47 protein-coding genes are annotated in these 57,671 nt (G+C 64.0%); 24 read left to right on the top strand and 23 right to left on the bottom strand.

The features are described from left to right. The first annotated feature begins 232 nt into the window (after window positions 1–232). The 3 genes from HXS66_RS06350 to trxC all read left to right on the top strand — a co-directional run bounded on the left by HXS66_RS06350 (window position 233) and on the right by trxC (window position 3,715). Entirely contained in the window at window positions 233–1,876 is a 1,644-nt protein-coding gene (locus tag HXS66_RS06350; protein ID WP_176503113.1) for a GMC family oxidoreductase, read from the top strand. Window positions 1,877–2,031: 155 nt separating this feature from the next. Further along, window positions 2,032–3,021, top strand: coding sequence for a YeiH family protein (locus HXS66_RS06345; RefSeq protein WP_255303127.1), 990 nt, complete (start codon window positions 2,032–2,034; stop codon window positions 3,019–3,021). A gap of 256 nt (window positions 3,022–3,277) precedes the next feature. Next, on the top strand, window positions 3,278–3,715 hold the full coding sequence (trxC, locus tag HXS66_RS06340) for a thioredoxin TrxC (protein ID WP_077374872.1): 438 nt from the start codon (window positions 3,278–3,280) through the stop codon (window positions 3,713–3,715). Between the two features lie 177 nt (window positions 3,716–3,892). Here trxC and HXS66_RS06335 read toward each other — a convergent pair whose 3' ends face one another. Then, window positions 3,893–4,663 (bottom strand): SDR family oxidoreductase, encoded by a 771-nt coding sequence (locus HXS66_RS06335; protein ID WP_176503112.1) that lies wholly within the window; start codon window positions 4,661–4,663, stop codon window positions 3,893–3,895. Window positions 4,664–5,130: 467 nt separating this feature from the next. Between HXS66_RS06335 and HXS66_RS06330 the strand changes: the two genes are divergently transcribed. Beyond that, a complete protein-coding gene (locus HXS66_RS06330) occupies window positions 5,131–5,496 on the top strand; it encodes a hypothetical protein (RefSeq protein ID WP_077374866.1) in 366 nt (121 codons plus the stop codon). 143 nt (window positions 5,497–5,639) lie between these two features. Here HXS66_RS06330 and HXS66_RS06325 read toward each other — a convergent pair whose 3' ends face one another. The 6 genes from HXS66_RS06325 to HXS66_RS06300 all read right to left on the bottom strand — a co-directional run bounded on the left by HXS66_RS06325 (window position 5,640) and on the right by HXS66_RS06300 (window position 13,182). Continuing rightward, a complete protein-coding gene (locus HXS66_RS06325; protein ID WP_077374863.1) occupies window positions 5,640–5,975 on the bottom strand; it encodes a zinc ribbon domain-containing protein YjdM in 336 nt (111 codons plus the stop codon). A 199-nt stretch (window positions 5,976–6,174) separates the two neighbouring features. Continuing rightward, window positions 6,175–7,086 (bottom strand): hydroxymethylglutaryl-CoA lyase, encoded by a 912-nt coding sequence (locus tag HXS66_RS06320; RefSeq protein ID WP_136938733.1) that lies wholly within the window; start codon window positions 7,084–7,086, stop codon window positions 6,175–6,177. Between the two features lie 6 nt (window positions 7,087–7,092). After that, entirely contained in the window at window positions 7,093–9,354 is a 2,262-nt protein-coding gene (locus HXS66_RS06315) for an acetyl/propionyl/methylcrotonyl-CoA carboxylase subunit alpha (protein ID WP_176503111.1), read from the bottom strand. A gap of 106 nt (window positions 9,355–9,460) precedes the next feature. Further along, window positions 9,461–10,279 (bottom strand): enoyl-CoA hydratase-related protein, encoded by an 819-nt coding sequence (locus HXS66_RS06310; RefSeq protein ID WP_077374854.1) that lies wholly within the window; start codon window positions 10,277–10,279, stop codon window positions 9,461–9,463. A gap of 83 nt (window positions 10,280–10,362) precedes the next feature. After that, window positions 10,363–11,970, bottom strand: coding sequence for a carboxyl transferase domain-containing protein (locus tag HXS66_RS06305; RefSeq protein ID WP_077374851.1), 1,608 nt, complete (start codon window positions 11,968–11,970; stop codon window positions 10,363–10,365). A gap of 42 nt (window positions 11,971–12,012) precedes the next feature. After that, window positions 12,013–13,182, bottom strand: coding sequence for an isovaleryl-CoA dehydrogenase (locus HXS66_RS06300; RefSeq protein ID WP_077374848.1), 1,170 nt, complete (start codon window positions 13,180–13,182; stop codon window positions 12,013–12,015). Window positions 13,183–13,578: 396 nt separating this feature from the next. Between HXS66_RS06300 and HXS66_RS06295 the strand changes: the two genes are divergently transcribed. The 3 genes from HXS66_RS06295 (at window position 13,579) to HXS66_RS06285 (ending at window position 16,239) form a co-directional block, all read left to right on the top strand. Then, window positions 13,579–14,319 carry an ATP-binding cassette domain-containing protein gene (locus HXS66_RS06295; RefSeq protein WP_077374845.1) on the top strand — a complete coding sequence of 247 codons (741 nt, stop codon included), beginning with the start codon at window positions 13,579–13,581 and terminating at the stop codon, window positions 14,317–14,319. Window positions 14,320–14,327: 8 nt separating this feature from the next. Next, window positions 14,328–15,893, top strand: a complete 1,566-nt coding sequence (locus HXS66_RS06290) for a glycine betaine ABC transporter substrate-binding protein (protein ID WP_218015149.1) — start codon at window positions 14,328–14,330, stop codon at window positions 15,891–15,893. Between the two features lie 181 nt (window positions 15,894–16,074). Then, complete coding sequence (locus HXS66_RS06285) at window positions 16,075–16,239, top strand: hypothetical protein (RefSeq protein ID WP_167592973.1); 165 nt, start codon at window positions 16,075–16,077, stop codon at window positions 16,237–16,239. 197 nt (window positions 16,240–16,436) lie between these two features. On the opposite strand, the gene HXS66_RS06280 is transcribed toward HXS66_RS06285, so the two are convergent. The 7 genes from HXS66_RS06280 to HXS66_RS06250 form a co-directional block, all read right to left on the bottom strand. After that, window positions 16,437–17,294: an ABC transporter ATP-binding protein gene (locus tag HXS66_RS06280; RefSeq protein WP_176503110.1), complete on the bottom strand. Its 858-nt coding sequence runs from the start codon at window positions 17,292–17,294 to the stop codon at window positions 16,437–16,439. Next, complete coding sequence (locus HXS66_RS06275) at window positions 17,291–18,418, bottom strand: iron ABC transporter permease (RefSeq protein WP_255303126.1); 1,128 nt, start codon at window positions 18,416–18,418, stop codon at window positions 17,291–17,293. Before HXS66_RS06275 ends, HXS66_RS06280 begins: the two co-directional genes overlap by 4 nt. A gap of 161 nt (window positions 18,419–18,579) precedes the next feature. After that, entirely contained in the window at window positions 18,580–19,884 is a 1,305-nt protein-coding gene (locus tag HXS66_RS06270) for a TRAP transporter large permease (protein WP_077374839.1), read from the bottom strand. Window position 19,885: 1 nt separating this feature from the next. Next, window positions 19,886–20,443, bottom strand: coding sequence for a TRAP transporter small permease (locus HXS66_RS06265; RefSeq protein ID WP_176503109.1), 558 nt, complete (start codon window positions 20,441–20,443; stop codon window positions 19,886–19,888). Window positions 20,444–20,629: 186 nt separating this feature from the next. Then, window positions 20,630–21,649, bottom strand: a complete 1,020-nt coding sequence (locus HXS66_RS06260; RefSeq protein WP_077374833.1) for a TRAP transporter substrate-binding protein — start codon at window positions 21,647–21,649, stop codon at window positions 20,630–20,632. Window positions 21,650–21,873: 224 nt separating this feature from the next. Further along, window positions 21,874–22,785: a LysR family transcriptional regulator gene (locus HXS66_RS06255; RefSeq protein ID WP_176503108.1), complete on the bottom strand. Its 912-nt coding sequence runs from the start codon at window positions 22,783–22,785 to the stop codon at window positions 21,874–21,876. 109 nt (window positions 22,786–22,894) lie between these two features. After that, window positions 22,895–23,335 carry a VOC family protein gene (locus tag HXS66_RS06250; RefSeq protein WP_077374827.1) on the bottom strand — a complete coding sequence of 147 codons (441 nt, stop codon included), beginning with the start codon at window positions 23,333–23,335 and terminating at the stop codon, window positions 22,895–22,897. 290 nt (window positions 23,336–23,625) lie between these two features. Here HXS66_RS06250 and HXS66_RS06245 point away from each other — a divergent pair, with 290 nt between their 5' ends. The 3 genes from HXS66_RS06245 to HXS66_RS06235 are packed head-to-tail and all read left to right on the top strand — an operon-like array spanning window position 23,626 to window position 26,101. Then, a complete protein-coding gene (locus tag HXS66_RS06245; protein WP_084208091.1) occupies window positions 23,626–24,393 on the top strand; it encodes a 5-oxoprolinase subunit PxpA in 768 nt (255 codons plus the stop codon). Continuing rightward, the gene (locus tag HXS66_RS06240; RefSeq protein WP_136938725.1) at window positions 24,393–25,139 is read left to right on the top strand and encodes an allophanate hydrolase subunit 1; all 747 of its coding nucleotides are present in this window, start codon (window positions 24,393–24,395) and stop codon (window positions 25,137–25,139) included. Before HXS66_RS06245 ends, HXS66_RS06240 begins: the two co-directional genes overlap by 1 nt. Beyond that, entirely contained in the window at window positions 25,136–26,101 is a 966-nt protein-coding gene (locus tag HXS66_RS06235) for a biotin-dependent carboxyltransferase family protein (RefSeq protein ID WP_218015148.1), read from the top strand. The genes HXS66_RS06240 and HXS66_RS06235 overlap by 4 nt, the downstream gene beginning before the upstream one ends. Window positions 26,102–26,583: 482 nt before the next feature. On the opposite strand, the gene HXS66_RS06230 is transcribed toward HXS66_RS06235, so the two are convergent. From HXS66_RS06230 to HXS66_RS06220, 3 genes are all read right to left on the bottom strand, one after another. Beyond that, window positions 26,584–27,558 carry a cyclopropane-fatty-acyl-phospholipid synthase family protein gene (locus HXS66_RS06230; protein ID WP_176503107.1) on the bottom strand — a complete coding sequence of 325 codons (975 nt, stop codon included), beginning with the start codon at window positions 27,556–27,558 and terminating at the stop codon, window positions 26,584–26,586. Window positions 27,559–27,592: 34 nt separating this feature from the next. Beyond that, window positions 27,593–29,302: an AMP-binding protein gene (locus tag HXS66_RS06225; RefSeq protein WP_176503106.1), complete on the bottom strand. Its 1,710-nt coding sequence runs from the start codon at window positions 29,300–29,302 to the stop codon at window positions 27,593–27,595. 181 nt (window positions 29,303–29,483) lie between these two features. Beyond that, on the bottom strand, window positions 29,484–29,921 hold the full coding sequence (locus tag HXS66_RS06220) for a MerR family DNA-binding transcriptional regulator (protein WP_077375619.1): 438 nt from the start codon (window positions 29,919–29,921) through the stop codon (window positions 29,484–29,486). A 355-nt stretch (window positions 29,922–30,276) separates the two neighbouring features. On the opposite strand from HXS66_RS06220, the gene HXS66_RS06215 reads away from it, so the two are divergent. The 7 genes from HXS66_RS06215 to HXS66_RS06185 all read left to right on the top strand — a co-directional run bounded on the left by HXS66_RS06215 (window position 30,277) and on the right by HXS66_RS06185 (window position 38,244). Continuing rightward, complete coding sequence (locus tag HXS66_RS06215; protein WP_136938722.1) at window positions 30,277–31,857, top strand: CoA-acylating methylmalonate-semialdehyde dehydrogenase; 1,581 nt, start codon at window positions 30,277–30,279, stop codon at window positions 31,855–31,857. Between the two features lie 138 nt (window positions 31,858–31,995). Then, the gene (locus HXS66_RS06210) at window positions 31,996–33,162 is read left to right on the top strand and encodes an acyl-CoA dehydrogenase family protein (RefSeq protein WP_176493431.1); all 1,167 of its coding nucleotides are present in this window, start codon (window positions 31,996–31,998) and stop codon (window positions 33,160–33,162) included. A gap of 53 nt (window positions 33,163–33,215) precedes the next feature. Then, window positions 33,216–34,034 (top strand): enoyl-CoA hydratase, encoded by an 819-nt coding sequence (locus HXS66_RS06205; protein ID WP_176493430.1) that lies wholly within the window; start codon window positions 33,216–33,218, stop codon window positions 34,032–34,034. Continuing rightward, window positions 34,031–35,215 (top strand): enoyl-CoA hydratase/isomerase family protein, encoded by a 1,185-nt coding sequence (locus HXS66_RS06200; RefSeq protein ID WP_176503105.1) that lies wholly within the window; start codon window positions 34,031–34,033, stop codon window positions 35,213–35,215. Before HXS66_RS06205 ends, HXS66_RS06200 begins: the two co-directional genes overlap by 4 nt. An 85-nt stretch (window positions 35,216–35,300) precedes the next feature. After that, window positions 35,301–36,215, top strand: a complete 915-nt coding sequence (gene mmsB, locus HXS66_RS06195; protein ID WP_084208097.1) for a 3-hydroxyisobutyrate dehydrogenase — start codon at window positions 35,301–35,303, stop codon at window positions 36,213–36,215. Between the two features lie 63 nt (window positions 36,216–36,278). After that, a complete protein-coding gene (locus HXS66_RS06190) occupies window positions 36,279–36,692 on the top strand; it encodes a rhodanese-like domain-containing protein (protein WP_077375616.1) in 414 nt (137 codons plus the stop codon). A gap of 166 nt (window positions 36,693–36,858) precedes the next feature. Beyond that, window positions 36,859–38,244 (top strand): MATE family efflux transporter, encoded by a 1,386-nt coding sequence (locus HXS66_RS06185; RefSeq protein ID WP_176503104.1) that lies wholly within the window; start codon window positions 36,859–36,861, stop codon window positions 38,242–38,244. A 160-nt stretch (window positions 38,245–38,404) separates the two neighbouring features. Here HXS66_RS06185 and HXS66_RS06180 read toward each other — a convergent pair whose 3' ends face one another. Both HXS66_RS06180 and HXS66_RS06175 read right to left on the bottom strand, forming a co-directional pair. Beyond that, window positions 38,405–38,692 (bottom strand): pyrimidine/purine nucleoside phosphorylase, encoded by a 288-nt coding sequence (locus HXS66_RS06180; RefSeq protein WP_043331318.1) that lies wholly within the window; start codon window positions 38,690–38,692, stop codon window positions 38,405–38,407. 75 nt (window positions 38,693–38,767) lie between these two features. Continuing rightward, complete coding sequence (locus tag HXS66_RS06175; protein ID WP_077374789.1) at window positions 38,768–39,601, bottom strand: pyruvate, water dikinase regulatory protein; 834 nt, start codon at window positions 39,599–39,601, stop codon at window positions 38,768–38,770. 394 nt (window positions 39,602–39,995) lie between these two features. On the opposite strand from HXS66_RS06175, the gene ppsA reads away from it, so the two are divergent. Then, a complete protein-coding gene (gene ppsA / locus HXS66_RS06170) occupies window positions 39,996–42,383 on the top strand; it encodes a phosphoenolpyruvate synthase (RefSeq protein ID WP_255303125.1) in 2,388 nt (795 codons plus the stop codon). A 419-nt stretch (window positions 42,384–42,802) separates the two neighbouring features. Then, on the top strand, window positions 42,803–44,068 hold the full coding sequence (locus HXS66_RS06165) for a dicarboxylate/amino acid:cation symporter (protein WP_218015147.1): 1,266 nt from the start codon (window positions 42,803–42,805) through the stop codon (window positions 44,066–44,068). A gap of 99 nt (window positions 44,069–44,167) precedes the next feature. Here HXS66_RS06165 and rraA read toward each other — a convergent pair whose 3' ends face one another. Next, complete coding sequence (rraA, locus tag HXS66_RS06160; RefSeq protein WP_077374783.1) at window positions 44,168–44,668, bottom strand: ribonuclease E activity regulator RraA; 501 nt, start codon at window positions 44,666–44,668, stop codon at window positions 44,168–44,170. Window positions 44,669–45,000: 332 nt separating this feature from the next. Here rraA and HXS66_RS06155 point away from each other — a divergent pair, with 332 nt between their 5' ends. After that, window positions 45,001–45,621, top strand: a complete 621-nt coding sequence (locus HXS66_RS06155) for a porin family protein (protein WP_077374780.1) — start codon at window positions 45,001–45,003, stop codon at window positions 45,619–45,621. 165 nt (window positions 45,622–45,786) lie between these two features. Here HXS66_RS06155 and acnB read toward each other — a convergent pair whose 3' ends face one another. Continuing rightward, a complete protein-coding gene (gene acnB, locus HXS66_RS06150; protein ID WP_077375609.1) occupies window positions 45,787–48,390 on the bottom strand; it encodes a bifunctional aconitate hydratase 2/2-methylisocitrate dehydratase in 2,604 nt (867 codons plus the stop codon). Window positions 48,391–48,795: 405 nt separating this feature from the next. On the opposite strand from acnB, the gene HXS66_RS06145 reads away from it, so the two are divergent. The 3 genes from HXS66_RS06145 to HXS66_RS06135 all read left to right on the top strand — a co-directional run bounded on the left by HXS66_RS06145 (window position 48,796) and on the right by HXS66_RS06135 (window position 54,065). Next, window positions 48,796–49,284, top strand: coding sequence for a DUF1289 domain-containing protein (locus HXS66_RS06145; protein ID WP_077374777.1), 489 nt, complete (start codon window positions 48,796–48,798; stop codon window positions 49,282–49,284). 70 nt (window positions 49,285–49,354) lie between these two features. Next, the gene (locus HXS66_RS06140; protein WP_176503244.1) at window positions 49,355–50,056 is read left to right on the top strand and encodes a tRNA-(ms[2]io[6]A)-hydroxylase; all 702 of its coding nucleotides are present in this window, start codon (window positions 49,355–49,357) and stop codon (window positions 50,054–50,056) included. A gap of 94 nt (window positions 50,057–50,150) precedes the next feature. Continuing rightward, window positions 50,151–54,065 (top strand): AAA family ATPase, encoded by a 3,915-nt coding sequence (locus HXS66_RS06135; RefSeq protein ID WP_136938714.1) that lies wholly within the window; start codon window positions 50,151–50,153, stop codon window positions 54,063–54,065. Between the two features lie 131 nt (window positions 54,066–54,196). Here the strand turns inward: HXS66_RS06135 and HXS66_RS06130 are convergent, their stop codons facing one another. Together HXS66_RS06130 and HXS66_RS06125 are read right to left on the bottom strand one after the other, a co-directional pair. After that, window positions 54,197–54,964 (bottom strand): UDP-2,3-diacylglucosamine diphosphatase, encoded by a 768-nt coding sequence (locus tag HXS66_RS06130; RefSeq protein ID WP_176503102.1) that lies wholly within the window; start codon window positions 54,962–54,964, stop codon window positions 54,197–54,199. Between the two features lie 156 nt (window positions 54,965–55,120). After that, entirely contained in the window at window positions 55,121–55,615 is a 495-nt protein-coding gene (locus tag HXS66_RS06125; protein ID WP_043331309.1) for a peptidylprolyl isomerase, read from the bottom strand. 236 nt (window positions 55,616–55,851) lie between these two features. Between HXS66_RS06125 and HXS66_RS06120 the strand changes: the two genes are divergently transcribed. Further along, window positions 55,852–57,531 (top strand): glutamine--tRNA ligase/YqeY domain fusion protein, encoded by a 1,680-nt coding sequence (locus HXS66_RS06120; RefSeq protein WP_077374771.1) that lies wholly within the window; start codon window positions 55,852–55,854, stop codon window positions 57,529–57,531. Window positions 57,532–57,671 lie beyond the last annotated feature (140 nt).

Genomic DNA, 57,671 nt, shown 5'->3' with positions numbered 1-57,671 from the left:
ACGAAAGCGAGCGTGTGACTGGGCTCCGCTTCGGTTCCGCTTCGGTCCCGGTTCGGTTCCGCTTCGGCTTCGGGGGGCGTTTCACATCCCTTGCCGGCGCGAGACAAATCTCAATGTAGGGCAGTTCTTGTGCTTTGGCAAAATAAACGAGACGTTTTGTTTCGTATTTGACGAAACATGCTTTCGATACCATGATTACGAGACAATATGTCTCAATATGGTTGAGAAAATAATGAAAACAACACGTTACGCCAATGCAGACGCCAAAGCCTTCTATGACTACATCGTGATCGGGGCGGGTTCCGCCGGTTGCGTACTGGCCAATCGTCTCACCGAAGACCCTTCCATCAAGGTGCTGCTGCTCGAAGCCGGTGGCTCGGACTGGAATCCGTGGATCCATGTGCCGGTCGGGTATTTCAAGACCATGCACAATCCCGCCACCGACTGGTGCTACCTGACCGACCCGGATGCCGGCATCAATGGTCGTCGGCTGCAATGGCCGCGCGGCAAGGTGCTGGGGGGGTCCAGTTCGCTCAATGGCCTGCTGTACATTCGTGGCCAGCGCGAGGACTACGACGACTGGGCCGCCGAGGGCAATCAAGGTTGGGACTATCAGTCGGTCCTGCCATATTTCCGCAAGTCGGAGTGCCAGGCGCGGGGGGCCAACCAGTGGCATGGGGCGGATGGCCCATTGCATGTCTCGGATCTGCGCCTCAAGCGAGAGATCGCCGAGCGCTTCATCCAGGCAGCGGTGGAGGCGGGGATTCCGCTCAACCAGGACGTCAATGGCGAGCGTCAGGAGGGAGTGGGCTATTTCCAGCAGACCACGTATCGGGGCCTGCGCTGCAGCACGGCCAAGGCATTCCTGCGTCCGGCGCTCACGCGCAGCAATCTGACGCTGGTCAAGCATGCTCACTGCCGTCGGGTATTGCTGGAAGGCAAGCGCGCGGTCGGGGTCGAGTACGAGGTGAAGGGCAATGTCTGCTCGGCGCGGGCGGAGCGCGAAGTGGTGCTGTCCAGCGGTGCCATCGGCAGTCCGCAGATCCTGCAGTGCTCCGGCATCGGGGACCCTGAGCATCTGGCCAGTGTCGGGGTGGAATGCCTGCATGCGCTGCCGGGGGTCGGGGAAAACCTGCAGGACCACCTGCAGGTGCGGCTGGTGTTCAAGACCCAGTGCCGCACCCTCAATGATGAAGTGCGCAGCCCGATCAAGAAGCTGGCGGTCGGCACCCAGTACCTCTTCACACGCACCGGCCCGCTGACCCTGGCGGCCAGCCAGGTGTGTGCCTTTACCCAGTCACGCGAGGGGCTGACACGCCCGGATATCCAGTTCCACATGCAGCCGCTGAGTGCCGACAAGCCCGCCGATGGCGTGCATCCGTTCTCGGCATTCACCTCGTCCGTATGCCAGTTGCGCCCGCACAGCCGCGGCCATGTGCGCATCACCAGCGCGGATGCCAGCGTCTATCCCTCCATCCAGCCCAACTACCTCAGTGCCGAGGAAGATCGCCGCGTGGTGGTGGACGCCATCAAGGTGGCGCGGCGTATCGCCCGGGCGGCACCGCTGGCCGCCGTGATCAGCGAAGAGTACGTGCCCGGCGTGCAGTACGAGAGTGACGAGGAGTTGCTGGAGGCCGCGCGCCAGTTCAGCCAGACCATCTATCACCCGGCGGGGACCTGCAAGATGGGCCACGACCCGCTGGCGGTGGTGGATGACGTGCTGCGAGTGCATGGCCTGCACGGATTGCGGGTGGTCGATGCCTCGATCATGCCGGTGATCGTCTCGGGCAACACCAATGCCCCGACCATCATGATCGCCGAGAAGGCCGCTGACATGATCAAGGCGGCTCAGCGCGAGATGGCGCAGGCGAGCTAGCAGGTACCGGCATCTGTCATCTTCCAGGGCAGGGCTCAGGCCCTGCCATCCTGCTTGCCTATTCATGGGATATTCGCGTGGCCAATCACGACAGCTCATCACTTCACGACACATCGACACCGCCTACCCGTCTGTTGCGGAATCTGGAAGGGCGCGTGCGCATCATCATGCCGGGCCTGCTGATCTGCATCCTCATCGCGCTGGCGACCACCTTCATCGCTGATCATTACGGCGGCCCGACACTGCTGTATGCCTTGCTGTTCGGCATGTCGCTGCACTTTCTCTCCGAAGACGGGCCCTGCAAGGCGGGGATCGAGTTCGCCTCCAAGACGGTACTGCGCCTCGGCGTGGCGCTATTGGGCGTGCGCATCACGCTGGAGCAGGTCGCAAGTCTCGGTGTTGGCCCGGTGATCACGGTGGTGCTCGGGGTGGTGGCGACCATCGTGTTCGGCGCGTTGCTGGCGCGCGTGATGGGGCTGGACCGTGACATGGGGCTGTTGACCGGTGGCTCGGTGGCCATCTGCGGTGCCTCAGCGGCACTGGCCCTGTCGGCGGTGATGCCGCGCAACGCCACCAGTGAGCGTCACACCATCATGACCGTGGTCGGGGTGACGACTCTCTCGACCGTGGCGATGATCACCTATCCGCTGATCGTCAGACTGCTGGGGCTTGAGGATACCGAGGCCGGCATCTTCCTCGGCGGCACCATCCACGACGTGGCCCAGGTGGTGGGGGCGGGCTACATCATTTCCGAGCACACCGGCGATGTCTCCACCTTCGTCAAGCTGCTGCGCGTGGCGATGCTGGTACCGGCGGTGATGGTCTTCATGCTGCTGTTTCGCAGTGCACGTCAGGCCAATGGCGATGAAGGGGGCAAGGTGCCGATGTTCCCCACCTTCCTGATCGCCTTCGTGGCCCTGGTGCTGATCAACAGCCTCGGCTGGGTGCCGAGCGTCGCCGTGGAAGGCTTCACCGACCTCTCACGCTGGTGTCTGGTGGCGGCGATTGCCGCGCTGGGGGTCAAGACGTCGTTTCAGAAGCTGGCGGTGGTGGGCTGGAAGCCGGTGATCCTGATGGTGGTGGAAACCCTCTTCCTGCTGGTGCTGGTGACGCTGTGCATCAAGTTCGGGCTGGCCAGCGTGTGACCTGACGGTATGGAGCGCACGGGGGCAGAACGACACGGGCCCTGCCATGACTGGCAGGGCCCGTGTCGCTGATGAGGGAATATCCCGAGGGGGCAGATGTCAGCCCGTGAGCGGCTGATACAGCCAGCCAATCAAGGCGATAAGATGCCTCAATTGCTTATCGGCCCACGAGTCGTATGATCTGCGCTATCGGTACGTGTCTGACGCTGAGTCGTCAGCGCAGCGCGCCGCATCCCCATTCTTCTGGAGTCCGATCATGTCTGAATCCCTCGTGCTGGCCTGTCCGCAATGTCTTGCCCTCAATCGTGTGGCCACCGCGCGTCTGGATGACAATCCCGTCTGCGGCAAGTGCAGCGCCGCCGTGCTGCCCCAGGAGCCGCTGGAACTGACCAGCGCCAACTTCGAGGCACTGGTCACGCGCAGCGAGATGCCGGTGGTGATCGACTTCTGGGCCAGCTGGTGCGGTCCGTGCAAGATGATGGGGCCGATCTTCAATGAGGTCGCGGCGCAGATGGGTACCCGCGTGCGTTTCGCCAAGATCGACACCGAAGCCCAGCAGGCGCTGGCTGGTCGTTTCGGCATCCGCAGCATTCCGACCCTGCTGGTGATGAAGCAGGGCAAGGAGCTCGCGCGTGAATCCGGCGTGATGCAGGCCGGTCAGCTCAAGCAGTGGCTGGCACCGCACGCGGTGTGACCAGGGCCCGCGCGCGAGAAGTCCGCAGTTGAGCGTTCAGGGAAATCCGGACGCAGCTCAAGAACTGACAACGCCTGACGTGCAATCGCGTCAGGCGTTGTCGTCTCAGTCGGCCTTGTCGTCTCAGTCGGCCTTGTCGTCTCAGTCGGCCTTGTCGTATCAGTCGGCGTTGTCTTATCAGTCGGCGTAAACCATCTTGCGGGTCATGCCGCCATCGACGACATGATTCTGACCGGTGATGAAGCCGGCCTTGTCCGAGATCAGAAAGGCCACCAGCGCGGCGATGTCATCGACATGGCCGACGCGTCCGACGGGATGCTGGGCGTGGTCTTCGTCACTCAGCGACTCCGCCTCACCGTCCTTCTGCAGGTGGCTTACATCGATCCAGCCTGGACTGACCGCATTGACGCGAATCTCCGGCCCCAGGCTCATCGCCATGGCGTGGGTGAGGGCGACGATTCCGCCCTTGCTGGCGGCGTAGGCTTCGGTATCCGGCTCGGATTGCAGGGCGCGGCTGGAGGCCAGATTGACGATGCTGCCGCCGGTCTCGCGCAGATGGTGCGCGGCGTGCTTGGTGGTCAGGAAGCTGCTGGTCAGGCTGGTATCCAGTACCTGATGCCAGCGCTCAAGGGACAGTTCCTCGAGCGTGCCCTGGAAGGGGTCGGCGATCGCGGCGTTGTTGATCACGGCGTCCAGGCGCCCGAAGGCCTGGCAGGTGGCCGCGATGCTGGCGGCGACGGCGTCTTCATTGCGCACATCCACGGCCTCGACGCGCAGGCTGTCCGGCTCGCCGTGGGTCGCGGCGTGACTCGCCAGATACTGCTCGCCCGCCCGGGCGTCGATATCCACCACCGCGACTCGCCAGCCATGGGTGAGCAGGTAGTCACTGATGCCGCGTCCGATTCCCTGGGCACCGCCGGTGATATAGGCCACTTTGCGTGTCATCATCGTGAAGTCTCTTGCGTTCTGGGTGGGGAATGTCCTTCATGGTCTCTCGTCCTGCCGGGTCTGCCACGTCGTTTCCGACGTGGCGCCGGCCTTCGACATGGCGACCCTGACCTGTGTCCTGATCGTGAGGATGACAAGCGGGGCATGCGAAAGCATGACGTGACGAGACATTGCCATCATGCCAGCTACTGGTCGAGTGCCCCGTGGCAGACGCGACGACCTGATGAGACTGGCTGATTCTGTTGGTCTGTCCGCCTTGGCGACTTATCGCTTCGTCTAACAGCTGTCACACTTGGCACTGAAGTATTCGGAACTTCGCATTTACCCCCTCGCGAGTGGTGATCCGTCGTCTGGCCGTGTCAGGGGACGGGAACCCCTGCGCGACAGGATTGCCTGAAAGACGCCATCCCCGAATTTTCAGGAGCGCTGCCCATCACGGGAAATGGGCAGCGACATGAGGAACGAACATGAAGGATCACAGGCAACGCGGACTGATGGTGGGCGTGGCGATGCTGCTGGCGCTGGCGAGCGGCTGTGACGAGCTGGGTGCGCCGCGCCCTGCCAGTGTCACCACGCTGCTCGAGCACTCGGAGGCCTGGCAGGGCGAGCAGGTGGCCGTGCAGGGCAGGATACGCAGTGAGCAGGTGCCGGAGCGCTATTGGCTGGAAGGCGCCGGGCAGCAGCGTATCGAGCTGCATCCCCCCGAACGCATCGGTGCCTATCTCGGGCGCGAAGTCCAGATCAGCGGTCGTTTCGAATTCAAGGTGGGTGGGCAACGGCTGATCGAGATTTCCAACGTCACGCCCCTGGACAAGCCGACTCCCAAGCAGTGAGTGCTCACGGACCCCCGGCGAGATCGGGTGTCTTGGAGCATCAGCGCATGAAGCCCCGCCAGAGCAGACTCTGGCGGGGCTTCATGGTTCATGGCTCATGGCTCATGACGCTTCTCTGGTGTCGCCAGAGGCACTCGAACCGCTCAGGCCTTCTTCACGAACATGGACTTGAGCTTCATCGGGCCGACGCCATCCACCTTGCAGTCGATGTCGTGGTCCCCTTCGATCAGGCGGATGTTCTTGACCTTGGTCCCGACCTTGACCACGGAGGAGGTGCCCTTGATCTTCAGGTCCTTGATCACGGTGACGGTGTCGCCATCCACCAGCTCGTTGCCGTTGGCATCACGATAGACCGGCCCGGTGTCCTCGACGACGGCCTCCTTGGACCACTCGTGGGCACACTCCGGGCAGACGAACTGCATGCCGTCGTCGTAGGTGAATTCGGAATTGCAGGCCGGGCAGTTGGGGAGGGCGCTCATCTCGGTGTCCTGAAGTCTGTCCCGCTTGTGTCATGCGCCTGCGGGGGGCGCGGCGCTCAAGGCAAGGACATGCGATGGAAAGGCGCGCATCGGGCTCAAGCGGTGCGCGGAAGCCGGCAAGCCTACACCGATTGCGGGCAGATGGCCCGCTGCTGCGGCGCTTGGTCGCAATTCCGACGGCAACCTTCCCCGCTCGCCATCAGCCGTTCGCCATCAGGGCCTGGCCGACGCGTGAGCCATTGGGGCGCCCGAGCTTGCGGCTGATCCAGTCGCCGGTCGCGGCCAGGCGTGCCAGATCCACGCCAGTGTCGATGCCCATTCCCTGCAGCAGATAGAGCACATCCTCGGTGGCGACATTGCCCGAGGCCCCCTTGGCATAGGGACAGCCCCCCAGTCCGGCCACTGAGCTGTCGATCACCGCGATGCCTTCTTCCATCACCGCGTAGAGGTTGGCAAGCGCTTGCCCATAGGTGTCGTGGAAGTGGGCGGCGAGGCGTTCGACCGGCACCTCGCGGCTGACGCGTTCCAGCATCTGCTTGGCCTTGAGCGGGGTGCCGGTGCCGATGGTGTCCCCCAGCGAGACTTCATGACAGCCCATGTCACGCAGCTCACGCGCGACCGCCGCGACCTGCTCAGGGGCGATCTCGCCCTCGTAGGGGCAGCCCAGCACGCAGGACACGTATCCGCGCACACGCACGCCGGCTGCCGCTGCACGCGCCATCACGGGGGCGAAGCGCTGGAGAGATTCCGCGATCGAGCAGTTGATGTTGCGCTGCGAGAAGGACTCGCTGGCCGCACCGAACACCGCCACCTCACGCACGCCACACTCAAGCGCCGCCTCCAGTCCCTTGAGATTGGGAGTGAGAGCGGAGTAAGTGGTCACTCCACGGGTATCATGCTCGGCCAGTGCCAGCATGATCTCGCGATGGTCCGCCATCTGGGGCACCCAGCGGGGGGAGACGAAACTGGCGGCTTCGACATGGCGCAGGCCCGAGTCGGCAAGGCGCCGGATCAGTTCCAGCTTGGTCGTCGTATCGACATGGGCGGGCTCGTTCTGCAGGCCATCACGCGCGCCGACCTCGACGATGCGTACGCTGTCAGGAAAGTGCATGCTCACTCACTCCTTGGCGTCGTCAGCCGTGAATTCCAGCAGCACGTCACCCTGGGTGACGCTGTCGCCGGCACGGAAGTGGAACTGCGCGACCTGACCATCGGCGGGCGCGTTCATGGTGTGCTCCATCTTCATGGCCTCCATCACCATCAAGGGCGTGCCGGCCGTCACCGCGACGCCGGCCTCGACCAGCTGGGCGACCACGGTGCCATTCATCGGGGCGTTGAGGGTCGCCTGGGTCTCATGCTGCGCGTGGTCGACGGCGTCCGCGCGGCGCCACAGCAGGCGCGACTCGGACGGGAGTGCGTCGCTGCTCTGCGCGCAGGTCAGCACCAGCAGCTCGCCGCCACGCGCCGGGGCGTGACTGGCCTGATAGCGACGACGGTGTCCGTCCAGCGTCACGGCGATGGCATTGCCGGCAAGACGCGATAGGTGGCCATCAAGGTTTGTCGTCTGGCGCTTCCCGTGAGAGTGGGTGCTCACTTCCAGCTGCCAGCCCGAGGCAGGCAGAAGGGCGTCGTTCACGCTCGCGGGCCCGCCCGAGGCACGTGGGCGGCGGGCGATGACCTGAGCCACCTTGTCGCTGTGTTCCTCGCATTCGGCGTCCCCGGGCAGGCAGAACGCCAACGTCACCTGGTGGGGCGTGCCATTGCGCCAGCCATCACGGCGCTGCCAGGGGCTGGCGGGCTGGGTCGGCGCGGACGAGCCAGACGCGTCATCGCTGTCATTGAGGCGTGCCAGGGCCAGCAGGGCACTCGTCGCCAGCGTGCCGGGGTCCAGCTCAGGCGTCGGAAACAGACTGGCGTGGTGACGCTCGATGAAGCGGGTATCCAGATGGGCGGCGCGGAAATCCGGATGCGCCGCCAGTCGCGTCAGGAAGGCACGGTTGGTGGTCACACCACGGATCTCGAGCGCCGCCAGGGCACGCAGCAACGCATCGAGTGCCTGTTCACGGCTCGGACCGAAGGTGATCAGCTTGGCCAGCATCGGGTCGTAATGCATCGAGACGTCATCGCCCTCGGCGACGCCGCTGTCCAGACGCACCTTGAGGGCCGTCGTACCGGAGGCCTTTTGGGCGCTCTCGACCTCGGCACCGGCAAGTCCGGCACCGATGAGATCCAGTCGGAAGCGTTCCAGCAGACCGGTGGCAGGCAGGAAGTCGTTGTCGGGGTCCTCGGCATAGAGCCGCGCCTCGAAGCTGTGACCCTTGAGCTCAAGCTCATCCTGCTGGCGGGGCAGTGGCTCGCCACGCGCGATGCGCAGTTGCCATTCGACCAGGTCCTCGCCGGTGATCATCTCGGTGACGGGGTGCTCGACCTGCAGACGAGTATTCATCTCCATGAAGTAGAAGGCGCCATGGCTTTCGCTGCCGGGCTGCGGGGCATCGAGCAGGAATTCGATGGTACCGGCGCCGACGTAGCCGATTTCCCGTGCGGCGCGTACCGCGGCCTCGCCCATCTCGCGGCGCAGTGCCGGTGTCAGGCCGGGCGCCGGGGCTTCTTCCAGCACCTTCTGGTGACGACGCTGGACACTGCAATCGCGCTCGAACAGATAGACGCCACTGCCATGACTGTCACAGAACACCTGCACCTCGACATGGCGCGGCTGGGTCAGATACTTCTCGATCAGCATGCGCTCGTCGCCGAAGGCCGCGCGGGATTCGCGTCGGCAGCTGTCCAGCGCTGCCTGGAATTCCCGAGCCTGCTCGACCACGCGCATGCCCTTGCCGCCACCGCCGGCGCAGGCCTTGATCAAGACCGGGTAGCCCATGCGGTCGGCTTCGGACTGCAGTAGCGCGTCACTCTGGTCATCGCCGTGATAGCCGGGCACCAACGGCACGCTGGCGGCCTGCATGCGCGCCTTGGCGGCCGACTTGTCGCCCATGGCCGCGATGGCACTTTCCGGCGGGCCGACGAAGATCAGTCCGGCCTCGGCCAGGGCGCGCACGAAGCCGGCATTCTCGGACAGGAAACCATAGCCCGGGTGCACGGCATCGGCGCCACATTGGCGGGCTGCCGCGATGACCTTGTCGACATCCAGATAGCTATCCCTGGCGCTGGCAGGGCCGAGGCGCACGGCTTCGTCGGCTTCCCGCACGTGCAGGGCATTGGCATCGGCATCGGAGTAGACCGCAACGGTCTGGATGCCCATGGCGCGAGCGGTGCGCATCACGCGGACCGCTATCTCACCTCGGTTGGCGATCAGCAGCTTGCGGATCTCACCGCAACCGGTGGGCAGTCGCTGTTCAGTATCGCGATTGACGTTCATGGCAAGATCCCGTGGCGAAGTGGAAAAAGGGGGCGGTCGCAAGGCGCGTCTCAGCAGAAGACCGAGGGTGGCTCAGGACGTTGTCCGCGAGTCGATGAAGGGCGCGTCATGATGATGCGCTGTCGTCGTCGGATGGCGCCCAGGGCGGGCGAGTCCCAGCGAAGAATGCCGCCAGTCCAGCCTGCCCCTGTTCACTGACCCTCAGCTGGCTGATCACCTCACAGCAGCGTGTCTGACGCCGGGTGTCGTCGTCGGCGACGGCCACCTCGGCGAGCAGGGCCTTGGTGGCGCGGCTGGCCTCGGGCGAGGTCGCCAGCAGCGTGCTCACCATGTCGGCGACGCGCGCCTCCAGCAATTCATCACTGCACACGTCATGCACCAGCCCCAGCTGGTGGGCGGTGTGGGCATCGATGACTTCCGCAGTCAGTGCATAGCGGCGCATCTGGCGCATGCCGATGGCGCGCTGCACGTAGGGGCTGATCACCGCCGGTGCCAGGCCGATGCGCACCTCGGAGAGACAGAAGCGTGCGCGTTCGGCCGCCAGCACGATGTCGCAGCAGGCCGCCAGACCCACGGCGCCGCCGAAGGTGGCCCCCTGCACGCGGCACACGCTGGGGCAGGGCAGTTCATCGAGCAGCTGCATCAGGCGGGCAAGCTCTCGGGAATCGGCAAGGTTATCCTCGCGCGAATACTCGACCATGCGCTGCATCCACTTGAGGTCGGCCCCGGCCGAGAAGCTCTTGCCTTCGGAGGCCAGCACCATCACGCGTACCTCGCCCTGACTCGCCAGGGCGTGCAGGTGCGTCAGATGGCCGTTCAGCGCCTTGATCAACCGGTCATCGAAGGCGTTGTGCACCTCGGGGCGCGCCAGGGTCAGAGTGGCGACACCGCGCTTGTCGATCTCGAGTCGGCAGAATTCAGTCATCGTCACCTTGTCCAATCAGTTAGCCAATGGATCATCATTCATCCAAAGAGTCGGCTGTCAGGGCTTTTGTCTGGTTGAGCGAATCACATGCGGAAGACACCGAAGCGACTCTCCTCTATCTCGGCATTCATTGCGGCGGCCAGGGATAGGCCGAGAATGTCGCGGGTCTGCAGCGGGTCGATCACGCCATCGTCCCAGAGTCTGGCGCTGGCATAGCAGGGGTGGCCCTGATGCTCGTATTGTTCGCGCACCGGTGCCTTGAAGTCCTCCTGTGCCTGTTGCGGCCAGTCGCGGCCCTCCCGCGCATGCTGCTCATACTTGACCTGGGCCAGCACGTTGGCCGCCTGCTCGCCGCCCATCACCGAGATGCGTGCGTTGGGCCACATGAACAGCAGGTTGGGGTCGTAGGCGCGGCCACACATGCCGTAGTTGCCGGCGCCGAAACTGCCGCCGATCAGCACCGTGAACTTGGGGACCCTGGCACAGGCCACCGCCGTCACCAGCTTGGCGCCGTGTTTGGCGATGCCCTCGTGCTCGTAACGTGAGCCGACCATGAAGCCGGTGATGTTCTGCAGGAAGATCAGCGGAATCTTGCGCTGGGCGCACAGCTCGATGAAGTGGGCGCCCTTGACGGCACTTTCCGAGAACAGCACGCCGTTGTTGGCGATGATGCCCACCGGATGGCCGTGCAGGTGAGCGAAGCCGGTCACCAGTGTCTCGCCGTAGTAGCGCTTGAATTCATCGAAGTCCGAATCATCCACCAGCCGACCGATCACTTCGCGCACGTCATAGGGCTTCTTGAGGTCCGTGCCGACGATGCCGTAGAGCTCGTTGGGGTCCAGGCGTGGCGGGCGGGATTCGCGCAGCGCGAGCTGCCCCTTGCGCTGCCAGTTGAGGCGCGAGACGGCTCGCCGTGCCAGTTGCAGGGCGTGGGCGTCATTGTCGGCGAAGTGATCGGCCACGCCGCTGATCTTGCAGTGCACCTCGGCACCACCGAGTGCCTCGGCGCTGATGTCCTCGCCGGTGGCCGCCTTCACCAGCGGCGGGCCGGCGAGGAAGATGGTGCCTTGCTCGCGCACGATGATGGATTCATCGGCCATCGCCGGAACGTAGGCGCCACCGGCGGTGCACGAGCCCATCACCACGGCGATCTGCGGAATGCCTTCGGCGGAGAGTGTCGCCTGGTTGTAGAAGATGCGGCCGAAGTGATCGCGGTCCGGGAAGACCTCGTCCTGATGGGGCAGATGCGCGCCACCGGAGTCCACCAGGTAGAGGCAGGGCAGGCGATGCTTGCGGGCCACTTCCTGGGCGCGCAGGTGCTTCTTCACCGTCAGCGGAAAATAGGTGCCGCCCTTGACGGTGGCATCGTTGGCGACGATGACGCATTCCACACCGCTGACGCGGCCAATGCCGGTGACCAGCCCCGCGCCGGGCACCGGGCTGTCATAGACGTCATGCGCTGCCAGTGCCGACAGCTCCAGGAAGGGTGAGCCCTCATCGATGAGGTGGTCGATACGTTCGCGCACGAACAGCTTGCCGCGCGATTCGTGGCGTTCGCGGGCCTTGTCGCCACCACCGGCGGCGACGCCGTCCAGCAGCTGGTGCAGGCGCTCGACCTCGGCCTGCATCGCGGCATGATTTGCACGGAACTGGTCGCTACGCGGATTGATCAGGGAGGTCAGAATGGCCATGCGGCAGCTCCATCAGCGAAGGGAAACGGATGGTGTGGGGCGTCATGCGCTTTCATTGAACAGCTCGCGGCCGATCAGCATGCGGCGTATCTCGCTGGTGCCGGCACCGATCTCGTAGAGCTTGGCATCGCGCAGCAGACGGCCGGTGGCGTACTCGTTGATGTAGCCATTGCCGCCCAGCAGCTGGATGGCATCCAGCGCCATCTGGGTGGCCTTCTCGGCGCAATAGAGAATGACGCCGGCGGCGTCCTTGCGCGAGGTCTGGCCGCGATCACAGGCGCCGGCCACGGCGTAGAGATAGGCGCGGCAGGCATTCAGCGTGGTGTACATGTCGGCAATCTTGCCCTGCACCAGCTGGAACTCGCCGATCGCCTGGCCGAACTGACGGCGCTCATGCAGATAGGGCACCACGATGTCCATGCAGGCCTGCATGATGCCGATGGGGCCGGCGGCGAGCACGGTGCGCTCGAAGTCCAGTCCACGCATCAGGACCTTCACGCCGCGATTGACCTCGCCGAGCACGTTCTCGGCCGGCACCTGACAGTCCTGGAAGACCAGTTCGCAGGTGTTGGAGCCGCGCATGCCCAGCTTGTCGAGCTTCTGCGCGGTGGAGAAGCCGGGGAAGTCGCGTTCGATGATGAAGGCGGTGATGCCCTTGGAACCGGCGTCCGGGTCGGTCTTGGCATAGACGACCAGCGTGTGGGCATCCGGGCCATTGGTGATCCACATCTTGTTGCCGTTGAGCACGTAGTGGTCACCGCGCTTCTCGGCCTTGAGCTTCATCGAGACCACGTCCGAGCCTGCGCCGGGCTCTGACATCGCCAGGGCACCGACATGCTCACCGCTCATCAGCCTGGGCAGGTAGCGCGCCTTCTGCTCCGCGCTGCCGTTGAGCTTGATCTGGTTGACGCACAGGTTGGAGTGGGCCCCATAGGACAGCGCCACCGAGGCACTGGCCCGCGAGATCTCTTCCATGGCGATGCAGTGCGCCAGATAGCCCATGCCACTGCCGCCATCTTCCTCGGGGACGGTGATGCCCAGCAGGCCCATGTCGCCGAACTTCTGCCACAGGTCATCGGGGAAGGCATTGCTGGCGTCGATCTCCGCGGCGCGTGGTGCGATCTCGTCGCGGGCAAAGGCATTGATCTGCTCACGCAGCAGGGTGTGTGTCTCGTCGAGTCCGAAATCCAGCGGCGTATAGAGGCTGTGCATGAGCGGGCATCCTTTGCAGCGATGAGATGAGAAGCGCTTCGAGCGTCTTGACTGTGCGTGCAGCCACGCGACAGGCGAGGCAGTGTTCATGGCCGGTGCAGGCGGTGGGAGATTCGTCAGTGACAGCCCGCCTGAGGTGGCTCTGGAATCACTCTAGAGTAAAGTTGACGTTAACGTAAAGGTTATCATCATGCGCTTTGACCAAGGTCGCAGGCAGTGTCAGCTGACGTGTGCTGGCTCTTGGGATCGCGCGGGCACTCACGCCGGCACTCACGCCGTGACCAGAGTCGCCTGACCTGCGTGTCACTGTTAATCTGAATGGCAGGCAAAAGGCCTGACCGACGGGCAGGCGCCGTCATCGTTGCCCACCTCTCACCTGCAAGAAGGATCTTCTCGATGAGTGATGCTCGCGCCCCGGCGGTTCGCTTTCGCGATCTGCACAAGGGCTTTTCGGGTCAGCGATTGTTCGAAGGCATCGACCTCGAACTGCCGCGTGATCGTATTACCGCGCTGGTCGGTGCCAGTGGCTGCGGGAAGTCCACCTTGCTGCAGCTGATCAACGGGCTGATACGTCCGGACAGCGGCGAGGTACAGGTCTTCGGCAAGGGGGTGGACTACGCCAATCTGCCCGCCATGCGCAGACGCATCGGCTACGCCGTCCAGCAGATCGGCCTGTTTCCGCACCTCAGCGTGCGCGACAACATCGCCATTCTGGCGGACCGCGAAGGTTGGACGGCGGACAGGGTCAAGGCGCGCATCACGCGGCTGTTCCAGATGATGGACCTGGATCTGGCGCTGTTGACGCGTTATCCGCATGAGATTTCCGGCGGGCAGGCGCAGCGGGTCGGCCTGTGTCGCGCGATGATGCTGGAGCCTCCGCTGCTGCTGCTCGATGAGGCCTTCTCGGCGGTGGACCCGATCACGCGCATCGAGGTGCATGCCCAGTTCCAGCGCATGCAGCAGGAAGAGCCGCGCAGCGTGGTGATGGTGACCCATGACATGAATGAGGCACTGAGTCTGTCCGACCACATGGTGGTGATGGCACCCGGCGTGGTGCTGCAGGCTGCCAGTCCCGAGACGATCGCCAGGGCGCCTGCGGATGAGCGCGTGGCCCGACTGCTGGAGGCACGCGCATGAAGATGCTGATGACGACTCCCGTCCTGCAACGTTCGCGCCGCGGGCTGTCCGGCGCGCTGATGATCGCCGGCCTGGCGCTGGCGAGTCTGGGGGCCCTGGTGAGCGGCCCGCTTGCCAGCGCGGAAGAGGAAGCCGCGGCATGGCCCGAGGACAAGCCCATCGTGGTGGGCTCCAAGGCGGATCGCGAAGGCCATCTGCTCGGCGAGATCTTCGCCCAGGTACTCGAGGATGCCGGCTTCACGGTCGAGCGTCGTCTCGGGCTGGGGCAGACCATCATCACCTATCAGGGGCTGGCGGAGGGGGAGCTGGATGTCTATCCCGAGTACACCGGCACCCTGGCGCACGCCATCCTCAATCTGGACAGCGTGCCGCCGCTCGACAAGCTCGATGCTCTGAGTCGTGAACGGGGGCTCAGGGTGCTCAAGCCACTGGGCTTCAACAATACCTATGCCGTGAGCATGCGGCGTGAGCAGGCCGAGTCGCTGGGGATCAGGACGATCGGTGATCTGGCGGATCACCCGGAGCTCTCGATCGCGATGTCGCATGAGTTCATCAAGCGCTCGGATGGCTGGCCGGGGCTGGCGGATGCCTACGCGCTGCCGCAGGTGCCCCGTGGCATCGAACACGGCATCGCCTATCAGGCGCTGCGCGAGAGCAAGATCGACGCCACCGATGCCTACTCCACCGAGGGTGACATCCAGCGCTTCGACTTCGTGCTGCTCGACGACGACCAAGGCTATTTCCCCGAGTATCTGGCGGTGCCCTTCGTGAATGCCGCCTTGCCGGAGAAGGCTGTCGCGGCGCTGGATCAGCTGGCGGGCAGTCTCGATGAGGACAGCATGCAGGCGCTGAATGCCGAGGTCTCCACCGAGGAGCAGAGCTTCGCCCAGGTGGCCAGCCGCTTCATTCAGGAACAGGGCATCACCACCGAGCAACGCGAAGTCAGTGGCGCCAAGTGGGACAAGCTCGGTACCAATCTCATCGAGCATCTGCAGTTGACGCTGTCCGCGCTGCTGCTAGCGTGTCTGGTCGGTCTGCCGCTGTCACTGCTGGTCTACCGCAATCCGAAGGTCTCGCGGGTCGTGCTCTACGTCACCGGCCTGCTGCAGACCATCCCCTCCATCGCGCTGCTGGCGTTGATGATTCCGCTGTTCGGGATCGGGGTGGTGCCGGCGGTGATCGCGCTGTTCGTCTACTCCCTGCTGCCGATCATCCGCGCGGCCATCACCGCACTGCTGACGGTGGACCCGCTGCTGGTCAAGGTGGCGCGCGGGATGGGGCTGACGCGCCGTGAGCAGCTGCGTCACGTCATCCTGCCGCTGGCGACGCCCAATCTGCTGACGGGGATCAAGACCGCCGCCATCATCAACATCGGTACCGCGACCCTGGCGGCCTTCATCGGCGCGGGCGGGCTGGGCGAACCCATCGTCACGGGACTTTCGCTCAACGACTATGATCTGGTGCTGTACGGCGCGATTCCGGCGGCGCTGCTGGCCATCTGCGCGGAGCTGTTGTTCGAGTTGTTCGAGCGCATGGTGATTCCGGCGCATATGCGCGGGCTCAAGGCTCGTTGACCTGGACGGGGGCCGGAAAAACCCAGACAGGCCCGTCGCGATTGTTGTACACGGTGTGCAGCAATCAAGGAAAGGCGTTGCGCAGGATTATCGTTGGCCACCGATGTGAGTAGAGTGAACGCCATAGTGAAGACTCGCTGACGGGAGTCTTGTGTAGCGAACCTTGAATTGGAGACGTCTCATGCGTATCAAGAATCTGTTCCCGATCGCGCTGGTCGCGGCCACACTGGCACTCGGCGGCTGTGGTCTGTTCGATCATGGTCATGGCGGCCACGGCGGCGGTCATGGTGGCGGCCAGCAGCACGGCATGATCGACACCGGCTCTCAGGCCTCTCACCTGTCCTGAGTCTGCGTGAGGGCTGATGGCCCCGTGAAGAACCGCCTCCGACGCATGCGTCGGGGGCGGTTTTTTTTGTCTTCGCCAGAAGGCAAGAGGTGGCTGGCCAAGAGCGCTTGCGAACGCGGAGCGCCTGACAGAACGCAAAGCGCCAGAAGGGACGGGAAGAGCCGGCAGGGCTGGAAGAACGGGAAGAGCTGGCAGGCCTAGAGTGCGCGAAGGGCCACGATGGCGGGCGGGCTGCCATCCTCTGGCCAGTCGACCCGTGCCTCGATGGCGTAGACCTCGCGCAGTCGCTCGGCGCTCAGTACCTCGCGCGGCGGGCCGCTGGCCGCCAGACGCCCGCGATCCAGCAGCCAGAGCTGGGCGGCATGCCGCGCGGCCAGGCTCAGGTCATGCAGCGCGACGATCACGATGCGCTGACTGTCGCGGGCATCGCGGCCAAGCCAGTCGAGCACCGCCAGCTGGAAGTGCAGGTCCAGGGCGCTGGTGGGTTCATCCAGCATCAGCAGCGCCGGCTCGCGCACCAGCGCCTGCGCGATGGCGACACGCTGGCGCTGTCCGCCGGAAAGCTGCCCGAGTCGTCGGGAGGCCAGCGGGGCCAGCTCCAGTGCGCTGACCAGCGCCTCGCAGTGGCGCAGATTGGCCTGCTCGTCCAGATGGCCGGCCAGGCGTCTCGCCAGCAGCAGCGACTCGAAGACCTCAAGCATCGCGCCGCCTTCACTGAGCTGCGGCAGGTAGCCGATACGTGCCGCGCGTTGGCGTGGCGTGAGGGATGCCAGTGCCTCCCCGTCGAGACACAGCTGGCCGCTGGCCGGCAGCAGCCCGGCGATCGTCTGCAACAGGGTCGATTTTCCGGCACCGTTCGGGCCGAGCAGGGCGGTCAGCTCGCCACGGTGTGCGCGCAGCGTGCCCGGCATGTCCAGCACCGGATGCCCCCCGCGCAGGACGCTGAGATCCTGAAGCACGAGTCCCTGGCCATCGGGAGCGCCTTCGTCGCGAGACTGCGCGAGGCGGGCTGGCGCGTCGGATTCGGCGGTGGGCACGTCATGTCGCTGGTTCATCCGTCGTGTCCTCGGCGCTTGAGCGTCAGGCTGACGAAGAAGGGCAGACCGATCAACGCGGTGATCATGCCCAGTGGCAGCAGCACGCCGGGGATGAGCGAACGGCTGAGGATCGAGGTCAGCGACAGCAGCAGGGCGCCGATCAGCGCCGAGAGGGGCAGCAGGCGCTGTTGCTGTTCACCTACCAGCAGGCGGGCGATGTGGGGCGCGACCAGGCCGATGAAGCCGATGCTGCCGACAAACGAGACGGCGGTGGCGGTCAGAAGCGCCGTGCACATCAGGCCGCTCAGACGCAGGCGGCGCACGTCCACGCCCAGCGCACGGGCCTGGGCTTCCCCCAGGCTCAGGGCGGTCAGCTCGCTGCGTCGACGATGAAAGACCACCGCACACAGCGCGATCACCAGGCTCAACACGGCCAGGCGTGACCAGCTGCTGCGCTCGAGGCTGCCCATCGACCAGAAGATCAGCTGCTGCAATGCCTCGGGCGAGGCGACGAACTGCAGCACACCCAGCAGGGCATTGAAGAAGAACATCAGCGCGATGCCCAGCAGTACCAGAGTCTGTACGCCGACGCCGGGCAGGCGCTGTGCACTCCACAGCACCAGCGAGGCCCCCAGCGCGAAGAGGAAGGCATTCAGCGTGACCCCAAGCCCCGCGCCTGCGAGGCTCTGCCATGAGGGCAGTACCAGCCGCACGAGGTCGAGATGCAGGATCAGGCCAAGCCCGGCACCGACGCTGGCCGCCGCCGAGACTCCCAGCGTGAAGGGGTCGGCCAGCGGGTTGTGCAGCAGGGTCTGCATCTGGGCACCGGCCATGGCCAGGGAGGCGCCGACGGTCACCGCCATCAGCGCGATGGGCAGGCGCAGTTGCCAGAGGATGGCGTGGGCGAGCGGATCGTTCGCTTCGCTCTGCCACAGTGCGGGCAGCAGACGTGCCAGGGGCAGCTCGCCACTGCCCTGGCTGATATCCAGCAGGCAGGCGGCCAGGACCGCGAGGCCACTGGTCCAGAGCCACAGGGCACCATGGCGCTTTCGACGGCGCCAGTCGGCGATGGGTGAGGTGACGGGAGAAGTCAGGGAGTCGGGCACGGTGAGGTCCGGCGGTGGCGTGTCAGTGTGAAGCACGGGCGGCAGCCTGAAGCGCTTGCGTGTCACAAGCCTAGCGACTTGGCGTGGGAAGGAGAAGCCACGAAAAAGACCTCCCCGAAGGGAGGTCTGGAAGAGAACGACGTCCCGGGAGGGAATCTGTCTGCCGTGACAGTGCGTCGGGGACGTGGAGGGCCGGATCAGCCGTTCATGGCCTGGGGCAGATAGAGCACGATTTCCGGGAAGAGGTGCATCAACACGATGGAGAAGATCATCAACAGGAAGAACGGCAGCGTCGCCTTGGTGATGGTGATGATGTCCTTGCCGGTCAGGCTCTGGATCACGAACAGGTTGAAGCCCACCGGCGGGGTGATCTGCGACATCTCGACCACGATGATCAGGTAGATACCGAACCAGATCAGGTCGAAACCGGCGGCTTCGATGACCGGCATGATGATGGAGGTCACCAGCAGGATCAGCGAGATGCCATCCAGGAAGCAGCCCAGGATCAGCAGGAACAGCGTCAGCACCACCAGCAGCATGGTCGGCGACAGCCCCAGGGTGGCGATGCCTTCGGCCAGCTGCATCGGAATCTGGGTGAAGCTCATCGCGGAGGACAGGAAGGAGGCACCGGCGATGATGAAGGCGATCATGCATGAGGTGCGCAGCGCCGCGAACAGCGATTCCTTGAAGGTGGCGGCGCTCATGTGGCCATTGAGTCGCGCGATGATCAGCGACAGCACCACGCCGACCGCCGCCGCTTCCGTCGGTGACGCCAGGCCACCGTAGATGCTGCCGAGGATGCCGCCGATGAGTGCCAGCAGCGGAATCAACTGGGCGCTGTTGCGCAGCTTGGCCATGAAGCTCATGTGCGGCTCATCATGGCCGGCGCGGCCCTGCGGCTCGCCGACGACCTTCGACCAGATCGCCAGATAGCCCATGAACAGGGCCAGCAGCAGCATGCCCGGCAGGACACCGGCGATGAACAGGCGCGAGATGGACTGCTCGGTGACCACGCCGTAGACGATCATCATGATCGACGGCGGAATCAGCAGACCGAGGGTCGAGGCGCTGGCGAGGGTACCGATGGCCAGATTGCTGTCGTAGCCGCGACGCTCAAGCTCCGGCAGGGTCATCTTGCCGACGGTGGCACAGGTGGCGGCGGAGGAGCCGCACACGGCGGCGAACAGACCGCTACCGATGATGTTGGAGTGCAGCAGGCGGCCCGGCAGGCGATTGAGCCACGGTGCCAGCGCGCGGAACATGTTGTCGGCGAGTCCGGAGCGGAACAGGATCTCGCCCATCCACACGAACATCGGCAGGGCGGTCAGGTCCCAGCCGTAGCTGGCACCCCAGAAGTCCGAGGCCAGGATCGGGCCGGTCTCGAAGCTGGAGAAGAAGGTCAGCACGATCCAGCCGGTGCCGATCAGCGAGAAGGCGACCCACACGCCGCCGCCGAGCAGCAAGGCGAGGGCCAGCAGAGTGACGAGGATGAGTGTCAGCATGTCATTCGGCTCCGTCTTCGGGCTCGGGCGCCACGTAGCGTGAAGGCGCGGTGAAGGCGGTGCGCAGCGTGGCGATCAATGTCTCGAGAATCGCCAGGCACAGCAGGCCGGTACCGGCGACCAGCACGCTCTGGGGAATCCACAGCGGCAGGGCCAGCAGGCCGGAGGAAATGTCGTGGTACTCGAGGCTCTCGCCGACCAGCAGTACCAGTTCATGGGTGATCAATACGCTCAGGCTCAGTGCGATCAGCAGCGCCAGGCTCTCGACCCACACGCGCACGGCGGGCGGCAGGCGATTGATGACCAGCGTCACGCGGATGTGCGCGTGGTGCGTGAAGGTATAGGCGAGGCTCAGGAAGGTGGCGCCGACCAGCAGGAAGGCGGCCATTTCCGAGACGCCGGAGATCTCGAAACCGAGACGTTCGGCACCGAACATCACCAGGATGGCGTCGATCAGGCGCAGGAAGACCTGCAGGCTGACCAGGGCGCAGATCAGCAGCATGCAAGCTGCCGCACCCCACGCGCCGAGGCGATAGAGTCTGTCGAGGAAGTAGGTCATGACATGCACTCACAGGGAAGGTGAGGGTGGCCACGCGATGCCGTGTCGGGGAGACCCCTGTCGCGTCTGCCAGCGGGCAGAGGCTGACAGGGGAGCGACGTGATCATCGCGTGGCGGGGTGACGATACCGGCCAGGTGCCGAGCGTTCAGTTGATGGGACGAACGCCCGGCACTGGCAGGCGGGGCTCAGGCATCGAGATCGGCGCGATAACGCTCGAGCAGCTGCTGGCCTTCATCGCCGGCGCGTGATTTCCAGTCCTGGAACAGCTTGTCACCGGCGGCCTTGAGGTCTTCGGACAGCTTCTCGTCCGGCTCGGTGATGGTGAAGCCATTCTCGGTCAGCACCTTGGCGCTCTCGTCGGCATCGGCCTTGCTGGCTTCCCAGCCGCGGGTCTCGGCGGCCTTGGCGGCGTCCAGCACGGCCTGCTGGGTGCTCTCATCGAGGCGATCGAAGGCACGCTTGTTGACGAAGACGATGTTCTTCGGCAACCACAGCTTGGCGTCGTTGTAGTGCTTGACGTAATCCCAGGCCGACATGGACTTGCCGGTGGAGCTGGAGGTGATCATCGCGTCGACACGGCCGGTGCTGAAGGCGGTGGGGATGTCGGCTTCTTCGGTCTCGGTGGGCTTGCCGCCGACGTTCTCGACGAAGCGCTGGGTGTTGATGTTGGGCGCGCGGATGCGCAGGCCCTTGAGCTGGGAGACGTCGGTCAGGTCGAAGTCGGTGTAGATGCCCTGGGCCGGCCAGGCGACCGCGTACAGCGGCATCAGGCCTTCCTTGGCGAACAGCGCGGTGATGTCCGGCTTGGAGGCCTGCCACAGAGCGAAGGCTTCCTCGTAGCTGGAGGCGACGCCCGGCAGGGTGTCCAGCTCGTAGACCGGCGATTCGTTGGACAGGATCGACAGGAAGATCTCGCCGGCCTGGACGGTGCCGCGACGCACCGACGGCTTGATCTCGCCGTGGGAGATCAGCGAACCGCCGCTGTGCACGGTGATGCTCAGCTCGCCATCGGTGGCCGCGGTGACCTCCTCGGCGAACTGCTTGGTGTTCTTGGTGTGGAAGCTGGCATCGCCATACGGAGTGGCGAGGTTCCACTGTGCCGCGAGGGCCGAGCCACTGAAGGCCAGGGCACCGGCGGCTGCCAGTCCGATGAGGGTACTGGAGGTGGCAGATTTGCGGGTGAGGGAGTCGCTGGGCTTACGCATGTCTAGTTCCTCATTATTATTGAATGTTGTCGGCAGACGATTTCATTCTTCAAGTGACAGGCCATCCCGTCCAATCGTTAATTCTGATTCACAGTATCGATGAAATCTTTCATCGTGTCGTCGCATGAAAGCCTTTGGCGATATTGTTAGACCTTGGTCTGACGCTGATCTGATGCAGGGCGGGGCGCGATCAACCCTGACTCAGCGCATGGCAGGCGGCCTGATCAGGGATCGGCATGCGCGTGTTGCTGCGAGTAGGTCTCGGCACACTGGCGACCCAGGCGCGCGACACTGGCGCAGAAGTCGGGGTAATTGGCATTGCGCCAGATGGCCTCATAGACCATCGGCGGCAGCGGGGTCTCGAGTGGCAGACGCACCAGTTCGCCGTGATTGATCACGTCCTCGACGGTGGCGACCGGCAGGACACCGATGCCCAGTCCTTCGCTGCTCATGCGCAGAATGGTCATCAGGGTGCTGGTGCAGTGCACCTTGGGCTGGGTGATGCCCTGTTCGGCGAGGTAGCTGACAAGCTCCGTATAGGGACGGGCCTGCTTGCTGAAGGAGATGAAGGGGGTTCTGGCGAAGCATTCGCCGTCCTGGGCCAGCTGCTCGGCGAGGGTCGGCGAGGCGAACATGCCCATCTCGAAGGTGCACAGCGGTGTCTGGGTCGCGTAGGGGCCCATGGCGGCGCTGTCCATCGCGAACAGCATGTCGAGGTCATTGTCGGCCAGGCGCTGATGCAGAAAGGGCGAGATGTCGACGGTCATTTCCAGCGTCAGCTTGGGGTAGCGCTCGGCCAGCTGGCGCATGAAGGCCGGGAACCAGCTGTTGGCGATGGTCTCGATGACGCCCAGACGCAGCGTGCCGGAAAAGGCGCCTTCCTCCTGAAACAGGCGCATGGCTTCTTCGCGCCCGCTCAACAGGCGTTCGGCATGCGCGAAGAATTCCCGACCGCGCAGGGTGGGCTGGATGGGGCGGGTGGCACGCTCGAGCAGCGATTCGCCGACGGCGGCCTCAAGACGGTTGATGCGGTCCGAGATGGAGGGCTGGGTGAGGTGCAGCTTGGTCGCGCCCTTGCGGAACGAGCCGAGCCGCACGACCCAGACAAAGGCCTCGAGTTCCTTGAAATCGAACATGACAGATGCCCCGTGATGAATCGTTGAGACCGACCATCTTGCCGCATGCCGTGCAGGGCGTCAGCTTTCATCACCGGGCATGCCCCGCACGAGACGGGGCGCGGGACCTTCACTTGCGAAACAGCTGGCTCTCGCGGTCCTTGAAGGCCTTGAACTCCAGCGCGTTGCCGGTGGGGTCGAGGAAGAACATCGTGGCCTGTTCACCGGGCTCGCCCTTGAAGCGCACATGAGGTGCGATCTCGAATGTCACGCCTTCGGCAGTGAGACGATCCGCCAGTGCCTGCCAGGCCTCCATCTCGAGTACCACCCCGAAGTGCGGCACCGGGACGCCATGCCCATCGACCGGATTGCGGTGTTGGGCGAGCGGGTTGTCAGGGTCGGCCAGTGCCGGGTTCAGGTGGCAGACGAACTGGTGGCCGTAGAGGTCGAAATCGACCCAGCTGTCCGAGGAGCGTCCCTCCGGACAGCCGAGGAATTCGCCATAGAAGCGCCGGGCTTCGGCGATGTCACGCACTTGAATCGCGAGGTGGAACGGATCACTGACGGCCATGTGGAAATTCCTGTTGTTGTGGGTGGTTCCGCCAGACAGGACGCGTCGGTCGCCTGAGTCAGGCCGGCATTCGGAGAGATGACGGCCCTTTCGTGGCTGTCCGGGGTGCCCCAGACAGAAGCATGTGGCGGTCTGACAGGCAAGCGGATGATTGACTGGGCTTTCATACCTTCTGGTAATGAAAGATTTCATCGATATAACGAATCACAAAATACGATTGGATACCGAGGCATGGCCTTACTTAGAGTGGAGGGATAACAACACACAAGATCATCCTGCGAGGTGTCTCAATGTCCCGTTCCGCTCCCTCCCTCCCTCTGCTCAATTGCGACATGGGCGAAAGCTTCGGCAACTGGAAGATCGGCCTCGATGACGAGGTCATGCCCTACGTCGATTGCGCCAACATCGCCTGTGGCTTTCACGCCTCTGACCCCACCATCATGCGCCGCACCGTGCGGCTGGCGGTCAAGCACGACGTGCGCATCGGCGCACATCCCGCCTATCCGGATCTGCAGGGTTTCGGGCGTCGCTCCATGGCCTGTTCGCCTGCGGAAGTCGAGGACATGCTGCTCTATCAGATCGGCGCGCTCGACGGTATCTGTCGCGCCGAAGGCACTCGCGTCCAGTATGTGAAGCCGCATGGTGCGCTCTACAACGACATGGCCGCTGACCCGACGCTACTGCGCGCCGTCATGCAGGCCGTGGTGCGCTATGACGCCAGCCTGCCGCTGATGGTGATGGCGACCGCCAATCCGGCACCGATGCAGGCACTGGCCGACGAGATGGGCATCACGCTGTGGTTCGAGGCCTTCGCCGACCGTGCCTACGACTCGCGCGGTCACCTGGTCTCGCGTCGTGAGCCCGGCGCCGTGCATCACGACAGCGAGGTGATCATCGCCCAGTCGGTGACGCTGGCGCGCGGTGAAGCCCTCACCGACAGCAGCGGCGGTGATCTGGTGCTCAGTGCCGACACCCTGTGCGTGCACGGTGACAACGCCGAGTCCGTGGCGGCGGTGCGTGCCATCCGTGACGCCTTCGATGCGCTGGCGGGTGCCTGATGGCTGGGGGGAATAGCCACGAACGTGGCTCGTCACCGCAACTGCGCCTCGAGACCGTCGGCATGGACAGCTTGATCATCCGGCTGTTCGACCGCATCGAGGAATCCAACATGGCCTGGATTCTGGCCGCTGACGGGGCCTTGCGTGAGGCCTTCGGCACAGCGCTGGTGGATCTGGTGCCGTCCTATACCACCTTGCTGCTGCACTATGACGTGGCGGCACTGGAAGAAGGCGAGGTGCGTGCCCGTATCCAGGCGGCCCTCGAGAACCTCGCTCCGCAGAGCGGTCAGCAGGGCCAGCTGCACGAGGTGCCCGTCTGGTACGACGACAGTGTCGGTCCGGAGCTTGCGCCGATCGCCGCGCGTCTCGGCATCAGTGTCGAGGCGTTGATCGAACGGCATGGCGCGCATGATTACTGCGTGTTCGCGCTTGGCTTCGCCCCCGGTTTCGCCTTCATGGGCGTGCTTGAGGAGGCATTGACCACACCGCGTCTCAAGACGCCGCGCCAGAAGATCGCCCCCGGCAGCGTCGGCATCGCCGACCGTCAGGCCGCGATCTACCCGTCCCGCTCTCCCGGTGGCTGGAACATCCTGGGCCGCACGCCCATCACGCTGTTCGGCCGCAACGAGGCCGGTGAGCCGTCCAGTCGCTTCATGCCCGGTGATCGCGTGCGTTTCGTTTCCGTGAGCCGAGAGGAATTCGTTCGTCTGGGCGGCGATGTCACCCCGTTGGAGGAGCGCGCATGAGTGCCGACAACGACAAGCGCGTGAGACTCGACGTCGAGCGCAGCGGTGCCCTGGCACTGGTACAGGACGCGGGACGCCTGGGTGTCCGCCATCTGGGCGTGACCCAGGGCGGCGCGGCGGACTGGGTGTCACTGGGCTGGGCCAACTGGCTGCTGGGCAATGCCCCGGATGCGCCGGGACTCGAGATCACCATGGGCGGCGGCCTGACCCTCAAGGTCGGGCAGGCGGGCACGCTGGCGCTGTGTGGCGCTGATCTGGCGGCGACACTGGATGGTGAGGCGTTGCTGCCCGGGCAGGCCTTCGCCGTGACGGCGGGGCAGGTGCTCAAGTTCGAGCGTCCGGTCGCCGGGCTGCGCGCCTATCTGGCCTTCCCGGGTGGGCTGGATGTCGCCCCGGTGCTGGGCAGTGCGGCCTGTACCGTGCGTGATGGTCTGGGCGGGCTGGATGGCGAAGGCCATGCATTGGCCAGCGGCGATGTGCTGACGGCGGCCGGCAATGAGCTGTCGCTGCGCGAGTTGCCGGCGTCGGCACAGGCATGGCAGCAGTCGCTGACCCCCGAGGAGGGCGAGGCGCTCGAACTGGCGCTGGTGGTAGGCGCCCAGATTGCCGAATTCAGCGGCGACAGTCTCTTTCGCGCCTTCAACCGCGACTGGGCAGTGGACGGGCGTGCCGATCGCATGGGCGTGCGTCTGACCGGCCCGCGTCTGGAGCGTGACGGTGCCGGGATGGTCTCCGAAGGCATTCCGCTGGGCGCGGTACAGGTGCCCGCCGATGGCCAGCCGATCATCCTGCTCAATGATCGCCAGACCATCGGCGGCTATCCGCGCCTTGGCGCGCTGACGCCGCTGGCCTGCGCGCAGCTCGCCCAATGCGTGCCGGGCACCAGGGTGCGGCTGGCGGCCGTGACGCCGGGCCAGGCGCGCCAGGATCACCTCGCGGCACTGGCCGCCTGGCAGGCGTGAGGGCTCGCTGATCCAGTGCGCCATGCCGTGCCGATGAGCTGACGGACGGCGTGTCGGATCAATGGCTCGCACCGGCAGGAATCGAGCTGACAGCACGAGCAGACAAAGCGAGCAGACAAAAAAAGGGCCTCCAGATGGAGGCCCTTTCGGTTTTCCCGTGAGGGAATCTTTGATGCAGTCGGCGCGGATTGATCAGATCAGCGCCTTGATGAACAGATTCCCGGAGAAACGGTGCGCGAGCATCGGGAAACTGTGCACTGGCACATGGAAATGAAAGACATGCTCCAGTGCGGTCATCATGGTGAGGAAGACCCTCTTGCATGACGACGGATAACGAACGGCTTATCCCCCGAACGGGACTGTACTGGCAAGAATAACGGTTGATGACAGTGGATGCCAGTCATTTACGAGCGGTGTTTTCTAATTTTTTTCACGCCGGTATCGGACTGGCCTCACGCGGGAAACCTCCAGGCTCATCACCGTCATGGATGGCGGCGCTTGCGCAGTCGCCACAGGTGCACTTCCAGCCAGCCGGCCTCCAGCGCCTCGGCCAGATTGTGCTGCATCGTCGGGAAATGCGGCCCGAAGATCAGCTCCGGTGTCAGCGCCTGGCTGGCACGCTGGACGGGCGAGAGTGGGGGCTGGCCGGGGGCGCCGGGAGAGGGTGTGCGCAGACGCCGCGCCTGCCAGGCGAGCACCTGAGGCGTCAGTTCGGCGTGCGCCTCGACCTCGAAACCACTGTTGGCCATCGCCTCGTGCAGTTCCTCGCAGCTGGCCAGGTGATCGGCGCGGGGTGTCAGTGCCCAGGGCACCGGCAGCTGCGGACGCTCATGGAAGGCTTGTGCTTGGACGCTGAGCACCGGCTCATGCAGCACCAGATAGCCGTCATCGTTGAGGCAGTCATGCCACTGACGCAACACGTCGGTCTTGTCGCTCAGATGGACCAGCAGGTGCTGGCTCAGGATGCGGTCGACATGTCGCCCCGTCAGGGCGGGATGCAGCTCGGGATAGCAGGCGTCGCCCTCCAGCACTCGGATACGTTCGCGCAGGCCGGTGGCACGGTTGAGCGCGACGGCCAGCTGGCAGAGGCTCTCCGAGAGATCCAGCGTGGTGACGTGATGCCCGGCGCTGGCATGCTGACTGACCAGCATGCGTGCCAGTCCGCCGAGCCCCGCACCGGGCTCGAGAATCGCGAGTGGCATGCCCTCGGGGGTCTCGAGAGCCGCCATCGCCAGCAACTCGCGGCTGCCGGCCGCGCCTCCCAGATGCAGCTGATCCAGCCCTGCCAGCACCGAGGGCGGCAGGACGGGCTCAGGATGCGCCTTGATCAATGCCTCGAGTGCCTCCTCCAGTGCCGCGTGATGCCGAGGGGACGCGTAGTGCGCCACCTGGGCACAGGCCGTGCTCAGGTGGCGAGCGGAGGAGGCGTCGTCGCCTCCCGGCGTGTCGTGACTCATGCGCGTGTTCTCCGTGGCCCTCCCAGGTGTCCGTTCATGCCTTGAGACCCAGCTCCGCCGTGGCGGTTTCGCGCATCTTGAATTTCTGGATCTTGCCGGTGACGGTCATCGGGAATTCCTCGACGAACTTGATATGGCGCGGCACCTTGAAGTGGGCGATTCTGCCCTGGCAGAACGCCTTGAGGCCTTCGGCATCCAGCTGCTCGCCTTCCTTGAGCTTGACCCAGGCCATCACTTCCTCGCCATAGCGCTCATCGGGCACGCCGATCACCTGCACGTCCGACACGGCAGGATGGGTGTAGAGGAAGTCCTCTATCTCGCGGGGATAGATGTTCTCGCCACCGCGGATGATCATGTCCTTGATGCGCCCGACGATGGTCACGTAACCGTCCTCATCGAGGGTGGCGAGATCACCGGTATGCATCCAGCGGCCACTGTCGATGGCCTTGGCGGTGGCGTCCGGGTTGTTCCAGTAGCCGAGCATCACGCTGTAACCGCGTGTGCACAGCTCGCCCTTCTCGCCGCGCGGGACCACCTGGCCTGTCTCGGGGTCGACGATCTTGATCTCCAGATGGGGATGCAGGGTGCCGACGGTGGAGACACGCTTGTCCAGCGGTGCCTCGCGGGTGGTCTGCAGACTCACCGGGCTGGTCTCGGTCATGCCATAGGCGATGGTGACCTCGCGCATGTGCATGCGCTCGATGACCTGGCGCATCACCTCGATGGGGCAGATGGAACCCGCCATGGTGCCGGTACGCAGGCTGGAGAGATCAAACTCGTCAAAGCGCGGGTGCTCGAGTTCGGCGATGAACATCGTCGGTACGCCGAACATCGCGGTGGCGCCTTCCTCGCTGACCGCCTGCAGCGTGGCCAGCGGATCGAAACCCGCCTCGGGATAGATGATCGTCGCCCCGTGTGTCAGACAGCCCAGATTGCCCATCACCATGCCGAAGCAGTGATAGAGCGGCACCGGCATCACCAGCTTGTCGTGCTCCGTGAGATTCATGCGCTCGGCGACGAAGAAGCCGTTGTTGAGAATGTTGTGATGCGAGAGCGTGGCCCCCTTGGGGGCCCCGGTGGTGCCGGAGGTGTACTGGATGTTGATCGGGTCATCGAAGTTCAGGCTGGCCTGCAGCTCGTGGAGTGTCTCGAGACTGACCTCTCCGGCGCCGCCCAGCACATCCTGCCAGTGGAGCATGCCGGGCAGGGCGTCCTCGGCCTCGAAGCAGACCAGACGCCTGAGGTCCGGCAGCGCGCCATTGTGAATGCCATCACGGCCGCGGGCCTCCCTGGCCTCAGGGAACAGCTCCTCGAGGATCGCGACGTAGTCCGAGGCCTTGAAGCGTGCCTGGAAGATCAGCGTCGCCGCGCCGGACTGCTTGAGGGCGTAGGCCAGCTCATGGCCGCGATAGCTCGGGTTGAGATTGACCAGCACCGCGCCGATCTTGGCGGTGGCGTACTGGATCAAGGTCCACTCGGCGCGATTGGGTGCCCAGATGCCGACCCTGTCGCCGCGCTCGATCCCCATCGCCAGCAGGCCGCGCGCCACGCGCTCGACCTCTGCATGCAGCTCGGCCCAGGTGTAACGCAGCCCCTGATGACGGCTGATCAAGGCGTCGCGCTCGGGCCAGCGCGCGGTGATGCGATCGAGACAGTCACCGATGGTTTCCCCCATCAGGGGAGTCTCGGAGAGGGTGCTCAGATAGCTGAGAGACTGGCGTGTGGCAATGGCGTCCTGTGACATGGCGTTGTCCTGTGTCCCTGGTTGTTATTGGTGTGGCAAGGCGTATTCAGGGGGAGCCGCCCGGCGGGCGGTCACGCCGCCAGGGGGCGGCGGCGTGAATGTCATGGTGCTTGTTGTCGTTATCGGTCTTGCTGTCGTGATGCTCTCAAAGGTGTTGGAAGAGGGTGACGGGTGTCGCGCATCATCCGTGTGTCGTCAGGCGGGCCAGCGCTTCCCGCGCCCGCGTCTCGACATCGTCCAGCTCGCGCTGCATGGCGGTGAGGTCGCGCAGCTGGCGCTCCAGTCCTTCACGTTTCTCGGCCAGGATGTCGAGCAGCCTCGTGAGCTGCTTCTCGCCGCCGCCATCCGCGGCATCGTAGAGATCCACCACCTCGCGAATCTCGGCCAGCGAGAATCCCAGCCGCTTGCCGCGCAGCGTCAGCTTGAGGCGCACGCGGTCCTTGTCGTGATAGATGCGCGTCTGGCCGCGTCGCTGAGGATGCAGCAGGCCTTCCTGCTCATAGAAGCGGATGGTGCGTGTGGTCACGTCGAAATGACGTGCCAGCTCGCCGATGCTCCAGGTGCGTTGGGTCGGGCGAATGGCGTCGCTGGTGCTGGTGGCACTCAGCAGGCCTTCCATGCCGACGCCATCGTCCGGACTCTCGGAGGCTGTCGGGTTCTGGGTGTCAGGCGTTGAGGTAATCATCGTATCCGTCATGGGCACTGCCGCTCCGAATGCTGTGTGCGCCGAGGAGATGGCATGCCCCTCTGCGCAGTGGATGCCAGCGGCGTCTGGCCGTGAATTTTCTACAGACTAGCATTGTTTACGTTAACGTAAAGGGTAATAGTATTTGCAGCCAACCAAGCAGATGCTAGGTTGAGTCAGATCGCAATGTCGGCTTGCCGCTTTCGGCAAGATGGCTCTGGCTGACGTCTCCGGCTCTGCTGACACGCCGTCCTTCACCCAATAACAACAGACACAGGAATGCCACGTCATGTCTTCGACTACCCTCACGTCCGCAAACGGCTCGCTTGAGTTGCTGTCACGACTGCGCGCCGTCGTCGCCGGTGACAGCGCACCACTGGTATTGCCACAGCTGATCAATGGCCAGTTTGTCGCAAGCGCCGCCGATCAGCACCTGAGCGTGACCAACCCGGCTACCAACGCTGAAGTGGCGCGTGTTCCACTGACGCCGCTCAGCGAACTGGACGAGGCGCTGGTGCATGCCGAGCAGGCCTTCCAGCGCTGGCGCAACACCCCGGTGCCGACCCGTGCCCGTCTGATGCTCAGCTATCAGCATCTGCTCAAGCAGCACCATGACGAGCTGGCCGAGATCATCTCCCATGAGCTGGGCAAGACCTTCGAGGACGCCAAGGGCGATGTCTGGCGCGGCATCGAGGTGGTCGAGCATGCCGCCAACATTCCGAGTCTGCTGATGGGCGAGACGGTGGAGAACGTCGCCACCGGCATCGACAGCTACTCCGTGACCCAGTCGCTGGGCGTCTGCTTGGGCATCACGCCGTTCAATTTCCCCGCCATGATACCGCTTTGGATGTTCCCGCTGTCCATCGCCTGCGGCAATGCCTTCGTGCTCAAGCCTTCCGAGCAGGTACCGCTGACCACGCTGCGTCTGGCGGAGCTGTTCATGGAAGCGGGAGCGCCCGAGGGCATCCTGACCGTGGTGCAGGGCGGGCGCGATCAGGTCAATCACCTGCTGGCCCACGAGACACCGCGCACCGTAAGCTTCGTCGGTTCGGTACCGGTGGGGCAGCACATCTATCGTACCGCCACCGACAACCTCAAGCGCGCCCAGTGCTTCGCGGGTGCCAAGAACCACATGGTGATCATGCCGGATGCTCCGGCGGACCAGGTGGTGAATGCGCTGGTCGGGGCCAGTGTCGGTGCGGCGGGTCAGCGCTGCATGGCGATCTCGGTGGCGGTCTTCGTCGGTGATTCGAAGGCCTTGATCGCGCGGGTGCGTGATGCGCTGGCCGAGGTGCGCCCCGGTGCCTGGAATGACAAGGGCGCCAGCTACGGACCGCTGATCTCGCCGCAGGCACTGGAGCGCGTGACGGGCTGGATCGGGCAGGGCGTCGAGGAAGGGGCCGAGCTGCTGCTGGACGGTCGCGGCATCTCGGTGGCGGGCTATCCCGACGGCAACTGGCTGGGGCCGTGCCTGTTTTCCAAGGTGACGCCGGAAATGGTGCTCTATCGTGAGGAGATCTTCGGGCCGGTGCTGTGCTGCATGGAGGCGGCGGATCTGTCCGAGGCCATCGAGTTGATCAACAACAACCCCTACGGCAACGGCACCTCCATCTTCACGCGCTCCGGCGGGGCGGCACGCCGCTTCCAGAACGAGATCGCGGTGGGCCAGGTCGGCATCAATGTGCCGATTCCGGTGCCGCTGCCGTTCTTCTCCTTCACCGGCTGGCGCGGCAGCTTCTTCGGCGATCTGCATGCCTATGGCAAGCAGGCGGTGCGCTTCTATACCGAGACCAAGACGGTGACGGCGCGCTGGTTCGATGATGCGCCGGCCGAGGGCAATCAGCCCAACTTCTCCATTCAGATGCGCTGATGACTCCTCAGCTGCGCTGATGGCTCTCTTTACAAGACCGCTGAGGGCTCTTCAGATGCGCAGAGGGCTCTCTTCACAAGCCCGCCGAGGACTCGGCGGGCCTGGAGATAAAGAACAAGGACAACAGGAGGCAGCTGCATGAACTTTTCGCTGACCGATGACCAGCGTGCCCTGCAGGAGGGCGCGCGTGCCTTCGCGGATGCCGAGCTTGCCCCGCATGCCGCCGAGTGGGACGCCACGGCCCATTTCCCCATCGAGACGCTGAAGAAGGCGGGTGAGGCGGGCTTCATGGGGCTCTATGTCCCCGAGGAGCATGGCGGTCTTGGCCTGCCGCGTCTGGACAGCTCCATCATTCTCGAGCAGCTGGCCACTGGCTGCATCTCGACCACCGCCTACATTACCATCCACAACATGGTCGGCTGGATGATCGCGAGCTTCGCCAGTGACGAGTGCCGCGAGCAGTGGGTGCCGGCGATGGTGGCGGGCGACAAGCTCGGCTCCTACTGTCTGACCGAGCCGGGCAGCGGCAGTGATGCCGCCAGTCTGCGCACCCGCGCCGAGCGTGACGGCGATGACTACTACCTGAGTGGCTCCAAGATGTTCATCTCCGGTGCCGGGGCGACGGACGTGCTGGTGGTGATGGCGCGCACCGGCGAGCCGGACAGCGGCGCGGCGGGTATCTCGGCCTTCGTGGTGCCAGCGGATGCCGACGGCATCAGCTACGGCAAGAAGGAAGACAAGATGGGCTGGAACAGCCAGCCGACCCGGCTGGTGAGCTTCGATCGCGTGCGGGTCCCGGCGGCCAATCGTCTGGGCGAGGAGGGCGAGGGCTTCCGTTTCGCGATGAAGGCGCTGGATGGCGGACGCATCAACATCGCCACCTGCTCGCTGGGCGCGGCCCAGAAGGCGCTGGAGCTGTCGCGGGATTATCTCGGCGAGCGCAAGCAGTTCGGGCGCGAGCTGGCGCAGTTCCAGGCCCTGCAGTTCAAGCTGGCCGACATGGCCACCGAACTGACCGCCGCACGCACCCTGGTGCGACTGGCGGCCTTCAAGCTCGATGAGGGTGACGGCGAGGCCAGCGCCCACTGTGCGATGGCCAAGCGCTTTGCCACCGACATGGGCTTCGAGGTCTGCAATCAGGCACTCCAGCTGCATGGCGGCTACGGTTATATCCGCGAGTACCCGTTGGAGCGGCTGGTGCGTGACACCCGTGTGCACCAGATTCTGGAAGGCACCAACGAGATCATGCGTCTGATCATCGCGCGCCGTCTTCTGACGCCGGGCATGATCGAGTCGCTGGCGTAACGGCGCCTCCACTTCAATTCGTCAGTGGTTACCATCTTTCAGGGAGTTACGTGATGTCATCCAATCAAGGGCCATGCCTCGTTCTCGAGAAGGATCGTCATATCGCCCGTGTCACCATCAGCAATCCGCCGGCCAACACCTGGACGGAGGCGTCCTTGATCGAGCTGGAGCAGTTGCTCGATGAGCTGGAGGGCGATGGCAGCGTCAGTGCGGTGGTGATTACCGGTGAGGGCGACAGGTTCTTCTCCGCCGGCGCCGATCTCAAGACCTTCGCCGACGGTGACAAGGGCGTGGCCGCCACCATGGCGCGCCGCTTCGGGCTGGCCTTCGAGCGGCTGGCCAACTTCCCCGGCGTGACGATCGCCGCCGTCAACGGCTACGCGATGGGCGGCGGGCTTGAATGCGCGCTGGCCTGCGATATCCGTATCGTCGAGCGTCAGGCGAAACTGGCGCTGCCGGAGGCCAAGGTCGGTCTGCTGCCGTGCGCGGGCGGCACCCAGCACCTGCCGTGGCTGGTCGGGGAGGGCTGGGCCAAGCGCATGATCCTGTGTGGTGAGCAGGTGGATGCCGAGACCGCCGGCCGCATCGGGCTGGCGGAAGAGGTGGTCGAGACCGGCCAGAGCCTCGAGCGTGCGCTGGCGATGGCCGAGAGCGTCGCCAACCAGAGCCCGAGTGCGGTGGCGCGCTGCAAGGCGTTGATCATGTCCTCACGCCATCGCGGCATGAGCGATGGCCTGCGCATGGAACGCGAGCTGTTCGTCGAGCTGTTCGATGACCCCAACCAGAAGGAGGGCGTGAGTGCCTTCCTGGAGAAGCGTGCACCACAGTGGGTCTCGCATCAGAAAGAGGTGAAGGGAGGAGGGCGCTCATGAGCCAGATAGAAGGTGTCACTGCCAAGGCCGCGACCGATGTCGAGGCGCCCGTGGTGTTCGAGACGCGTCGCGCCCGCGACGGCAAGCAGCTGGGCATCATGCGCCTGAATGCGCCGCGCTCGCTGAATGCGCTGTCGCTGGCCATGATCGAGCGCATCGAGGCCCAGCTGGATGCCTGGGAGCTGGACAGCAGCATCGCCATGGTGTGGCTGGAAGGCGCCGGCGAGCGTGCGTTGTGTGCCGGTGGCGATATCGTGGCGCTCTATCAGGCGATGACCACGGCGCCTGCCAGCGAAGGCGCAGACCCTCTTGAAGCGCTGGAGGATTTCTTCGCCACCCGCTACTTCACCGCGGAATACCGGCTCGATCACCGGCTGCATACCTTCCCCAAGCCGCTGCTGGTGTGGGGCGGCGGCATCGTGATGGGCGGCGGCATGGGGCTGTTCGCCGGCGGTTGCGAGCGCGTGGTCACCGAAAGCTCACGGCTGGCGATGCCGGAGGTCAGCATCGGCCTGTACCCGGATGTCGGGGCCAGCTGGCTGCTCAATTGCCTGCCGCGTGGCATCGGCGAGTATCTGGGAGTGACCGGCGCGCAGCTGAATGCCCGCGATGCGCTGGATCTCGGGCTTGCCACACGCCTGATTCCCGACGCGCAGCGCGAGGCGCTCAAGCAGGCGCTGTGCGAGGGGGAATTCGGGCGTCATCCGTCGCGTCATCTGAGCCAGGTGCTGAGCGAGTTCGAGCGCCGTGAGCTGGCGCCGCCGGGACAGGTCATGCCGCTCTTTGATCATCTTCAGCAGCTGGTCGCCGGGCGCGAAGTGCTGAAGGCCTGTCAGCGGATCCTCGATGATCCCCAGGCGCGCAGTGACTGCAATGCGTGGCTGAACGCCAATCGCGAGCGTCTGGAAGCCGGCTGCCCCAGTTCCCCGCATCTGGTATTTCGCATGCTGGCACGCCATCGCCACTCCTCGCTGGCGGAAGCCTTCCGCGACGAGCTGACCCTGTCGGTGCGCTGCTGCATGGGCACCGAGCTTGCTGAAGGAGTACGCGCCCTGCTGATCGACAAGGACAGGCAGCCGCAGTGGGCCTATGCCTCGATCGCGCAGGTCTCCGAGGAATACATCGACGGCTTCTTCGCGCCGCTGTGGGAAGAGGACGAGCATCCGCTGATGGATCTGTAAGCGCGCTTTTCAGCACGGGCGGCAGGTGCGGACATGCCGCCGGACGCCAATGACAACAAGAACCTGTTCACGAGGAAGCATTGCCATGACATCCATCGGTTTCATCGGGCTCGGCAACATGGGCGGCCCCATGGCCCTCAATCTGGTCAAGGCCGGCCATGAGGTGAAGGTCTTCGATCTGGTCGAGTCGGCCATGAGCCAGCTGGTCGAGGCGGGTGCCTCACGCGCCGAGTCGCCACGCCAGGCGACAGAGGGCGTTGACGTCGTCATCAGCATGCTGCCGGCGGGGCAGCACGTGCGAAAGCTCTATCTGGGTGACAAGGAAGACGGCGAGGGTGGCCTCTTGGCGACACTCGACGCTTCGGTACTGGTGATCGACGCCTCGACCATCGCGCCGGATGATGCCCGGCTGGTCGCTCGCCATGCCGCCGAGCGTGGCATCACCTTCATGGACGCCCCGGTGTCGGGCGGGGTCGGTGGCGCACGTGCCGGCACGCTGAGCTTCATCGTCGGTGGCGAGGCCGACGGCTACGCGCGTGCCGTGCCGCTGCTGGAAGTGATGGGCAAGAATCTGTTCCATGCAGGCCCGGCCGGCAGCGGTCAGGTCGCCAAGATCTGCAACAACATGCTGCTGGGCATCCTGATGAGCGGCACTGCCGAGGCGCTGGCGCTGGGGGTCAAGAACGGACTGGACCCGGCCGTGCTCTCGGAGGTGATGAAGCAGTCCTCCGGCGGCAACTGGGCGCTCAACGTCTATAACCCCTGGCCCGGGGTGATGGAGGCGGCACCTGCGTCCAACGACTATCAGGGCGGCTTCCTGGTGGACCTGATGGCCAAGGATCTTGGCCTTGCCTGGGAAATGGCGCTGGGCTCGAAATCGGCAGTGCCAATGGGCTCCCAGGCGCGTAACCTGTTCGCCCAGCATGCCGCCCAGGGTGCGGGACGTCTCGATTTCTCGAGCATCCAGCGTTTCTATCGTTGCGGCGAGGCGGATGTGTGAGGTGTCACGCAGGCGGTGAGTGGCATGCATCATCAGGACGATATCATCTGCAAGGAGGACCCCATGATTCGACCGGTCAGTGAGCTGGTGGCAGCGGCCGAGAAGGAGATCGACACCCTGTCGCCTGAGGCGCTGCGTCAGGCGCTGGAGGAGTCTCGCGCAGGCGGTACGCCCCTGATCCTGGTGGATATCCGCGATGTGCGTGAGCTGGAGCGGGAAGGCCGCATTCCCGGGGCCATCCATGCGCCACGCGGCATGCTGGAGTTCTGGGTCGACCCGGCCTCGCCCTATCACCGTGCCGATTTCGCCCGTGAGGGACGTTATGTGCTGTTCTGCGCCGGTGGACTGCGCTCGGCGCTGGCCACCAAGTCGCTCAAGGACATGGGATTCGGGCCGGTCGCCCATCTCGGGGGCGGCTTCGCGGCCTGGCGTGAGTCGGGAGGCGAAGTCATCTCGCCCTTCATGCAGGGCAACTAGTCCGGCTTGCAGCCCCTGATCCGCAAGGGAACTGCTCTCGCCGCGCGGATGTCTTACACTGTGCCCGTCCTGCACGACGGATTGCACGACAGATCGTACGATCGATAGCCCCCGATGGCCCCGCAGGCAGCTCGCCTGACGGGGCCGTTTACTGTCCGGAGCCTGCATGCCTGAGCCTGCCAACCCCACGTCCTCTTCCTCTGCCAGAAACCCGTCCCCGCGTGGTCGGCGTGATCTGCTGCGTGATCCGATCGCCTCGACGCTTGCCCGCATGACGGGGCCGGTGATCGGCGGCATCGTCACCATGATGCTGTTCAACCTGGTGGATGCCTGGTTCATCGCCCAGCTGGGCACCGCGGAGCTGGCGGCGGTCACCTTCACCTTTCCGGTGACCTTTGCCGTCATCAGCATCGCCATCGGTCTGTCCATCGGCACCACCGCCGTGGTGGGGCGCAGGCTCGGGCGTGGCGAGTTCGAGACGGTCAAGGCGCGGGCCACGGATGCCAGTCTGCTGGGGCTGCTGCTGGGCGTCATGATGATCGTGGCGGGGCTTGTCAGCATCGGGCCGCTGTTCGGGCTGCTGGGGGCCGATGACACCCTGATGCCGCACATCCAGGACTACATGCAGGTGTGGTACTTCGGGGCGCCCTTCGTGTTGCTGCCACGCGTGCTGGGCAGCGTGCTGCGCGCCGAGGGCAATACCCTGGTGCCCTCGCTGGTGATGGCGGCGGCAGGGGGTCTCAATGCGCTGCTCGACCCGCTGCTGATCTTCGGCATCGGAGATTGGCAGGGCATGGGCGTGGCGGGGGCGGCGTTGGCCACGGTGCTGTCGTGGCTGGCGATGACGCTGGGCTTGCTGGCATTGCCATTGCTGCGCGCGCGGCTGGATCTGCATCAGCTGTCGCTGACACGTCTGATCACCTCATGGCGAGAAGTGGGGGCCATCGGCCTGCCTGCGGCCATGACCAGCGTGATGACGCCGATCGCCACGGCGCTGGTCACGCGGATCGTCAGTCAGCATGGTCATGCCGCCGTCGCGGCCTATGGCATCGGTTCACGCATCGAGTCACTGGCGCTGATTCTGGTGCTGGCACTCTCGATGACGCTGTCACCCTTCATCAGCCAGAACGATGGTGCCGGACAGCACCGGCGGGTATGGCGAGCCATCCACGGCATACTCGGCTTCATTCTCGTCTGGCAGCTGGCGGTCTGGCTGGGGCTGGGGCTTGGCGGTGAGTGGATCGCGGCGCGCTTCGCTGAAAGCCCGGAAGTCGCGCAGCTGGTGGTCACCTACCTGTGGCTGATTCCCGCTGCACTCGGCGCCCAGGGCGTGATCATCCTCGCCAATTCCAGCCTCAATGCGCTGCACGAGCCACGCCGGGCGATGACACTCTCGCTGGTGCGACTGTTCGCTCTGCTGGTGCCACTGGCCTGGCTGGGCGGCGCCCTGTATGGCGTGATCGGTATCTTTGCCGGGGTAGCGACAAGTTACCTGTTGATGGGTGGTATCAGTTATCTGGCGCTGCGCTCGGTCCTCAGGCAGCGCGCCTGAGCCTGGTAGCGAGAGACAGTCGTCGTGACGAAAAAAAGCCGCCGTGGCCCGAGAGGGTACGGCGGCTTCTTCATGTCTGGCTTTCAGCGCCTTGGGCGGCTGTTTACCAGTGCCTCAGGCGGCTGTTTTCAAGTGCCTTAGGCGGCTTATTCCCAGTGCCTTAGGCGTCTTCGTACTTGCACAGATAGGCGGATTCGACCGTAGTGCGCACTTCGAAGCTCTGGTTGGCTTCGACGATGAAGCTTTCACCGGCGGCGAGCTGATACCACTCTTCCGCGCCCGGCAGCAGTACCTGCATGTCGCCGCTGATCAGGGTCATGTATTCGCGTTGGCTGGTGGCGAACACGAATTCGCCGATGGCCATCACGCCGACCGTGGCAGGAAGGTCTGCGCTCTGGAAGGCGATGGAGGCCACCTGGCCGTCGAAGTAGTGGTTGGTGTTGAACATGGGGAGACTTCCTGCGTGAGTAGGGGGGCTGTTGTGGTCGATGTGTGTTGTTGGGGGCTAACGTAGCGCCGGGTATCAGCGCGGTGAGAAGCGGCGTGCCAGGCCGGTCTCGGCGATCATGCGTGTCGAGATCTCTTCGATCGAGAAACGCGTGGTATCGATGTAGGGCACCTTGGAGCGGCGGAAGAGTGCCTCGGTCTGCTCGACTTCCTGCAGACACTGGTCGATCGAGCAGTAGCGGCTGTTGGGGCGACGCTCGGTACGAATGGCGGCCAGACGGCGCGGGTCGATGGTCAGCCCGAACAGCTTGTGACGATATTGCGCCAGTGAGGCGGGCATCTTGAGGGTGCCGGATTCGTCGAGATCATCCTCGGTCAGCGGGTAGTTGGCCGCGCGGATGCCGAACTGCAAGGCCAGATACAGCGAGGTCGGGGTCTTGCCGCAGCGTGAGACGCCGATGAGGATGACGTCGGCCTTGTCGTACTGGTGGGTGCGCGCTCCATCATCGTTGTCGAGGGCAAAATGCACCGAATCGATGCGGTTCATGTAGACATCATCCTGACCGATGGAGTGGGTCTTGCCGACGCTGTAGGACGAGTGGGTATCCAGCTCCTCTTCCAGTGGCTTGAGGAAGGTGGAGAAGATGTCGACCTTGAAACCGGAGGATTCCGAGATGATGTCACGGATGTCCTGATCGACGATGGTGTCGATGATGATGGGGCGCTCACCGTCCGTGGCGTGGGCGCTCTCGATGGCCTTTACCAGTGCCGTGGCCTTCTCGGAGGAGTCGATGTAGGGCTTGGTCACCATGCGGATGTCGGTGTTCTCGAACTGGGCCAGCAGACTGCGTCCCAGTGTCTCGGCGGTGATACCGGTTCCATCGGAAATGAAGAAGGCGGTTCGGGTCATGACGGGCACTCGTGAAGAACGAATCGAAGACACAACCCGGCGCAGGGTGTCGTCTCGTGAAGTCCCAAGTGTCGGCGTTCACTGTCGTGCTTGCAATATCCGGCGGATGGCCAGTGGCGCGATATGGGAAATCTCGTGTTCCCGTTCTCCGGCAAAGCGGCCCATGACTACATTCCTGTAGCGGCCGTTTCTGGCTTGTCGACATGTTCGGCGACGATGGCGACAGAACGCCTGAAACAGTCTCAGGGTTGTAGTCCTCCTCCACTGACTAGCCGGTTAGACCAATGGCTAATACTAGAGAGAGCTTGTTAGGGTGGCGTCATTGCTGAACGGAAGGCGGTTCAACGTCCTCCATCGGTCATTCGTTTCCATCCATTGGTACCAGGGGGTTCCCTTGTCACAGCAAGCCACATCCGAATACGTCGTCGATTTCGATCAGCTCGGCATGAACGATGTTGATCGCGTTGGCGGCAAGAACGCCTCGCTCGGTGAGATGATCTCCAATCTGGCCGATGCCGGTGTCACCGTGCCCGGCGGCTTTGCGACTACCTCCTTTGCCTATCGCGAGTTCCTGGCTCACGAAGGCCTCGACAAGCGTATCAATGCCGCCCTCGATGCTCTCGATGTGGATGACGTGGTCGAACTGGCGCGCGTCGGTGCCGAGATTCGTCAGTGGATCATCGATACGCCGCTGCCGCCGGCCTTCGAGGCCGAGATGGAACGTGCCTATGCCGAGCTGCAGGCCAGACACCCGAACTTGAAGGTCGCCGTGCGCTCCTCCGCCACCGCGGAAGACCTGCCGGACGCCTCCTTCGCCGGTCAGCAGGAAACCTTCCTCAACATCGAAGGTTTCGACAACATCAAGCGTGCGGTTCACGAGGTGTTCGCGTCACTGTTCAACGACCGCGCCATCTCCTACCGCGTGCACAAGGGCTTTGATCACTCGCTGGTCGCGCTGTCTGCCGGCGTGCAGAAGATGGTGCGCTCCGAGACGGCCGCTTCCGGCGTGATGTTCACGCTGGATACCGAATCCGGCTATCGCGACGCCGTCTTCGTCACCGGCTCCTGGGGCCTGGGCGAGACCGTGGTACAGGGCGCGGTCAACCCTGACGAGTTCTATGTCCACAAGACCACGCTGGCAGCGGGTCGCCCGGCGGTGCTGCGTCGCAACCTGGGCTCCAAGCTGATCAAGATGGTCTACACCGACGACACCAGCGCCGGGCGTTCCGTCGAGACCGTCGACGTGCCGGTACCGGAGCGTCATCGCTTCTGCATCAGCGACGCCGATGTCGAGGCACTGGCGCGCCAGGCCATGATCATCGAGAAGCACTACCAGCGTCCGATGGATATCGAATGGGCGCGTGACGGCGATGACGGCAAGCTCTACATCGTCCAGGCGCGTCCGGAAACGGTCGTCAGCCAGGAAGAGGGCGGCAACCTCGAGCGCTTCCAGCTGCGCGAGAAGGGCCGGACCCTGGTGACGGGGCGTGCCATCGGCCAGCGTATCGGCCAGGGCGCGGTACGCGTGATCGACAACCCGGAGCAGATGGACAAGGTGCAGGTCGGCGACGTGCTGGTCACCGACATGACCGACCCGGACTGGGAGCCGGTCATGAAGCGCGCTTCCGCCATCGTCACCAACCGCGGCGGCCGTACCTGCCACGCGGCGATCATCGCGCGTGAGCTGGGCATTCCGGCCGTCGTCGGCTGTGGCGATGCCACCTCGGTGCTCGCTGAAGGCCGTGAAGTGACGGTTTCCTGCGCCGAAGGCGATACCGGTCATGTCTATGACGGCATCCTCAACTTCGATCGCACTGTCACCAGCGTCAACGAGATGCCGGAGATTCCGTTCAAGATCATGATGAACGTCGGTAACCCGGACCGTGCCTTCAGCTTCTCGCGTCTGCCGAATGCCGGCGTGGGCCTGGCACGTCTCGAGTTCATCATCAACCGCATGATCGGCGTGCACCCCAAGGCGCTGCTCGACTACGCCACCCTGCCCATCGATCTGCAGCAGACCATCGATGCGCGTACCGCCGGCTACGCAAGCCCGGTCGACTTCTACGTTGACAAGCTGGTCGAGGGCATCTCCACCCTGGCGGCCGCCTTCCACCCGCAGAAGGTCATCGTGCGCATGTCGGACTTCAAGTCCAACGAGTACGAGAACCTGATCGGCGGCAAGATGTACGAGCCGGGCGAAGAGAACCCGATGCTGGGCTTCCGTGGTGCCTCGCGCTACGTGTCCGACACCTTCCGCGACTGCTTCGACCTGGAGTGCCGTGCGCTCAAGCGTGTGCGTGACGAGATGGGCCTGACCAACGTCGAGATCATGGTGCCCTTCGTGCGTACCACCGGCGAGGCGGAGCAGGTCATCAAGCTGCTGGGCGAGAATGGTCTGGTACGTGGCGAGAACGGCCTGCGTGTCATCATGATGTGCGAGTTGCCGACCAATGCGCTGCTGGCGGATCAGTTCCTCGAGCACTTCGATGGTTTCTCCATCGGTTCCAACGACCTGACCCAGCTGACCCTGGGGCTGGATCGCGACTCCGGTATCGTCGCTCACCTCTTCGATGAGCGTAATCCGGCGGTCAAGCAGCTGATGTCGATGGCGATCCGTGCCTGCAAGGCGCAGGGCAAGTACGTCGGCATCTGTGGCCAGGGCCCGTCAGACCATCCGGAGCTGGCCAAGTGGTTGATGGAAGAGGGCATCGACAGCGTCTCCCTCAACCCGGATTCCGTGCTGGAAACCTGGTTCATGCTGGCGGACAAGGAGCTGGTGTAACCCAGGCTTTCCACGACGGTGACCTGACGCGCTGAGGCGCAGAGGGTGGTTGTCACTCAGGGCGCCCATCGCACTCGACGTGCGGTGGGCGCTTTTCATTTTCTCGCCCGAAAACTGAATGGATGGTCAGCTCGCGACACTAGACCAATGGTGTAGAAACCGGCAGAAGCATGTCAGTTCGTAACAAATAGCAACAAAATGATCTCGAATCCGCGACTAAATGATGATCATCCTGCCTCGTGTGGAAAAGGCAGTCATTTATAATCCCAGCCACCCCGCTGACCACAATATCCATGGTGACTATGACTCCATGGTGGTTATGAATCCATGGTGACCATGACGGCAGGCCTCACCGGTAGCCAGCAATGCGGTGGCACGCAACAACCGACCTTTCAGACACAATCCAAGGTAGTCGTAACGTGAAACAGTCTTTATGGAAGAACATCGGCGTTCAGGTAGTCATCGCCATGATACTGGGCGCTGGTGTAGGCGCTTACATGGGCGAGAGCGCCGCGATGTTCGCGCCACTCGGTGAGCTCTTCATTCACCTGATCAAGATGCTGGTGGTACCGCTGATCGCGGTCTCCATCGTGTCGGGAGCCGCCAATCTGGGCGATAGCCCTTCTGCCGGCAAGATCGGTCTCTCCACCTTTGCCTTCTTCATGCTCACCTCAGCCGTGGCGGTGATGCTGGCGCTGGTGATGGGGCATGTGTTCCAGCCGGGCAGTGGGGTGGATCTGGAAAGCGCCAAGGGCATGTTCTCCAACGCCTACGCCGACAAGGGCAGCGTGCCGGGCGTGATGGATACCATTCTGGGCATGGTGCCGACCAATATCTTCGGCGCACTCACCGATGCCAACATCCTGCAGATTCTGGTGTTCTGCCTGTTTCTCGGCATTGGCCTGTCCAAGACCGGCGAGCGTGGCAAGCCGCTGATCGAAGGCCTGAATACCGTGATCGAGGCCTTCGTGTGGATGATCAACGTGGTGATGCTGATCGCGCCGATCGGCGTCTTCGGTCTGATGGCGGACGCCGTCGGCACCTTCGGCTTCGATGTGCTGACCCTGGTGATGAAGCTGTTCCTCGTCTACATGGGCGCCATCCTCATCTATGGCTTCGTGTTCTACCCGCTGGTGGTCAAGTTCGGCTCTGACGTGCCGCTGGGTCGCTTCCTGTCGGTGATGAAGAAGCCGCAGGCCGTCGCGCTGTCCACGGCGTCCTCCATGGCGACCCTGCCGGTCAACATGGAAGTCTGCGAGAAGGAGCTGGGCCTGAAGAACGCCACGACGGCCTTCGTGCTGCCGCTGGGCGCGACCATCAACATGAGCGGCAACGCCATCTATTACGGGCTGGTGGCGATGTTCTTCGCCCAGGTCTTCAACGTCGATCTCGGCTTCTCCGCCTACGCCGCCATCGTGTTCACCGCAACCCTGGGTGCCATCGGTCAGGCTGGCGTGCCGGGGCCGTCGTTCCTGGTGGTTGCCGTGCTGCTGGCGGCCGGCATTCCCATCGAGGGCCTGCCGCTGCTGTTCGCGCTGGATCGTATCTTCGACATGACGCGTACCGCGCTCAACATCACCGGTGACGCGGCCTGCGCCGCCGTGGTGGATCGCTTCGCGCGTGCCGATGATGCGGTCGCCGAGCGCCAGGACACTGCAGCAGGTGAGCCGGTCAGCGTGCGCTGAGACAGACACGACTGACAGGAAAACGCCCCCGCAGCCAGAACGGTTGCGGGGGCGTTTTCATTGGGGGCTTGAACGGTTCGACCGGTGGTCGGGAACCGGTCAGGGCGTCGGCTGGGTGCGAATCAGCGCTTCCTTCGAGGTGACGATGCCGTTGTTGTCGGCATAGAGGAAGTCGCCCGGCACGATGGTGACACCGGCAAAGGTGACCGGGATGTCGCGCTGGCCTTCGCCACGCTTGATGCTGGGACGCGGGTAGCAGCCGAGTGCCTGCACGCCGAGCTGGGTGGCGTGGATCTCGTCGACATCACGGATGCAGCCATACATGATTACGCCGGCCCAGCCGCTCTTGGCGGCCTGCTCGGCGAGCATGTCGCCCAGCATGGCGCAGCGCATCGAGCCACCGGCATCGACGACCAGCACGCGCCCTGCACCGGGTTCCGCGACTGCCGCCTTGACCAGCGAGTTGTCCTCGAAGCACTTGATGGTCACGACTTCGCCACCAAAGGACTCGACGCCGCCGTAGTTGATGAACAGGGGCTCGAGGACTTGCACATCAGGGAACTCATCGCAGAGATCGGGGGTGGAGATGGAGTGCGTCATGTCGGATTCCTTGTGCTGGGCGGCCCGGTGAGGGTCGCTTGGGGACGGAGCGCTGGCGATTGCTGCAATGCCACAACGTCGAGAATGCCCGATACGCCAAGGCTTTGCACCTGTGCGAAGGGCTAAGCGGGCCTCGGGCGCGTGCAAGCGAGGGACGGGAGGGTCACGAGGGCATGTTGCTGACTGGCGACGTGGGAAGTAGTGAAAACGCCACTCTTGAAACACCGTTCGATATCTACCACGATGCTCCTGCACCCATGGCAGGCGACGTTGAACCAGACTGCCTCTGGCAGGCATCCGCCTGTGCCGCCCATTGGATCAAGGAGCAACACATGAGCAAGTCACGTCTTCTGGCCGCCCCGTTGGCCACCGTTTCCTTCGCCGCTCTCGCTCTGGCGCTCAGTGGACACGCCCAGGCGGCAGGCAATGCCACCGAAGGGCTCTATATCGGTGCCGGTACCGGTTTTTCCAGCCTGAAGAACGATGATTCCGATGAGGCCGGCGATTTCATCGACTCCGGCAGTGATGACTTCGACGTGGATGATGACGACAACGTCTACAAGGCCTTCGTGGGCTATCAGTACAACCCGTACTTCGCCACCGAAGCCTTCTATACGGATCTCGGGACCGTTCAGCTCAAGGGCAATGACTTCGGCAATACCGATCTCAAGTCCAAGGCCTACGGCGTCAACGTGGTGGGTATCCTGCCGATCGGCCAGTACTTCTCGCTGTTCGCCAAGGCGGGCATGGCCAAGTGGGAAACCGATGTCGACGGCAATCTGGGCGATTCCAGTGTCGACCTGAAGGACAATGACGGCTTCGACCCGGTCTATGGTGCCGGTGCCCAGGTCAATCTCGATCCGTTCCTGATCCGTGCCGAATACGAGCGTTATGACTTCGACAGCGACTATCAGGTAGATGCCTTCACGGCCTCTGTCGGTTACAAGTTCTAGGCCGAGCAGGTCGTCTCGGGCGGCGGGCGAAAACGCCAGGCATGAAAAAACGGGCCGTCCCTGATGGGGCGGCCCGTTTCGTTGTCTCGCTGGCAGCTCTGGCGTGACCAGTGACGGCTGCTGTCCAGAGAGGCGCCGGACATTGGAGCCCGGCGCCTCGCCTGATCAGGCTTCCTGAGTGACCGGAATCACGTTGGAGGCGGCATTCTGGAACTCTTCGATCTCATGGAAGTTCAGGTAGCGATAGATCTCGCCGGCCATGGCATCGAATTCGCCCATGTAGCCCTGATACTCCTCGACGCTCGGCAGACGACCGATGACCGCGGCGATGGCGGCCAGTTCGGCAGACGCCAGGAAGACGTTGGCGCCGTCGCCCAGACGGTTCGGGAAGTTGCGCGTGGAGGTGGACACCACGGTGGACTTGGCAGCCACACGTGCCTGGTTACCCATGCACAGTGAGCAGCCCGGCATTTCCATGCGCGCGCCGGCACGGCCGTAGATGCCGTAATAGCCTTCGGCGGTCAGCTGGTGCTGGTCCATCTTGGTCGGCGGTGCCAGCCACAGCTTGGTCTTCAGGCTACCGGCCGGCTGCTTCTCGAGCAGCTTGCCGGCGGCACGGAAGTGACCGATGTTGGTCATGCACGAGCCGATGAAGACCTCGTCGATCTTCTGGCCGGCCACGTCGGACAGCAGACGCGCATCGTCCGGGTCGTTCGGGGCACACAGCACCGGCTGATCGATCTCGTCGAGGTCGATCTCGATGATCTCGGCGTATTCCGCGTCCTTGTCGGCACGCATCTGGCTCGGGTTGGCCAGCCACTCTTCCATGCCGGCGATACGACGCTCGATGGTACGGGCATCGCCGTAACCGTTGGCGATCATCCACTTGAGCAGGGTGATGTTGGACGTCAGGTACTCGGTCACGCTCTCGTCGGACAGCGTGATGGTGCAGCCCGCGGCGGAGCGCTCGGCAGAGGCGTCAGACAGCTCGAAGGCCTGCTCTGCGGTGAGATCTTCCAGACCTTCGATTTCCAGAATGCGGCCGGAGAAGGCGTTCTTCTTGTTGGACTTGTCGACGGTCAGCAGGCCCTGCTTGATGGCGTACAGCGGGATGGCGTGGACCAGGTCACGCAGGGTGATGCCCGGGCGACGCTTGCCCTTGAAGCGCACCAGCACGGATTCCGGCATGTCCAGCGGCATCACGCCAGTCGCGGCGGCGAAGGCCACCAGGCCAGAGCCTGCCGGGAAGGAGATGCCCATCGGGAAGCGGGTGTGGGAGTCACCACCGGTACCGACGGTGTCCGGCAGCAGCATGCGGTTCAGCCACGAGTGGATGATGCCGTCACCCGGGCGCAGCGACACGCCGCCGCGGTTCATGATGAAGTCCGGCAGGGTGTGGTGAGTCTCGACATCGACCGGCTTCGGGTAGGCGGCGGTGTGGCAGAAGGACTGCATCACCAGGTCGGCCTGGAAGCCCAGACATGCCAGATCCTTCAACTCGTCGCGAGTCATCGGGCCGGTGGTGTCCTGGGAGCCGACGGTGGTCATCTTCGGCTCGCAGTACATGCCCGGACGCACGCCTTCCATGTTGCAGGCCTTGCCGACCATCTTCTGCGCGAGGGTGAAGCCCTTGCCGGTATCCTTCGGCTGCTCCGGCAGACGGAAGACGTCAGAGGCGTCCAGTCCCAGCTCGGTACGTGCCTTGTCGGTCAGACCGCGACCGATGATCAGCGGGATACGGCCGCCAGCACGCACTTCGTCCAGCAGGACCTGAGTCTTGAGGGAGAAGGTGGAGATGACTTCGTCGGTGTCGTGACGGCAGACCTTGCCTTCGTACGGGTAGATGTCGATGACATCGCCCATGGCCATCTTCTCGACGTCCATTTCCACCGGCAGGGCACCGGCATCTTCCATGGTGTTGAAGAAGATCGGCGCGATCTTGTTGCCGAACACGAAGCCGCCAGCGCGCTTGTTGGGCACGTTCGGGATGTCGTCACCGAAGAACCACAGCACGGAGTTGGTGGCGGACTTGCGTGAGGAGCCGGTACCGACCACGTCGCCGACGTAGGCGACCGGGAAGCCCTTGGCCTTCACTTCCTCGATCTGGGCCAGCGGGCCGATGACGCCTTCTTCCTGCGGGATGATGCCATCACGCGGGTTCTTGAGCATCGCGTTGGCGTGCAGCGGGATGTCCGGACGTGACCAGGCGTCAGGCGCCGGGGACAGGTCGTCGGTGTTGGTCTCGCCCGGCACCTTGAAGACGGTCAGGGTGATCTTGTCCGCCAGGGCGGGCTTTGACAGGAACCACTCGGCGTCCGCCCAGGACTGCAGCACGGATTGCGCGACGGTGTTGCCGGCCTTGGCGCGCTCGGCGACATCGTGGAAGGCATCGAACATCAGCAGGGTGTGCTTGAGCTGTTCGCCGGCTTCCTTGGCCATGGACTCGTCGTCCAGCAGCTCGACCAGCGTGGCGATGTTGTAGCCGCCCTGCATGGTGCCGAGCAGCTTGGTGGCGTGGGTCTTGTCGATCAGCGGTGAAGAAGCTTCGCCACGCACGATGGCGGTCAGGAAGCCAGCCTTGACGTAAGCGGCTTCATCGACGCCCGGCGGGATGCGATTGGTGAACAGGTCGAGGATGAACTCTTCTTCACCGGCCTGCGGATTCTTGAGCAGTTCGACCAGATCAGCGGTCTGCTCTGCATTCAGCGGCTTCGCCGGGATGCCCTGCTGGGCGCGTTCTTCAACCTGTTGACGGTAGGCTTCAAGCACGTGGGAGACCCTCATCTGTAATCGTGTCGAGATGCGTGTGCCAGTCGTCACGCGAACCGGCAGAGACATCCCGAGGCTTCTTGCGGGTAATTCAAGCGTCTTATTGCGAGCGAATCAGGCGCTACGGGGCGAACGCGAGTCTACTCAACTTTGTCGACAATGTTAAGGAGCACCCCCGTGCGGGGGCTGAGACTTTGGTCGTCATCCAGGGCGCCATTTCGACCTTAACAGCTTGATATTGCATTTCTTTGTCGCGCTTCAGGCATGGCGCGGCTCGCATCGCCCGATGTCGCGTCGAGGTGACTCGAGCCTTGCGGTCTCCGGGCACCGCTGTCGAGCTCAGCAGGCGCACGGTATGATGCTGTTATCCTTTTTCCTGAAATTTCGCCGCAAGCCGAGGGCAGCATGAGCCGTATTCTTTCTCCCTGCGTCGGGGTGTGTTCCACCACGGTGGGTGACAACGTCTGTCGTGGATGCCAGCGCCATGACCAGGAGATCCTCGACTGGTTCGGGTATGACAGTGAGCAGCGCACGCAGCGCATGCGCGAGCTGGATGCGCTGCGCAGTGACGTCGCCGGGCGCTGGCTGTACGTGCATGACGAGGCGGCGCTGGCAGAACAGTTGACGCGCCACCGGATTCGTTTTCGTGAGGATCAGTCGGCGCTGTCACGTGCGGTGGAGCTCCTGCGGGTGGGACGCACCAGGATCCGTGACCTCTCTGCCTATGGCATCACGCCGTGCAGTGGCGGCGAAGAACTTGAGCCGGAACAGCTTTTTTCGCGAATAAACGATGAAATCATGGTGGAAGCGGCAAAGCGGGCCAATAATGAAGTGAGTCCGGCAGGTCATCCTTCTGATGCAACGCAAGATGACGCTGGCAAGAGAAAAGACTGACATGATGGACGATGGCATGACCCTGATGACTGACCGCGAGCGTTTCGCGACGGATGAGCATGACGCTCGGATGGCCCATGAGCTTTCACGCGTCATCAAGGCGCCGCAGGGGCCGAGCAACGAGGATACCGATGCACTGCTGCCGGACTCCCTGCTGGCCTTTCTCGGTTGCCGCACACCGCACGCCTGGGTAGAGGCGGCGCTCGACAATCCTGAGCTGTTGCTGATCGACCACGCGCAGTGCGAGAAGAAGGCGGCCTCCACCGCGATGAGTCTGATGTACCGCTATGTGGACCACCCCTTGCTGCTGAGCAAGATGTCACAGCTGGCTCGAGAGGAGCTTCTGCACTTCGAGCAGGTGGTAGGACTGATGGAAAGGCGTGGAATCGTCTATCGTCATATCAAGGCTTCCGGATATGCAGAAGGACTGCGTCAGCAGGTGCGCAAGGAAGACCCTCAGCGGCTGGTGGATATCCTGCTGATCGGGGCATTGATCGAAGCGCGGTCCTGCGAGCGATTCGCGCGTCTGATCCCGTATCTTGAGCCCGAGCTTGCAAAGTTCTATCGCACTTTGGTTAAGTCTGAGGGACGCCATTATGAGGATTACCTCATGTTGGCCGAGCGTTACAGCAAGGAACCATTGGAATCCCGTCTTGCGGTACTGCGTGCGGTGGAGAAGGAGCTGATCGAGCGTCCTGATGTCAGCTTCCGTTTCCACAGCGGCATCCCCGTCATGAATCGGGTGGAAAACGCCTCAAGCCAGGTGAGTTGAGGCAGTACAGACACAAGGCAAGGCTCAAGAACAGGGGACCTCCGGCGCCATGGCTGGGCTGGCGTTTCGTTCGCGACTTTGAAATGGATGACACATGACGCAGGAAACATCTGGTCAAGCTCAATTGGCGCTGCTGGGACATTTCCAGCTGACCCTGGGCGATGACACGCTGACGCAGTTCAGCTACGACAAGGTCAAGGCACTGTTGCTGCATCTTCTGCTGCATGATCAGGCCGTCTCGCGGGCGGGGCTGGCAGAGCTGCTATGGCCGGATCAGGGGCTATCCTCGGGCCGCACCAACCTGCGCCATGCCCTGCATTGCCTGCGTCAGAGCCTGGGGGAGGAGGCCGACAATCTTCTGACGGTCTCACGTCAGACGATCGCGCTGTCGATTCCGGATTACTGGGAGCTGGATCTCGACGAGCTCAACGGCCTGTTGCTGGCGCCGCCCTCGGTGGCGACGCTCAACGAGGTGCTGGGACTCTACCGGGGCGATCTCGTCGAAGAGCTTGCCCTGACCCAGTGCCCGGAATTCCAGCGCTGGATGATCAAGGTGCGCGGCGAATGGCGTCAGCGCGTCATCCAGTATGCCGAGCGAGTACTGGCGACCGATGAGCCGGTCCCGGACGATGTGCTGCGGACCCTGGTGAGCCGCTTCTCCGGATATGGCCCCTTCCATGAACGCCTGGTACGTCAGCTCGCGGAAGATGGTCAGTCGGCTGCGGCGCATGAGCAGTTCAATGCCTTCCTGCAACAGCTGGCACTCTCCGGTCAGCAGCCTGATCCGGGATTCCTGCAGCTGGCCCGTTACTGGTCCGATGGCAAGAGCGAGCAGATGGGCGCGCTCACGCCGCAGGGCGCCATTTCTCGCACGCTGTCGCTGGACAGCGCGCCGCTGCGTGAAGACGAGATCGACCACCGTCAGCTGTCGGTCATGGCGATTCGCCTCAGCGTCAAGGACAGTCATCGCGATCGCGTCTGGGCCCGCGCCAGTCTGACCCTGCAGATCGAGCTGCTGCGCTGGCTGGAGCAGCAATGCCACCACCTGGGCGGTTTCTGGCTGCCGGGTGCCACGGGTGGCGTCGGCCTGGCGTGCTTCGGCACGCATGGCCCGGCCCATCAGCTGGCAGAGCTCGTGGCGCTTTATGAGCACTGCAGCAAGGCGATGCCGGATGAGATCGAGCGGATCTGGGATGGCGAAGGCAAGCCGCCGGTCTTCTCGCTGTCGGCGGGTCTCCACTCCGGGCAGGTCATCTATCTGCCGGAGCGTCAGCTGGCCGACCCGCTTGGCCAGGTGACCCAGTATTCCCTGGAATTGATGACGGCGGCCGAAGGCAGCGAGCTGGTGATTTCCCAGGAGGCCAGTCAGCACATGCCTCCCGCACTGGATCTGCAGCCACGTCTCACGTCACGCCTGTTGGCAGCGGACGGACGAGTGCGTCTGCGCGCGTTGGTCCTGAGCAGCAGCGTGGGGCATCGTGAGGCGTCACTGCCGACACTGATCGGACGTGAAGGCGAGCTGCGCCGTCTGCGCGATGCGCTGGCGCGTGCCAGTATCGGGCTGCGTCAGAGCGTGCTGGTCAGCGGCAACTCCGGCATGGGCAAGTCGGCCCTGATGGTCAACTTCCGGCAGCTCGAACAGAGTCAGGACGTGGGCCTGTGCTGGATGCCGACGACTCGCCTCTCGCAGCTGGAACCCTACAGCGTGGTGCGCACCCTGATGCGCTGGCGCCTCGATGGTCATGTGGATCGTGATGGCGTCGAACAGGTATTTGAATCCTCCGAGGCCTTGCAGGCTCTCGACGAGGACGTGCGTCGCTCCTTCCATGCGGTGCTGGGGACCGCGGAGGAGGCCTCGGAAGATGAATCCCTGATCCAGAGCAGCGAGACGGTCGAGCGTGTGGTGCGTGTGCTGCATCTGGTGATCGAGAAATCGGCAAGCCTGCGTCCGCTGGTGATGATGATCGACGACCTGCAGTGGCTCGATGAACCGTCGCTCAAGGTGCTGGCGGGACTGCAGGCGCGCCTGCCCATCAACATCGGCTTCATGCTGGCGGCCAGCCACAACGGCCGCGACAGCCTTGCCGTCAAGCTCAACTGGGACCAGCATATCTCGCTGGGTCGCCTGGACCCGATGCAGGTCTCGCGTCTGCTGTCGCATCTGTCGCGTCGCTATCGTCTGCATCTCAGCCCGCGCATGCGCAGCCAGCTCATCGAGCGCTGCGATGGTGTGCCGCTCTACCTGCAGGAGATCTGTCGTCGTCTCGACATGGATCGCCGTGAGGGGCGTCCGGTGCAGCTCGACGAGCTGCCCAAGGGCTTGATCGGCCTGCTGTCCAGCCGTATCGACCAGCTGGAAGAAGGCCGCGATGTGGCCCACGCCGCCGCCGTGCTGGGACGTGTCTTCAAGCTGAGCTTCCTGCGCCAGAGCTGCGAATTCGAGGAAGGGCGCCTCAAGCGTTCCATCGAGAGCATGCAGCGCCTGGAGATCATCGAGGCCTGTGGCAACGATAGTGAATTCGACTACCAGTTCACCCACCAGCTGATCCAGGAAGCGGCCTATCTGTCCTGCCCGCGTGACGTGCGTCGCCGCATTCACCTGCAGGTCGTGGCCCTCATCGAGGACAAGCATCCTGCCTGGATCAGCCGTCACCCCGGCTATTTCGCCGTCCATCTGCGCAAGTCACAGAACTTCAGTCGTGCTGCGCGCTATTTCGAGCTGTCGGCACGTGAAGCGCTCAAGATCAGCGCCAACCGTACCGCGCTCAAGATGGCCGACAGTGGTCTGGCGTGTCTCAAGCATGTCGAAGGGCAGGAGGAGCGCGAGGTGAGCCTGCTGACCGTGCGCGGCCAGGCCGGCTTCGCGCTGGAAGGGCATGGTTCCCGCATCGCGCACGAGAGCTTCGTGCAGGCGCGCAATCTGCTCAACAGTCCGGCGCTGCTGGAAGATGATGAGCCGGATCTCGAGCAGGCCTTCATCGTGAAGTGGGGACTGTGGGTCGGTTGCAGTGAGCGCCATGCGCATGCGGATGCCTTCGCGCTGGCCTCGGGCCTGAGTGATCTGGCGGAAGAGCTGTCGGATGGCCGTTATCGTCGTCTGGCCGACTATGCGCGGGCACACTGCGAATTCTGGGCCGGTCGCGTACGCGTGGCAGGTGAGCATCTCGATGAGATCGATCCGGTCCACAATCCCATGGTGCTCGAATGGTTGCCGTTCAGTGATCACCCTCAGGTGGCAGCGGCATGTCTGCAGAGCTGGACGTCCTGCCTGCGCTTTGACTACGTGCAGGCCGAGCAGCAGGCCGAGGCGGCCATCCGCATGGCGGAGGCCATCGGTCAGCCGGGCTCGTTGGCCATGGCGTTGATGTTCTCCACCTCGCTCTATCGTCAGCTGGGGCATACCCATCTGGCCACCCAGCGTGCCGAGCGGGCGCTGGAGCTGACCCGCTCCGCGGATCTGCACCTCTGGCACATGGCGGCGCATGGCGTGCTTGGCTGGGCGCGGGCGATGAACGGCGACCGCGACGGGCTCGCGATGCTGCAGTCCAGCATCAACGAGTTCGCCGAGCTGACCGGGCGTGAGCGGCATCAGCGGCCCAATCTCTGGTACATGGATGCCGTGATGGCGCTGGGCGAGCATTCGGCGGCCGAAGAGTACATGGAGAAGGTGCTGCTGGTGGCTCAGGAGCGCAACTCCTTCTATCTGGCAGAGGTCAGCTACCTGGTGGCCGCGTTGCGTGCCGCTCAAGGTCTGCCGAGCGAGAAGGTGCGTTCCTTGATCGAGCAGGGCCTGGCCTACTCCATCGAGCAGGAAAATCCGCATCATGAAGCAATGGGGCTCGCTGCCTGGTTGAGGCTGGTCGATGCGCAGGATACCGAGCGCTGCGAGCGCCTCAAGGCACTGCTGGATGAGCTGCCGGCAACGGATGCACCCGCGGTACTGGGGTGGCATCAGCTGGTGGAGGCGGTGGAAGGGCGTGCGCGTCGCAAGGCGTCCTCGCCGGCCTGACGCGCACGCCCGGCGCTCCGGGCTGAGCAGACTCTGAACGGCGCCAGTCGCTTCGCAAGCCGAGGCTGGACAAGGAAAAGCCCCCGTTGCCACTCAAGGCAACGGGGGCTTTTCATGGGCGTTGCGAGCGATCAGCCGTGGGTGATCGCATCACACAGTGGCAATGCGAATTCCCGCAGGGTCGGTCCCTGGCCGCAGGCAATGATGTCGAAGGCGGTACCGGGGCGCCAGTCGCCCAGCACGATGCGGCGCGCCGCTTCGCCATCGATCTCGAGTTCATGTACCGCCGGGCGATGGGTGTGGCCGTGGATCAGGGTGCGCACGCCGTGCTCGCGCATCTCGCGAACCACTTCCTCGGGCGTGACGTCCATGATCGCCTCATCCTTCTCGCTGTTGGTCTCGCCGGACTGCATGCGCAGTGACTGGGCCAGGGCCAGTCGCTGCTCCAGCGGCATGGCCAGAATCTGTGCCTGCCACTGAGGGTCGCGCGTCATGGCACGAAACTTCATGTAAGCCTCATCGCGGGTACACATGCTGTCGCCATGCATCAGCAGCACGCGCTCGCCGTCGAGCTCGATCACGCTCGGGTCGGGCAGCAGGGTCACGCCGGCCTCGGCCGCGAAGGTCTCGCCGATGAGGAAGTCGCGATTGCCGTGCATGAAGTAGAGCCTGGTGCCGCGGGCCGAGACGCGCTGCATGGCTTCGCTCATGCGCTGGGTGAAGTCGTCGCGATAATCATCGCCGACCCATACCTCGAAGATATCCCCCAGCAGGTAGAGGCGATCCACCGCAGGTTCGCAGGTCGCCAGGCGCGCCATGTAGTCGAGAAAGCCCTGGGCGATCTCGGGAGTCTCGGGCTGCAGGTGCAGGTCGGAGATGAACAGAGTGGTGGCAGTCATGGTCAGGTCCACGGGTCGGGGCGGGTGTCGTCATGCGCAGCAGGCGACGGAAGAGGCCGAGTGAGAGAGCAACGCAAACCGCCCGGCCTGACGCTCGATATCACGAGGCAAGGCCGGGCGGCAGGTACGCGGTGAGGCGCGATCAGCGGAAATCGCTTATTCGGTGATTTCGGCGCTGGTGATGATCACGTCTTCTGCCGGCACGTCGGCGTGGCCGTCGCGACGCGTGGTCTTGACCGCCTCGATCTTCTCGACCACGTCCATGCCTTCGACGACCTTGCCGAACACGCAGTAACCCCAGCCCTGGCTGGTCTTGCTGGTGAAGTTCAGGAAGTCGTTGTCATTGACGTTGATGAAGAACTGGGCGCTGGCGGAGTGAGGATCCATGGTACGTGCCATGGCCACGGTGCCGCGGTCGTTCTTGAGGCCATTGTCGGCTTCGTTCTCGATCACGCCGTTGGTCGGCTTCTGGTTGAAGTCGGTGTCAAAGCCACCGCCCTGAACCATGAAACCCGGGATGACGCGGTGGAAAAGGACGTTGCTGTAGTGGCCTTCACGCACGTATTGCTCGAAGTTGGCCGCAGTCTTCGGGGCCTTCTCGTGGTTGAGTTCGAGGGTGATGTCGCCGTAGTTGGTGTGAAGAACGATCATGCGAATTTCCCGGTCATCTGTCTTGCTCAAGTGTCAGGCAGGCGGGGCCTCATGGCATCGCCTGCGGGCGTCGCGCTATAATAGCGGCTTTGTATCCTGAGACGAAAGCCTGAGGGGGCGGCAGGCCCCGGAGACGCACGCCAGCGCGCGTCACGATCGCCTGCTACCCAGTGCCAGTCCCCGTGACGTCCCGGAACACGACGCCCAAGAACCACACAGAGGTGCAGCGAAACTTCATGAGTACCGAGACCCAGAGCGCCCCGAACTTCGTGTTGAACCAGATCCGCGAAGAACTCGACGCCGGCCGCGCCGAAAAGGTTGTCACGCGTTTCCCGCCGGAGCCCAACGGCTTCCTGCACATCGGGCACGCCAAGTCGATCTGTCTGAACTTCGGTCTGGCGCAACAGCTCGGTGGCGACTGTCACCTGCGCTTCGATGACACCAACCCGGCCAAGGAAGAGCAGGCCTATATCGACGCCATCAAGGAAGACGTCGAGTGGTTGGGCTTCGAGTGGGCCGGCAAGGTGCGCTTCGCCTCCGATTATTTTGATCAGCTCTATGCCTGGGCCCAGCACCTGGTGCGCGAAGGCAAGGCCTATGTCGATGACCTCTCACCGGACGAGATCCGTGAATACCGTGGCACGCTCAAGGAGCCGGGACGTCCCAGCCCCTACCGTGAGCGTAGCCCCGAGGAGAATCTCGATCTCCTCGAGCGCATGAAGAAGGGCGAGTTCGGCGAGAGCGAGAAGGTGCTGCGTGCGCGCATCGACATGGCCGCGCCCAACATCAATCTGCGCGACCCGATCCTCTACCGCATCCGTCATGCCAGCCACCATCAGACCGGCGACAAGTGGAAGATCTATCCGTCCTATGATTTCACCCACGGTCAATCCGATGCACTGGAAGGCGTGACGCACTCCATCTGTACGCTGGAGTTTGAAGACCACCGCCCGCTGTACGAGTGGTTCCTCGCCAATCTGCCGGTGCCGAGCACGCCGCGTCAGATCGAGTTCGCGCGTCTGAACCTGGATTACACCGTCACTTCCAAGCGCAAGCTGAAGCTGCTGGTGGATGAAGGCGTGGTCGATGGCTGGGATGATCCGCGCATGCCGACCATCTCCGGCATGCGCCGTCGTGGCTATACCGCGGCTTCCATCCGCAAGTTCTGCGACATGATCGGCGTGAGCCGTGCTGACGGCGGCATGGTCGAGATCGGCATGCTGCACCACGCCATTCGCTCGGACCTGGAAGACAACGCGCTGCGTGCCATGTGCGTGCTCAACCCGCTCAAGGTGGTGCTGACCAACCTGCCGGAAGGCCATGAGGAAGTGTTCGAGGTCCCCGGCCATCCGGCGCGTGATGACATGGGCACGCGTCAGATTCCGCTGACCCGTGAGCTGTGGATCGACGCGGATGACTTCATGGAAGACGCGCCGAAGAAGTTCTTCCGTCTCGCGCCCGAGAAGGAAGTGCGTCTGCGCAACGGTTACGTCATCCGCTGTGATGAAGTGATCAAGGATGACGCCGGCGAGATCGTCGAGCTGCGGTGCAGTGTCGACCTCGATACCCTCGGCAAGAACCCGGAAGGCCGCAAGGTCAAGGGTGTCATCCATTGGGTCAGCGCCGAGCATGCAGTGCCGGTCGAGGTGCGTCAGTACGAGAATCTGTTCCTGGAAGCCGAGCCGGACCGTGACAAGGATGTCGATTTCCTTGAGCACCTCAATCCGCAGTCGCTGAGCATCGTCAAGGGCTTCGGTGAGCCGAGTCTGCGCGATGCCGCGCCGGAAACGCGCTACCAGTTCGAGCGTATCGGCTACTTCGTGGCGGATCGTCATGACTGCGTCGATGGCGCGCTGGTCTTCAACCGCACCGTCAGCCTGAAGGACGGTTGGGCCAAGGCACAGAAGAAGGGGTGATGGTCGGCGGGCTCCCGCGGGAGCCCTGTCGTCACGCTTTCGTGACCTGCTTCACGGCCCGCAGTCTGATCCTGTACCTTCTGTGACGAAGATGCATGACCGGCCTGCGGGCCGTTCCATTTTGAAAGGCTGACAGCTTT

This window comes from Cobetia sp. 5-11-6-3 (genome assembly GCF_013374055.1).
Classification (GTDB): Bacteria; Pseudomonadota; Gammaproteobacteria; order Pseudomonadales; family Halomonadaceae; genus Cobetia; species Cobetia marina.
Note: the sequence above shows the minus strand (reverse complement) of the source record. Positions and strands in the feature narration are given on the sequence as shown.

Bases quoted from the DNA above. Each gene is read 5' to 3' on its own strand.
- HXS66_RS06300 (WP_077374848.1), bottom strand. From the start codon at position 13,182: ATGCACAGCCTCTATACGCCGCTGGATTTCGGACTCGACGAGACACAC.
- HXS66_RS06250 (WP_077374827.1), bottom strand. From the start codon at position 23,335: ATGGCCGTCAGTGATCCGTTCCACCTCGCGATTCAAGTGCGTGACATC.
- HXS66_RS06285 (WP_167592973.1), top strand. From the start codon at position 16,075: ATGCGTATCAAGAATCTGTTCCCGATCGCGCTGGTCGCGGCCACACTG.
- HXS66_RS06320 (WP_136938733.1), bottom strand. From the start codon at position 7,086: ATGCACTTTCCTGACAGCGTACGCATCGTCGAGGTCGGCGCGCGTGAT.
- HXS66_RS06280 (WP_176503110.1), bottom strand. From the start codon at position 17,294: ATGAACCAGCGACATGACGTGCCCACCGCCGAATCCGACGCGCCAGCC.
- HXS66_RS06155 (WP_077374780.1), top strand. From the start codon at position 45,001: ATGAGCAAGTCACGTCTTCTGGCCGCCCCGTTGGCCACCGTTTCCTTC.
- HXS66_RS06130 (WP_176503102.1), bottom strand. From the start codon at position 54,964: ATGACTGCCACCACTCTGTTCATCTCCGACCTGCACCTGCAGCCCGAG.
- HXS66_RS06175 (WP_077374789.1), bottom strand. From the start codon at position 39,601: ATGACCCGAACCGCCTTCTTCATTTCCGATGGAACCGGTATCACCGCC.
- HXS66_RS06180 (WP_043331318.1), bottom strand. From the start codon at position 38,692: ATGTTCAACACCAACCACTACTTCGACGGCCAGGTGGCCTCCATCGCC.
- HXS66_RS06140 (WP_176503244.1), top strand. From the start codon at position 49,355: ATGGCCCATGAGCTTTCACGCGTCATCAAGGCGCCGCAGGGGCCGAGC.
- HXS66_RS06330 (WP_077374866.1), top strand. From the start codon at position 5,131: ATGAAGGATCACAGGCAACGCGGACTGATGGTGGGCGTGGCGATGCTG.
- HXS66_RS06325 (WP_077374863.1), bottom strand. From the start codon at position 5,975: ATGAGCGCCCTCCCCAACTGCCCGGCCTGCAATTCCGAATTCACCTAC.
- HXS66_RS06335 (WP_176503112.1), bottom strand. From the start codon at position 4,663: ATGATGACACGCAAAGTGGCCTATATCACCGGCGGTGCCCAGGGAATC.
- HXS66_RS06190 (WP_077375616.1), top strand. From the start codon at position 36,279: ATGATTCGACCGGTCAGTGAGCTGGTGGCAGCGGCCGAGAAGGAGATC.
- HXS66_RS06230 (WP_176503107.1), bottom strand. From the start codon at position 27,558: ATGAGTCACGACACGCCGGGAGGCGACGACGCCTCCTCCGCTCGCCAC.
- HXS66_RS06305 (WP_077374851.1), bottom strand. From the start codon at position 11,970: ATGGCCATTCTGACCTCCCTGATCAATCCGCGTAGCGACCAGTTCCGT.
- HXS66_RS06290 (WP_218015149.1), top strand. From the start codon at position 14,328: ATGACGACTCCCGTCCTGCAACGTTCGCGCCGCGGGCTGTCCGGCGCG.
- HXS66_RS06315 (WP_176503111.1), bottom strand. From the start codon at position 9,354: ATGAACGTCAATCGCGATACTGAACAGCGACTGCCCACCGGTTGCGGT.
- HXS66_RS06220 (WP_077375619.1), bottom strand. From the start codon at position 29,921: ATGGAAGGCCTGCTGAGTGCCACCAGCACCAGCGACGCCATTCGCCCG.
- HXS66_RS06255 (WP_176503108.1), bottom strand. From the start codon at position 22,785: ATGTTCGATTTCAAGGAACTCGAGGCCTTTGTCTGGGTCGTGCGGCTC.
- HXS66_RS06295 (WP_077374845.1), top strand. From the start codon at position 13,579: ATGAGTGATGCTCGCGCCCCGGCGGTTCGCTTTCGCGATCTGCACAAG.
- HXS66_RS06210 (WP_176493431.1), top strand. From the start codon at position 31,996: ATGAACTTTTCGCTGACCGATGACCAGCGTGCCCTGCAGGAGGGCGCG.
- HXS66_RS06265 (WP_176503109.1), bottom strand. From the start codon at position 20,443: ATGACCTACTTCCTCGACAGACTCTATCGCCTCGGCGCGTGGGGTGCG.
- HXS66_RS06310 (WP_077374854.1), bottom strand. From the start codon at position 10,279: ATGACTGAATTCTGCCGACTCGAGATCGACAAGCGCGGTGTCGCCACT.
- trxC (WP_077374872.1), top strand. From the start codon at position 3,278: ATGTCTGAATCCCTCGTGCTGGCCTGTCCGCAATGTCTTGCCCTCAAT.
- rraA (WP_077374783.1), bottom strand. From the start codon at position 44,668: ATGACGCACTCCATCTCCACCCCCGATCTCTGCGATGAGTTCCCTGAT.
- HXS66_RS06120 (WP_077374771.1), top strand. From the start codon at position 55,852: ATGAGTACCGAGACCCAGAGCGCCCCGAACTTCGTGTTGAACCAGATC.
- HXS66_RS06350 (WP_176503113.1), top strand. From the start codon at position 233: ATGAAAACAACACGTTACGCCAATGCAGACGCCAAAGCCTTCTATGAC.
- HXS66_RS06135 (WP_136938714.1), top strand. From the start codon at position 50,151: ATGACGCAGGAAACATCTGGTCAAGCTCAATTGGCGCTGCTGGGACAT.
- HXS66_RS06240 (WP_136938725.1), top strand. From the start codon at position 24,393: ATGGCTGGGGGGAATAGCCACGAACGTGGCTCGTCACCGCAACTGCGC.
- HXS66_RS06125 (WP_043331309.1), bottom strand. From the start codon at position 55,615: ATGATCGTTCTTCACACCAACTACGGCGACATCACCCTCGAACTCAAC.
- HXS66_RS06145 (WP_077374777.1), top strand. From the start codon at position 48,796: ATGAGCCGTATTCTTTCTCCCTGCGTCGGGGTGTGTTCCACCACGGTG.
- HXS66_RS06215 (WP_136938722.1), top strand. From the start codon at position 30,277: ATGTCTTCGACTACCCTCACGTCCGCAAACGGCTCGCTTGAGTTGCTG.
- HXS66_RS06235 (WP_218015148.1), top strand. From the start codon at position 25,136: ATGAGTGCCGACAACGACAAGCGCGTGAGACTCGACGTCGAGCGCAGC.
- HXS66_RS06185 (WP_176503104.1), top strand. From the start codon at position 36,859: ATGCCTGAGCCTGCCAACCCCACGTCCTCTTCCTCTGCCAGAAACCCG.
- HXS66_RS06245 (WP_084208091.1), top strand. From the start codon at position 23,626: ATGTCCCGTTCCGCTCCCTCCCTCCCTCTGCTCAATTGCGACATGGGC.
- HXS66_RS06200 (WP_176503105.1), top strand. From the start codon at position 34,031: ATGAGCCAGATAGAAGGTGTCACTGCCAAGGCCGCGACCGATGTCGAG.
- HXS66_RS06225 (WP_176503106.1), bottom strand. From the start codon at position 29,302: ATGTCACAGGACGCCATTGCCACACGCCAGTCTCTCAGCTATCTGAGC.
- HXS66_RS06260 (WP_077374833.1), bottom strand. From the start codon at position 21,649: ATGCGTAAGCCCAGCGACTCCCTCACCCGCAAATCTGCCACCTCCAGT.
- HXS66_RS06205 (WP_176493430.1), top strand. From the start codon at position 33,216: ATGTCATCCAATCAAGGGCCATGCCTCGTTCTCGAGAAGGATCGTCAT.
- mmsB (WP_084208097.1), top strand. From the start codon at position 35,301: ATGACATCCATCGGTTTCATCGGGCTCGGCAACATGGGCGGCCCCATG.
- HXS66_RS06270 (WP_077374839.1), bottom strand. From the start codon at position 19,884: ATGCTGACACTCATCCTCGTCACTCTGCTGGCCCTCGCCTTGCTGCTC.